We start from the raw sequence: 57,671 nt of genomic DNA on the forward strand, positions 1-57,671 counted from the left end.
CCTTGAGGCCGGCGGCCTTGAACGCGTCGACCACCTTGCGGGCGGCGGGGGCGCTGGTCTCCTTGGTCGGCCGCACGAACGGCGGGGTGGAGGGGCTCTCCCGGGGGGTGCTGCCCGGCTTCGCGGCCTTCGGCGCGCCGTCGGCCGGGGGCGCCTCGCTGGTGGCGGGGGCCTTCGACCGGCCGTCGGCCCACGCCCCGCCGTCCCGCTCGTCGCCGGGGTCGTCGCCGCACCCGGCGAGGGCCAGCGCGAGCAGGACGATGGTGGTCACGGGCAGGAGGCGGAGGCGTTTCGTCACCCCGGCAGTCTGCCGAACCGGGTGCGCGCCCGGCACCGGCCGGTCGGTCGATCGGGGTGTCCGGTCAGTGGTAGGGCGGTCACCGCACTAGCCTGCCGGCATGACCCCGACCCCCTGGATCTCGCTGACCACCGACTACGGGCTCACCGACGGGTTCGTCGCCGTCTGCCACGGCGTGATCGGCCGGATCGCCCCGGCCGCGCGGGTGATCGACGTGACCCACCTGGTGCCGGCGGGGGACGTCCGGCGGGGTGCGGCGGTACTCGCCCAGGCGGTGCCGTACCTGCCGTACGGGGTGCACGTGGCGGTGGTGGACCCGGGGGTGGGCACCGCCCGGCGCGCGGTGGCGCTGGTGACACCTGGTGGGCTGCTGGTCGGGCCGGACAACGGGCTGCTGCCGGCGGCGGCGCAGGCGTTGGGCGGGGTCACCGCGGCGGTCGAGTTGACCTCGCCGGGCTGGGTGGCGGCGGAGGTGTCGGGTACCTTCCACGGCCGGGACGTGTTCGCCCCGGTGGCGGCCCGGCTGGCGCTCGGCGACCCGCCGGCCGACGCGGGCCCGCCCGTCGACCCGGCCGGTCTGGTGACCCTGCCCGCGCCGGTGCTGCGCCGGGAGGCCGACGGGTTCACCGCCGAGGTGCTCACCGTGGACCACTTCGGCAACGTGCAGCTCGCCGCCGGGGCCGACCTGCTGGCGGCGTTGCCCGGCTCGGTACGGGTCGACGGCCGTCAGGCGGTGCGGGGGACGACGTTCGGCGACGTGCCGGCCGGTGACCTGGTGGTGCTCGTCGACTCGGCCGGCCTGGTCGCGGTGGCCCGCAACGGCGGCCGGGCGGTGGACCTGCTCGGGGTCGCCCCGGGTGCCACGGTGACGGTGCGGGGACGCCCCGGAGGGTGAGCTGCGCTCCCTGTCGGTGGTCCGGTGTGGAATGCTGCTGCGGTGGGTGAAGTGTGGGTTCCGGTGGGCTGTCCCTGTTGTGCGTCCCGGACGGGTGGAGGCACCTGTCCGGTCTGTTTCTGGACCGATGACGGCCAGGGCGACGCCGATGCCGACGTGGTGCGGGGGGGTCCCAACGGTGACCTGAGCCTCACCCATGCCCGGCTGAACTTCGCCGTGTACGGCGCCAGCCACCCCCGCTACCAGGACATGGTCCGCCCGCCCCGCCCGGACGAGCGGCCCTGAGCCATTCCCGCCCCCGACCCGGCTGGTCGGGGGCGGGATGGCGCACCGGTCAGCAGTGGGACACGGTGCCGCCGTACACCGAGGACACGTACGCGTGGCTGACGTACTGGCCACCGGCCAGCCGGTTCCACCTGTTGGTGGTCCGGTACGTCCCGGCGACCGTCTGCCCGGTGACGTAGCACTGGATGGGCACGTTGGCGTGGGTGGCGGCGAGCCCCCGCACCGGGTACGAGGTGCCGGGGCCGGTGCGGATGTTGAGCGGCCCGGAGCCGATGACGCCGCGCGGGCCGCTGCCGGTCCACAGGTACGTCACGTCGACCCAGGCGTTGTCGGTGAGCAGCAGGCCGTCCCAGAAGGTGCCGTCGGCGAGGTCGATGCCGGCGGGGTTCAGCACGGTACGCCCGAACTGGTCCCTGCCGCCGTTGTAGCCGTACTGGTAGGCGGCCTGTGCCTCGGGTCGTCCCTGCGGCAGGTCCTTCCAGTTCTCGCGGACGGCGGCGGGGTTCCAGTAGTCGTCGCGGGTGTTCCACGGGCCGACGTCCCAGACGGGTGCGTACTCGCAGCGGCTGCCGCTGGTGGTGCAGACCCGCACGGTGTAGTCCCCGGTGTCGATCGGGGACAGTCCACGTCGGGACGGCAGGGCGACGAAGTGGTCCCGGGGTTTGATGGTGCGCCCGTTGGCGGTGACCCCGCCGACCTCGCCCTCCCGGGTGGCGAAGACCCGGTAGCTGCGCGCGGCGGTGGGGGCCGGGGTGGCGGCGGCGGTGGTGTCGGCGGTGAGCCGCACCGCGCGTACCGATGCGGCGGCGTGCGCGTCGCGGGTGGTGAGCAGCACCCGGGCCTGGACCCGGGTGACCTGGCGGTCGAAGACGGCCGGCCCGGTGCCGGCCTCCCGCCACTCGGTCCAGCCGGTGGCCCGCCAGCCGCGTACCTGGACGCCGACGGTGGCACCGGTGGCCGCCTCGGCGGTGAGGTCGGCGCGGACCCGGTTGGCCGGGCCGGCGAGGGTGCGCGCGGGGGCGAGCAGCACCCCTTCGGCGACCGGCGCGCCCAGGGCGGCGGGCCGGGTGCGCCGGGTCGGGTGCGGGTCGGCGAGGCGCAGCCGGCCGGCTCCGAAGCGGACGTTGACGTCGTCGCCGCCGGCCACGGCGAGGTCGACGGTCCAGTGCTCCTCGCCGGTGGGTGCGGCTGGGGCGGCGGCGTGGCCGGGGGTCTGGCCGGGGGTACGGGGTGCGGCGGTGGCGGCGGTCGGGACGAGACCACCGGCCAGGGTCAGGGTCAGCAGACCGACCAACAGGGACGACGGGTGACGACAGGGGCCAAAGGCCATAACATTCTCCTCAAGACTCCCCTATAGTGCATTTTTTCATAGATCGACAGGAAGCACGCTACAAATAGCGATACATGCGAATTCTGTTCGGACGAGGGAGAATGCTGGGGTGCCCGAGGGAGACACCGTCTGGAACACCGCCCGCGTCCTGCACCGCGCGCTCGCCGGGGCCCGGCTCACCGGCAGCGACTTCCGGGTGCCCGCGCTGGCCACCACCGACCTGACCGGCTGGACGGTGACCGAGTCGGCCAGCCGGGGCAAGCACCTGCTGCTACGGCTGACCGCGCCGACCCCGGTGGCGTCGACCACCGCCTGGACGCTGCACTCCCACCTGCGGATGGACGGCGTCTGGCGGGCGTACGCCCCGGGGGAACGCTGGACGGCCCGGCCGGCCCACCTGATCCGGGCGGTGCTGCGCGGCGCGCAGGCGGTGGCGGTCGGCTACCACCTGCACGAGTTGGCCCTACTGCCCACCGCCGAGGAGGAGCGCCTGCTCGGACACCTGGGCCCCGACCTGCTCGGCGCGGACTGGGACCCGGCCGAGGCGGTCCGCCGGCTGGCCGCCGCCCCCGGGGTGACCATCGGCGAGGCGCTGCTGGACCAGCGCAACCTGGCCGGGGTGGGCAACCTCTACAAGTGCGAGCTGCTGTTCCTGCGCGGGCTCTCCCCGTGGACGCCGGTCGGCGCGGTGCCCGACCTGCCCGGCACGGTGGCGCTGGCCCAGCGGCTGCTGGCCGCCAACCGGGGCCGGTGGACCCAGAGCACCACCGGCTCGCTGCGCCGGGGCCAGACCAGCTACGTCTACGGGCGGCGGGCCCAACCGTGCCGCCGCTGCGGCACCGCCATCGCCAAGGAGGACCTGAGCGAACGGGTCACCTACTGGTGCCCGACCTGCCAGCCCGCACCACCGCCGGTCGACCCGGCGGCACCTCCCGGCTGACGGGACAACCTGCAGAGACGGACGAATGGGTAATTCCTATCCGGCCGCCGACGTCGCATGCTGCGGTGGAGTGCTCACCGTTCGTAACCATCGGACGCGACCGCCACCACGCCGGGGTGGGGGCGGCGGGTCCCCGTGCCCGGGGAGAGCCATGGCCCTGTTCCGCAGACTGCGACCGCACTGGACGACCCGGGTCGCCCGCCCCCACCGGCCCGACCGGCCCACCGTCCCGGCCGCCCGCACCGGCGAACCCGATCCCGCGCCGGCGACCCTCGACCCGGCCGCCGTGCCCCGCTACTTCGGCCCGGTGCCCAACTTCGCCGGCAGCCCGCTGCCGGTACGCGACCCGCAGAGCCGGGTGGTCACCGGCACCGGCCTGCGCAAGTTCGTCGACGCGCTGCCGCTGCCCGGCCCGGCCGGCCGCACCGAGCTGGGCGGGCACCTGCCGGTCGCCGTCCCGGACACGGTAAGCTGGCCGGGCTGCGACTACTACGAGATCGGGCTGGCCGAGTACACCCAGCGGCTGCACCGGGACCTGCCCACCACCCGGCTGCGCGGCTACCGCCAGCTCAACCTGGGCACCGACCCGCACGGCCACAACACCGTCGCCCCACCCGAGCGGCCCTACCACCTCGGGCCGCTGATCATGGCCCGACGGGGGCGGCCGGTCCGGATCAAGTTCATCAACCAGCTCCCCACCGGCCCGGCCGGGGACCTGTTCCTGCCGGTCGACACCAGCCTCCCCGGAGCCGGGGCGGGGCCGCTTCAGGGGCCCGCGCCCTACCCGCAGAACCGGGCCGTGCCGCACCTGTCCGGCGCGCACACCGGGTGGATCAGCGCCGGCAACCCCTGGCAGTGGGTGACCCCGGCCGGGGAGATCACCCCGTACCCGACCGGGCCGGGCCTGACCCACGTGCCGGACATGCCGCCGCCCGGGGCGGGAGCCACCACGCTCTATTACCCGAACGCGCAGAGCGGCCGGCTGATGTGCCTGCACGACAACACCCTCGGCCTGTCCCGGCTGACCGTGCTGTCCGGTCAGTTCGCCCTCTACCTGCTCACCGACCCGGTCGAGGAGGAGTTGACCGCCGACGGGGTGCTCCCCGCCGACCAGATCCCGCTGGTGATCCAGGACCGCACCTTCGTCCCCGACGACGCCCAACTCGCCGCCGAGGACCCCACCTGGGACCGGGACCGCTGGGGTGCCCGGGGCAGCCTGTGGCACCCGCACGTCTACCAGCCCCGGCAGGACCCGTACCGGGAGCACGGGCGCAACCCCACCGGCCGCTGGGACTACGGCCCGTGGCTGCCCGCCGTGGACGGGCAGGACGGGCCCCGGGTCGGCCCGGTGGACAACCCGCACCACGATCCGGTGGCCGCGCCGCACGAGCCGCCACAGGCCCCCGGGGTGCCGCACCCCAGCGCCGTGCCCGAGGCGTACGGGGACACCATGCTGGTCAACGGGGTCGCCTACCCGTACCTGCGGGTGCGGCCGACGGCGTACCGGTTCCGGATCGTCAACGGCTGCGCCGACCGGTCGGTCAACCTCCAGCTCTACCGGGCCCGCTCCGACGGGCCGATGTGGCAGGCCGACGGGAGCCTCGCCGACGCCGACGCCGGTGAGGTGCCGATGGTGGAGGCGGTCCGCGCCCCCGGCCGGCCCGCCGACTGGCCCACCGACGGGCGCGACGGCGGGGTGCCGGACCCGGCCGCCGCCGGCCCACCCATGATCCAGATCGGCAACGAGTGCGGGTTGCTCCCCGCCCCGGTGGTGCTGCCCAACCGGCCGGTCGGCTACCGCTACGACCGCCGCGACCCGACGGTGCTCAACGTCGACTCGGCCGCGCTGCTGCTCGCCCCCGGCGAACGGGCCGACGTGATCGTCGACTTCTCCACCCTGCCGCCCGGCGCGACGGTGCTGCTCTACAACGACTGTCCGGCCCCGCTGCCCGGCTTCGACCCCCGCTACGACCGGCACACCGCCGCCGGGGACCGCCGTGCCGAGGGCGGCGGCCCCACCACCCTGCCCGGGTACGGCCCGAACACCCGTACCGTCCTCCAGTTCCGGGTTTCCGGCACCCCGGGTCGCCGGTACGACCTGGACCGGCTGGCCGAGCGGCTGCCCGCCGCGTACGCCGCCGGCCAGCGCCCGCCGGTGGTCCCGCACCCGGTGTACGACCTGGCGTTCGGCACCACCACCGCACGGGCGACGGTCGCCTCCGCGCAGGCCACCTCGCTCACCTTCACCCCGCCGGGCGGCACCACGCCGGTCACCCTGCCGATCCAGGTGAAAACCGTGGGCCCGGTCTTCGAGCCGGAGTACGGGCGACGGGCCGGCCGGCTCGGCGTACCCCACCCGGGTGCCGGCCCGCTGGGCCCGGTGACCCTGCCGCTCGGCCCGACCGACCCGGCCACCGAGATCCTCGTCGCCGCCGACCCGACGGTGGGGCCGGCCGACCCGGCCGACGGCATCCAGCTGTGGCGGATCTGCGGGACCGGCCGGCAGACCCACCCGGTCCGGTTCGACGGCTGCGACGTGCAGGTGGTCAACCGGATCGGCGGGGACGGCACGGTCCGCGCCCCCGACGGCGGGGAGCGGGGCTGGAAGCAGACCGTCCGGGTCAACCCGGCCGAGGACGTGGTGGTGGCGCTGCGACCCGAGGTGCCGCCGCTGCCGTTCAAGGTCGCCGACAGCCTGCGGCTGCTCGACCCGACCCGACCCACCGGGGTACGCCTCGACGCCAGCCCGGTCAGCCCCTGCGACGGCCGGCCGGCGACCGTGGTCAACCAGCAGGTCAACCTGGGCTGGGAGTTCCGCTGGGCAAGCGGCGCGGCGGGACTGCGGGACCTGGGCATGAGCCGGCCGCTGGTGCTACGGGTCTCGCCCCGCGCGCCGACCGGGCTGACCGCGACCCCGGTGCCCGGCTCGGCGACGGCGCTCCCGGCGATCGCGCTGGCCTGGACGGGCAACGGCAGCCGGCCGGCGGCCACCGGGCATCTGCTCCAGCGGGCCACCGACGCCGGTTTCACCGCCGGACTGACCACCATCACGGTGGCGGCGACCGCGACCCGGTACACCGACGCCAGCATCACCCCCGGCGTGACCTACCACTACCGCATCCGGGCCGAGAACGGGGCCGGCTGCTCGGCCTGGTCGAACAGCAGCCCGGCGTCGGTGCGCCTGTCCGCGCCGGGCGGGCTGGCCGCGACGGTGCCACCGGCGGCGCCGCTGCGGGTGGCGCTGCGCTGGGTGAACCGCTCCTTCGCCACCGGGCTCGACGTGCAGCGGGCCACCAACCCGACCTTCACCAGCGGTCCGGGCACCACCGCCGTGCCGGTGTCCGACCACCACCTCGATCCGGCGGTCGCCCCGGAGACCACGTACTACTACCGGGTCCGGACCACCTACCTCGGTGCGGCCTCACCGTGGTCGACGGTGGCGACGGTGACCACCCCGCCGGTGCCGGAGCTGCCGACCGGGGTCGCCGCGACGGTCGCCGTACCCGCGCCGGACACGGCGACAGTGTCGTTGAACTGGGTGGCCAGCGTCCCGGCCGGCCCGGGAGCCGGGTTCGTGGTGCAGCGGGCGGTGGACCCGACGTTCGACCGGGAGGTGGTTAGCTTCACCGTCACCGGCCGCAGCTTCACCAACACCGGCCTGGCCCGGGGGGTCACCTACCACTACCGGGTCCGTTCGTTCAACGTGGTCGGCAGCTCACCGTGGACCGGCCCGCTGCCGGTGCACACACCCGACTGAGGTCACCCGGCCCGGTCGTGGGCAGCCGCGCGGCAGGCCGGGCCGGCCTGCCGCGCGGCGCTCAGCGGGTGGGGGTGCGTTGCGGTTCGCCCACGGCGCGCAGCTCGGCCAGGGCGGAGGCGACGCCGTGCAGCAGGTCCGTCGCCTCCATCAGGCGGGCGGCGGACGGGTCCGCGAGGACCTCCGGGTGGGCGTCCTCGGCGACGTAGCCGGCCGCGGCGGCGACCAGTCCCTCGTAGGCGGTCACCCCGGTGACCAGTTGGTCGAGCAGGGCACGGTGGGCCTCGGCGAGCCGGGGCCGGGCCTCGGGTGGGGCGAGCCGCAGGGCGCGCTCCACCCCGGCCGTCCGGTCGGCCAGGTCGCGCAACGAGCGGTCGGCGGCGGCGGCCTCCAGCACCGCCGGCTCGGCCAGGCCGGTCAGCCGGGGCGCGATCCCGGCCAGGGTGAGCGCGGCCCGGTCCAGCCGGGCCCACGACTCGGCGGCGGAGGTGCCGCGCAGCGCGAACCGGGAGCGGAACCGGCGGGCCTCGGCGAGCACGCCGGGGCCGACCGGGAGGCGTTCGACGGCGGCGACCAGCCGGGCCCGGGAGCGGGCGGCGGCCTCGGCCGGGTCGAGGGCGGGGGGCACCGGGCGGGCCGCGAACGCCCGCAGGTCGATCCAGCGCCAGGCGGCCAGCGCGACGGCGCTGCCCGCGGCACCGGCCCAGGCCGCGTCCGGCAACCCCAGCCCGGCGTACGGGGTCAGCACCGCGGCCGCGCCGGTGAGCCCACCGGCCAGGACGCTCCACCGGCGGGCGGAACGCCGCAGCCGGCCCAGTCGACGGAAGTGTCGCGTTCGCTCGTCGGCCACCCGTACCTCCTCGTGCCGGCGGTCAGCCGGCGGTGGTGTCCCCCACGCCGCGGTCGCGGCTCATGCTGGCCCGGATCTCGTCCAGCCTTGCGGCGGCGGCCGGGTCGGCCGTCGGGGCGGCCGGCTGGGCCTGCTGCTGTGCCGCCGGCTGCTCCTGCCGGCCACCGAGCTGGTCGCCGGCCATGCTGGCCCGGATCTGCTCCAGCCGGGACGACCCGGCGCTGTCCAGCGTCGACTTCTGGATCTCCAGCATCCGTCCCTCGACGGAGTTGCCGGCCAGCTCGGCGCGGCCCATCGCGTTGGCGTAGCGGCGCTCGATACGGTCGCGCACCTCGTCCAGCGAGGGGGTGTTGGCCGGCGCGGTCATCGAGGACATCGACTCCAGCGACCGGGCCACGCTCTCCTGCATCTTGGCCTGTTCGAGCTGGCTGAGCAGCTTGGTCCGCTCGGCGAGCTTCTGCTGGAGGATCATCGAGTTGTTCTCGACCGCGCGGCGGGCCTGGGCGGCGGCCCCGAGCGCCTGGTCGTGCAGGGTCTTGAGATCCTCGGTGGCCTGCTCGGCGGAGACCAACTGGGTGGCGAGCACCTGGGCGGACTGCTCATAGCGGCCGGCCTCGGCCTCGTCGCCCTTGGCCCGTGCCTGGTCGGCGAGGACCAGCGCCTGCCGGGCGTTGCCCTGGAGCCGCTCGACCTCGGTCATCTGCCGGGAGAGCTTCATCTCCAGCTGCCGCTGGTTGCCGATCACCGCCGCCGCCTGCTGGACCAGCGCCTGGTGCTGACGCTGCGCGTCCTCGATGGCCTGCTGGATCTGCACCTTCGGATCGGCGTGCTCGTCGATCTTGGCACCGAACAGCGCCATCAGGTACTTCCAGCCCTTGACGAACGGGTTCGCCATCTCCGCAGTATCCCCTCAGTAGCGTCGCTGCGCCTCGGCCACAGCGGGGCCGGACGGGCCGCCCGACACGCCCCCCATCGTCGCAACCCGACGCCAGCAGGGCCGATCGTGCCGTGGGGAGTGCTCCGGCGGCCTGCGATCAACACTACGCGGCGTCGGCCACCCCGGCCACGGGACGGACGGCGGGGTCAGGCAGCGCAGACCACGTCCCGGTCGCTCGGGCGGACCCGGGCGCTGCGCAGGGTGGCCTTGAGTGGGGATTCCTGGCGGACCGAGACGGCGACCGCACCGTCGGTGGTCACCTGACGCACGCCCCGACCGGTGGCCTTGCGCACCCCGGTGGCGGGACCGGCGGCGGCCGGCTCGTCCTGCACCGGCATGAGCACGCCCGGCAACTGTTCGGCCAGCGCCACGGTGTCGCTCACCTCGCGGAGCAACTCGGACAGGCGGGCACCCAGCGCGTCGCAGATGGCGGCAAGCAGCTCGCTGGAGGGTTCCTTCTGGCCGCGCTCGATCTCGGACAGGTAACCGAGGCTCACGTTGGCGGCGGTGGAGACCTCGCGCAGGGTGCGGTGCTGACCCTGGCGGCGCGCCCGAAGTGCGTCACCGATCACCCGGCGTAGCAGGACCATCGCACCTCCCCCTGACGGGATTTCACGCTCCGGGCGGACCGTCGCCCTCGCCGGACGCGGTCGACCGCGCCGCCGCCGACGCCGTACGCCGGAGCCTTCCCGCAACCGTACCCGTTGGTCGGCCCGGCGACATCCCACCCCGCCTGTCGGATCTGGACAACACCGCTCACCGCCGGCCCGCGCCGGCCGGCGGCGCCCCCGCCGCCGGCCCGGGTCGCGGGCCCGGCCCCGGCTCCGGAAAGGCCCTGTGGATACGCGTCGCCAGCAGGCGTAACGCCTCGATCACCGCCGTTGCGCGGATGTGGTTCCGGCCTCCGTCGAGGTCGAGCCGGCGGACCACCGGGCCACCCGGCCCGGCCACCGCGACATAGACCAGACCGACAGGTCTGCCGTCCTGCGGCTCGGGACCGGCCACCCCGGTGGTGGCCAGCCCCCAGTCGGCGGCGCAGCGCCGCCGACCCCCCTCGGCCAGGGCGATGGCCACGTCCGGGTCGACCGGCCCGCGCTGGGCCAGCAGATCCTCGGGTACGTCGGCCAGCCGCGCCTTGAGTTCCGTGGCGTAGGTCACCAACCCACCCCGGTAGACGGCGCTCACCCCGGCGATCTCCACGATCGCGGCGGCCAGCAGCCCACCGGTCAGGGACTCGACGGTGGCCAGGGTCTGCTGCCGCTCGTGCAGGCTGTGCACCACCCCCGCCGCCGGGCTGCCCGCGGGTCGCTCGTGCTGCGCATCGGTCCCCATGCCGTCCTCCTTCCCCGACGTCACCCTGCTACTCATGTCGGCCCGACCGATCATCGTGTCAGTTCCCGCCCCGCCGGTGCGGCGTCCGGGCGGCATCGTCGGATCCGCTCCCGCCCGCCGGATCAGGGTCACCCGGTGAGGCCGGCGTCCCGGGCGAGCAGGGCGGCCTGGACCCGGTCGGCCACCCCGAGCTTGGCGAAGACGGCCGACAGCTGGTTGCGGACCGTCTTCTCGCTGAGCCCGAAGTGGCGGGCGATCCGGGCATTGGTGTCGCCGCCGGCCAGCCGGCGCAGGATGTCCCGCTCGCGCGGGGTGAGCCGGTCGAACGGGGGCGGCAGCTCGACCGGCTGGCGGCGCAGGCTGGTCAGCACCTGCGGACCGACCCGGGGGCCGAGGACGAGCCCGCCGCCGGCCACCGTCCGCAGCGCGTCGACGATCACATCCGGGTCGGTGTCCTTGAGCACGTAGCCCCGCGCGCCGGCCCGCAGCGCCCGACCGACCACGTCCTCGTCGTCGGTCATGGTCACCATCAGCACCCGGATCTCCGGCCGGCCCTGGACGATCCGCCGGGTCGCCTCCACACCGTCGCCGTCCGGCAGCGCCACGTCCATCGCGACCACCCCGACGGACTCGGTCGACGCGATGCCGATCGCCTCGGCACAGGTGGCGGCCTCCAGCACGCCGTCGACCCAGGTCTCGCCCTCCAGCATCGTCCGCAGGCCACGGCGGACCACCGGGTGGTCGTCCACGATCAGCACCCGGACCGGCCCGCCACGAGTCCCCTCTCCCGTCACTGCCCTCCCCCTCCCGCAGCACTCTGCTCCACCCCGGGACCTCCGGTGATCGAGAGGTCCGCGTCATCCTCCAGCACCGGGGGACCTTCGGTGATCAAGAGGTTCGCGTCATCCTCCGGGCGGATTCTGACGCGAACCTCTTGATCACCGGGAGCGGGCGGGGCGGGGGGCAGGGGGAGCCGGACGCGGATCAGGGTGCCGTGCGGGTCGCGGTCGACGATGTCGCTGCCGCCGCCCAGCTCGGCGGCCCGCTCCCGGATCGAGTCCAGCCCGACGCCGCCGGTCCGGCGGGCGACGATGCCGGTGCCGTCGTCGGACACCTCCACGACCAGCGACCGGCCCCGGCGCACCACCACATCGCAGCAGGTCGCCCCGGCGTGCCGGGCCGTGTTGGCCAGTGCCTCGCCGACGATCCGGTACGCCGCCACCTCCACCGCCGCCGGCAGCCCGTGCAGCGGGTCCGCCACGCTCAGCCGCACGGTCAGGGTCGGGCCGTCGAAGCGTTGGCACTCGGCCCGCAGCGCCGACTCCAACCCCCGGTCCAGGGCCGCCGGACGGAGCTGGTCGACCAGTTGGCGTACCTCCCCGGTGCAGGTGAGCAGGTCGTCGGCGAGCCCGTCGAGGATGCGGGCCAGCCGGGCCTGGTCGACGGCGGCGAGCTTGCGGGCCGCGCGTACCTGCATCGACATGCCGGCCAGGGTCGGGCCGAGCCCGTCGTGCAGGTCCCGGCGCAGCCGGCGGCGCTCCTCCTCCCGGGCGGTGACCAGGCGTTCCCGGGAGTCGCGCAGGTCGCGGATCAGCCGGGCGGTCGCGGCGGCCACCGAGGCGTGCAACGCGACGTCACTGAGCAGCCGCCGCTCGACCGGGGTGAACCGGGTGCCGGGTGCCCGGCGGGCCACCACCAGGCGTCCCACCCGCTCCCCGTGGGTCACCATGTCGAAGCGTTCCAGGGTGGTGGTGGCCCGGCCGTGCGCGGCGTGCACCCGGGTGGGCCGCCCGTCGTCGGCACGGTCCCCGCCGAGCTCAACCGCCACGTACGGCACCTGGAGCGAGCGGGCGATGGTGCCGGTCAGCAACGGCAGCACCGCCTCCGGCTGGACCGTCCGCTCCAGCAGGTCACCGAGGCGGGCCAGCACCGCGTACGGCTCGTCGCGGTCGCCGTAGAGCAGCCGGTTCACCCCGCGCTGCACCCGCCGCCGCAGCGGTTCGAAGGTCACCGCGATCAGCCCGGTGGCCACCAGCGAGGCGTTCGAGGTGTCCCCGCGCAGCACGAGGTCCCGCAGCAGGGTGACCACCCCGACGAAGGCGGCAATCACCAGCAGGCTCATCACCAGCCAGACCAGGGTCCGGTTGATCACCTGTTCCAGGCCGTAGAGCCGGTAGCGGAGCACGGCCAGCGTCATCGCGCCCGGGATCGCGATCACCATCAGCACCCACGCGCCGGACAGGTTGAGCCAGTCCAGCAGGAAGCCCAGCAGGAACAGCGCCCCGGCGGCCAGCAGGCAGGCGAGCTGCTGGCGGGCCTCGCCGACGGCCCGTCGAAAGCGGCGGGCGAGCGCCACCAGCACGGCGACCACCAGCAGCAGCTCCACCCCGACGGTCAGCAGGGCGACCCGGACCAGCAGCCGCGCGGTCGGGTCGGCGGCCGTCGTCGCGGACAGCAGCAGGCCCCGGGGGTCGCTGGTCGCGGCCACCGCCAGCGCCACGGCCGCCACCGCCGTGGTGACCACCAACCCGACCGCGACCGGCCGGAACCCCCGGCCCGGCAGCCGGCCGTCCGGGAAGACCAGCAGGGCCAGGAAGATCAGCCCGTACGGCGGCCACCAGAGCCACTGCCCCAGCCAGGCCAGCGGGGTGACCGCGGGCCAGCTCAACGCCAGCACCGCCGTCCCGGCGACCAGTCCGGCGGCCAGCATCAGCCGGCCGACCGGGTGACCGGGCAGCCCGGCGAGCACCAGCGCGCCGAGCGCGGTGAACGCGACCGCGATCGTGCCGGTCAGCGCCGCCGGCCCGAGGGCCGCCGGCTGCGGGTACCACCACTGCCCGGCCAGGACGAGCCCGGCGACGACCAGGCCCGCCCCGGCCAGGACCCGGCGGGACGGGGACAGCACGGCGATGGGCGACGGCACGGCAGGCCCTCCGGGGTGTCGGTCGGTGGTGGGATCGGTCAGTCGGCCCAGCCGGCGGCGTGCATCGCGTTGTGCAGCCAGTTGCCGGTGTCGTGTTCGAGGTGGTCGGGCAGGGTGCCGATGTCGTGCGGCAGGTCCGGGCCGTCCAGCCGGGGCAGTTGGGCCAGGGCCTGCTCCAGGGTGATCCGGGAGCGGGTGAGTACGTCCGGGTGGCTGCGGACGTACTGCGCCACGTGGGCGAGCACCGCGGTCAACCGCTGCCGGACGGCCTCGGGCTGCGCCGGGGCGGTGCCGGCGTCGAGGGCCTCCAGCCGCCAGTCGGCGGAGTAGACCGGGTGCAGCCGCCTCCCGGTGACGTCGAAGAACTCGACGGCCCCGGCGAGCTTCTCGCCGTGGTCGGCGGTCGACAGCAGGTCGGACAGGTCCTGGTAGACGTGGCAGAACGTGTCGTCGGCCGCGATCAGCACGATCCGTCGGTCGTCGCCAGCGGTCAGGGTCATGATCACTCCTCGGGTGCCGTACCTGGACGGCGGGGCCGGTCGCCCGGCACCCGTCCGCCGCAGCGTAGGTGGTCGACAGTCCACAGTGGCACCGCCGGGCGGGCCGGCGGGGTGGACGGTCGCGCCATCGTCACCCGCCGGCTGTCCCGCCGACCCGGGTCGGATGTCCCGGCCCGGCGGGACCGATCGGACGGCGGCCCGCCCGGTGACCCGGGGAAGCGCGCCCCGCGCGGCGACCGGTGGGAAGCGCCCCGCGCGGCCGGCGACCGGCAAGGCTCGGCCCGCGACGGGGACGGGGCGCGCGACACCGGGGGAAGGGCCCCGGCCGGCCCGGCGGGCGGGGGAAGGGTCCCACCCGCTCGGGCCGACGGGGCCCTTCCCGGTCGACGCGCGGTCAGCCCGCCGGGTGCACGCTCACCGTGGTCGCCCGGGTCATGTCGGTCGCCGCGGTCACCTCCGGCAGCCCCTCGGTGTGCCCGCCGGAACGCACCCGGGACGACCAGTGGTCGTAGCGCTGGCCGAGCTGGCCGACCCGGACGAACGCCGCGCCGGCCAGGCAGGCGCTCAGCGGGTCACGCGGCTTGTCCGGCACGCTGGCCTGGGCGCAGCCGGCGCCGTACTGGCCCTGGTCGCGCAGCGGGTCGAAACCCGACCGTTCCCCGTCGCACGGGTTCCAGTCGAACGTCTGGACGCAGTCGGCGTAGTTCTCCACCGCCTGCGTCATCGCGTTGCGCAGGTGCTGGTGCGCCGACTGGTCGCCGTCGCTGCGCGGGCGGCTGTAGTCGGCGGGCAGCCCCTGGCCGCCGTAGAGCAGGCCGGCGAGGCTGTCGTCGAGTTCCAGCGCGGTCCCCCAGCCCAGTTCGGTGTACGCCTGCAACAGCCGCAGCGCGTCGGAGACCGCCTTGCCCTTCTGCCAGAGCACCCGGGACACCTCCCAGGTGTCGCTGCTCGGCGGGTTCGGCCCGGTGCCGGCCCGCATCACCCGGTAGAAGTACTTCTGCCGGCCGGACAGCATCGCGGCGGCCTTGCTGCGGGCGGACGTCGCCTGGGTGGCGACGACCGGGATCGCCGCCGACTCGAACGCCGGCTTGTACGTCCCCGCCCACCGGTCGGTGAGGTACTTGTTCTCGTCGTAGCAGTAGCCCTGCGGGATCGGGGACCGGACGTCCCACGAGCAGAACGTGCCGATGGGGAACACCCGGGTGGCGGTCTGCACCTCCTGCCAGTCCCCGCCGGCCCACTTCACCCGCGACCGCAGGGTGATCTGGAGGTCGCCGGTGGTGGTCTGGAACCGGGGCCCCTCGTGCTCCTCGACGTTGACGAAGTTCGCGTCGTAGCAGGTGGAGAACTCCGGGGCGTGCCCCGGCGGCATGGCGTGGCGGGCCAGGTGGAACGCGTTGGGCAGGTTGCTGCGGCGGAGCGTGGACGGGATCGGCCGGCCGACCCGGGTCGGGCCGCACCCGCCGATCGACTCGGCCTCGGGAATGCGGTTCGCGGCCGGGAGTTCCTGGTCCGGGCTGCCCCACATGTCGTGCACCGGCAGGGTGTCGCTGCCGTTCCAGACCACCGCCTTGCGGACGTTCTCCACCTGGGCGTTCCAGCCGGCGACCGCGGTGCGGTAGTCGGCCATCAGCGCGGTGAACAACGGGTTGGTGCCGCCGTCGGCGGTCGGCTGGCTGAACTGCCGCACCCGCTCGTTGATGGTCCGCCCGGTCTCGGCGACGGCGTCGCCCCGCCCGGCGGCCACCTGCGCGGCGAACTGCGGGTTCTCCAGTTGCAGGATGTTGTAGACCCGGGCGGCGGTGGACCAGGCGGCGGCGTTGGCGACCGGGCCGACGGTCCAGCTGCCGCCGACCCGGTTACGCGCCCACTGGCCCAGGTAGTTGATCGAGCCGGCGGGCAGGTGGGTGTCGAGCACGCTGACCGGGTCGGCGAGGCTGGTGCCGGCCGGCGCGGTGAAGGTGCCCTCGTCGGCGGCGTTGACGGTGGCGAAGGTGAAGGTCGGCGACTCGGCCTTCGGGAAGTAGGTGCCCAGGTAGTCCGGGATCGGCTGCCCGGTGATCTCCCTGTGGTGCACGTACGTGGTGATCACCTGGTTGAGCTGGCTCTTGGCGATGTTCTCCAGGGCCACGTGGGTGGCGAGCGCCATCGAGTCGACCTTGCGTTCGATGGTCTGCAACTGGGTGGCGATCCGGCCCAGGTTGGCGCGTACCTCGTCGAGGCCCTTGGTGAGCGCGTCGAGCTGGGCGACCAACCCGGCGTACATCTCCTTGAGCGCCGACTCGATCCGGTCGAACCGCTTGTCGATCCCCTTGGCCAGCCGGTCGATCTGCTGGCGCAGCTTGCCGATCTCCGCCTGGATCGCGGCGTTCGGGTCACCGCCCCCGGCGAACAGGCCGATCAGGCTCACCGCCGCGCCGAGCAGGTTACCGGTCAGCACCGCCGTGCCCATCGCCGTCGCGGCCATGGTCAGCCCCTGCCCGAGCACCGTCGTCACGTACGTGTTGATCGCGGTCACCGAGGTCACCACGGCCTTGCCGATGGTCTCCAACTGCTTGCCGAACTTCTTGTCGACGAAGCCGACCAGGGTGGACAGCACCGTGACGGTGGACCCGAGCCCCTCGAAGATCTTGCGGTTGGACTCGGTCTTCGCCTTCTCCGCGTCGATGACCGCCTGGCTGGGCTTCGGGTCCTGGTTGAGCGGGTACGTGGTGGCGTAGCCGACCACCTCGGTGATCCGGTTGTTGCCGTCGGTGTCGAGCACCTTCAGCGTCGCGTACGCCCGCTCCTGCACCAGCGCCTTGAAGGCGGTCGCGTCACCGCGGACGTCGCGGATCGCGGACAGCGGCACGTAGTAGCCGAGGGTGCCGGTGTTGCCGTCGGCACGCGGCTCGTGGATCCGCGCGGCCAGCAACCCGTCGACCGGGGTACGCACCCCGGTGCCGGTGCGCCCGGCGAACGCGCTGTCCCAGCCGGTGGCCAGCGCGTCGTCGGTGGCGGCCCGCCGGTGCAGCTCCCGCCAGGTGTCCTGGACCAGGTCCCGGGAACGGGCGTTCCACGCCGCGTCCTGGTAGCCGCCCCGGACCAGGTTCAACGCGTCCGGCACCACGTTCGCGCCCTCCGCGCCGACCGTGCTGGCCAGGAACGCCCGCACCGCCGGGCCGGTGGTCACCGCGCCGCTGGACTCGCCGAGCCGGGCCAGCACCGCCATCGCCACGGCGAACCGGGACCGGTCCTCGGCCCGCGCGTCGCCGACCGCCGCGTCGGCGACCGCCCGGGTGGTGGCCACGTGCCCCGCCACCTGGGTCGCGTCGGCACCCGGCTGGCCGGTACGCCAATCCAGCAGCTCGGCGGTGAGCAGGGCGTCCTTCAGCCCGGCCGCCCCGGCGTCGCGCAGCTGCACCACCGCCCCGAACAGCGCCCCGTGCACCGCCTGCTCGTCGAACGGCACCGGGTCGGCGGCGCGGGCCGGGGCCTGGTGCATGGTGACCGCCAGCACCGCCGTCAGGCCCGCCGCCCACAGCCGGCGGCTGCGCCACCCGCCGCCCGGGGACCGCCCCCGGGCATGTCTCGTCGCTGTCCCCACCGCTGCTCCTCCCGCCTGCGGGCGCGACCGCGCCCGCCGTCACCGGGCGTCGATCCGACCGGGCCGACGCCACACCGGGCACAGGGCCGGTGCGGTGACGACTCTGCGGGGCGGGACGTCCCGGCCGGCAGGGACAGCCGTCCCGCCGACCCGGGATTACGGCACGGGGCCGGGAGCCGACGGTGGCCGGCCGGGGATTGACGCCGGCCGCGCGCGGGCCGCACGGCGCGCGAGGTGAGGTGGGGAAGCCCCGGTCAGGAGCGGGGGCGGCGCAGGCGCAGGGCCTGGGCGACGTAGTCGAAGCCGGTGACCACGGTGACCAGCACGGCGGCGGCCATGATCCAGGGCCCGACGGCGGCGAGGGCCGCCGGCATCGGCCACAGGTACCAGGCGATGGCCAGGATCTGCAACGCCGTCTTGAGCTTGCCGCCCCGGCTGGCGGCGATCACGCCGTGCCGGATCACCCAGAACCGCAGCCCGGTGATGCCCAGCTCGCGGACGAGGATCAGCACCGTCACCCACCAGGGCAGCCGGTCGTAGACGGAGAGCAGCACCAGGGCCGCGCCGGTGAGTGCCTTGTCGGCGATCGGGTCGGCCACCTTGCCGACCGAGGTGACCAGGCCGAAGCGGCGGGCGATCCAGCCGTCCACCAGGTCGGTCATCGAGGCGAACGCGAAGATCAGGCAGGCGGCGATCCGCCACCCGGTGTGGGTCATCCCGGAGGCGACCACCGACGCGGCGAAGACCGGCACCAGCACCAGCCGCAGCAGGGTCAGGCCGTTGGCCGCGTTGAGCACCGGCACCCGGGCCACCGGCGGCGCGGACTCCGCCGCCCCGGTCACCGCCGCGCCCCGCTCCGGACCACCTGGCACCGCCCCACCTGGCTCCCCCGCTCCGTCCGGGCCCACCGTCACCGTTCCGCGCCGGGCGCCGCCGAGATCATCTCATCCGGCACGGCCACCAGGTCGACGCCCTCGGTCGCGGTGACCGTGGCCCGGACCAGGTCACCGGGGCGCAACGCGGTCAGGTCGACGCCGCCGCCGACCGGGGCGACCAGGGTGGTCGAGCCGTCGACCTCGGGGGCCTGGTGCGCCGCCCGGCCCTCCACCACGCCGTCGTCGACCGTGTCGACCAGCACCTCGACGGTGCTGCCGAGCCGCTCCTCGGCCCGCTGCGAGCACAACTCGTCGGCGAGCGCGGCGAGCCGGTCGTAGCGGCGCTTGACGGTGGCGGCGGAGAGCTTGCCGGGCAGGCCGGCGGCCTCGGTGCCGTCCTCGTCGCTGTAGTCGAACACGCCGATCGCGTCGAGCCGCGCCTCGGTCAGGAAGCGGGTCAGCTCGGCCACGTCCTGCCGGGTCTCGCCGGGGAAGCCGACGATGAAGTTGCTCCGCGCGCCCGCCTCCGGGGCCAGGGCGCGGGCGCTGGCCAGCAGCTCCAGGAACCGGTCGGTGGAGCCGAACCGGCGCATCCGGCGCAGCACCGGCTCGCTGGAGTGCTGGAACGACAGGTCGAAGTAGGCGGCCACGCCGGGGGTGGTGGCGATCGCCTCGACCAGGCCGGGGCGGGTCTCGGCGGGCTGGAGGTAGCTGGCCCGCACCCGGACGATGCCGTCGATCGCGGCGAGCTGCGGCAGCAGCTTCTCCAGCCCCCGCGGGTCGCCCAGGTCCTTGCCGTACGAGGTGGAGTTCTCGCTGACCAGCACCAGCTCGCGGACGCCGGTCTTGGCCAGCCACTCCGCCTCGGCCAGCAACTCGTCGGGGGTACGCGAGACGAACGCGCCCCGGAACGCGGGGATCGCGCAGAACGCGCACCGCCGGTCGCAGCCGCTGGCCAGCTTCAGCGAGGCCACCGGGCCGGTGTCGAGCCGACGGCGCAGCACCTGCCGCAGGTGCGCGGGGGTGTGCTCGTCGGTCTCCATCGTCGCCCGGGTGGGGGTGCCGTGGCCGGGCAGCGACACCGCCGACTCGCGCCGGTTGACCGGGGTGAGCGGCAGCAGTTCGCGACGGTCCCGGGGGGTGTGCGCGCCGATCGCCTCGCCGGCCAGCACCGAGTCGAGCCGGGCGGCGATGTCGGGGTAGTCGTCGAAGCTGAGCACCGCCTGCGCCTCGGGGAGGCTGTCGGCCAGCTCCCGGCCGTACCGTTCGGCCATGCAACCGGCGGCGACCACCTTCGCCCCGGTGTCGGCGGCGGCGAGCAGCGTCTGGATCGAGTCCTGCTTGGCCTTCTCCACGAACCCGCAGGTGTTGACGACCACCACGTCGGCACCCTCGCCGTCGGTGGTGACCTGCCAGCCGTCGGCGTGCAGCCGGGCGGCCAACTCCTCCGAGTCGACCTCGTTGCGGGCGCAGCCCAGGGTCAGCAGGGCGACCCGGCGGCCGTCGGCGGGCGACGGCTGCGGGGCGGGCCGCGACGGGCCGGCGTTGTCAGGCGTGGGGGTGGCGGACACCATCCGAGGGTACCGGGCGACGTCGCGGGCCCGACCGACGGCGGCGTGCGGTGTCGGCCGGTTCACCCTCCCCGGACGCGCCGGCGGTCAGACCGGCGTCGCGCCCACCCGGACCAGCCGGTCCAGCAGGGCGACCTCGGTGCCGGCCAGGCCGGTGGAGCAGAACACCGACACCTGGTCCGCGCCGGTCCGGCCGGGGACCGCGCCGGCCAGCACCGCCCCCAGGTCACGCAACCTGCCCGGGTACGGCCCGACGGCGGTCAGCATCGGCGGGTCGTACCCCGCCGCCTGGGCCGGCGAGTCGGTGACCAGCACGTCGGCGGCGTCGAGCAGGTCGGTGCCGAACTCGTGCCGGTGCACCTGCTTGAAGCCGACGGTGTTGACGTGGGTGCCCGGGGCGAGGTCGGCGGCGGCCAGCACCGGGGTGACGCTGGTGGTGGCGAGCACCACCAGGTCCCGGTCGCGGACCGCCTCGGCGGCGCAGCCGACGGCACGGGCGGGTATCCCCAGCTCGGCGCGGACCCGGGCGGCGAACGCCTCGCGGCGGGCCGCCGAGCGGCTGTGCACGGTCACCTCACGCAGGGGCCGGACGGCGGCGGTCGCCCACACCTGCGTCCACGCCTGACCGCCGGAGCCGATCACGCCCAGGGTGGCGGCGTCCGGGCGGGCCAGCGCGTCGACGGCCACCGCGCCCAGCCCACCGGTACGCCGGGAGCCCAGCTCCGCGCCGACAGCGATGGCCCGGACCGCCCCCGTCCGGGCGTCGTGCAGCACCACCAGTTGCTCGCCGGCCGGGTGGCCGAGGGTGTCGTACGAGCGGAAGCCGTACCACTCGTCGGTGAGCTGCCCGGCGGTGAGCACCATCCGCCCGCCGGCCAGCGGTGCGGAGGCCCGGGGTGGCGCGACGAGCCGGCCGGCGTGGGCGGCCAGCAGGGCGTCCCGCATCGCCGCGACGGTGGTCGGCGCGTCCAGGGTGGCGGCGACCTGCCGGTCGTCGAAGAGCAGCGTCATGCTCCCCATGCTGCGACCTCAAGCTGACTTCAACTCAAGGTGTGGTGGGGAGGATCACCCCACCCCGGCGGCCGGCGGTGCTAGCGTCGGTCGTGGTGGCCCGCGCGGCCACCCCGGACGAGTCGCGGGCGTACCCGGTCAGGCCAAGACGCCCCGTACCTGACCGACTCGTCCCCGGCCGACGGCCCGGGACCCGCACCCCCGAGGTGATGCCCGATGGCCTGGATCGTGCTGGTGCTCTCCGGACTCCTGGAGACCGCGTGGGCAGTCTCCCTCGACCGCAGCGCCGGGTTCACCCGGCCGCTGCCCTCGGCCGTCTTCGCGGTCACCCTGGTCGCCAGCATGGCGGGCCTGGCGTACGCGCTGCGCGACATCCCCGTCGGCACCGGCTACGCGGTCTGGGTGGGCATCGGGGCGGTCGGCACCGCCGTGGTCGGCATGGTCGCCCTCGGCGAGTCGACGAGCCTGCCCCGGCTGCTCAGCCTGCTGCTGGTGGTGGCCGGCGTGATCGGCCTCAAGCTCTTCCACTGAGCGGGCCCGGGGAACCGCCCGGGTCAGGGCGCGTCGCCCGCGTGCCGCAGCAGCCGGAGCTGGCCGATCTCGGCGACGTTCTTCATCAGCTCGGCGTTCACCCAGGCGACCATGTGGGCCACGGTGTACGCCGGGTCGTCCCGCCACGGGAACGACGCGGTCGCGTCGAGATCGGCGTCGCCGAGCTGGTCCAACACCGCCAACCACGCGGTACGCAGGTCGCCCAGCCATGCCACCGTCCGGTCCCGGTCACCGGGCCAGTCGATCTCGGTACGCTCCCGCGGCCGACGCCCCCGCGCATGGTCCACGGCGACCGTCCACCACCAGCCGATGTGCCAGGTGACCCAGCCGATCGTCGGGACGGGGACCGGGTCGGGCTCGACGTCCGCCCAGTCCGGCACCCATCCGCCGTCGGCAGCCGGACGCATCGTCCAGCAGTGCGGTGCCGGCTCCCAGAGCAGGTCCGCCGGCTCCAGGCGTTCCAGGTGGTATTCGAACAGGGACCAGGTCAGGTCGAACTGCGCACGCAACAGGTCACGACGGGATGCCGGCATCGGGTGACCCTGTCATACCGTCCGGCCCCGGATCGACCGGAATTCCCGCGCCGGCACCGCATCGCCGCCCGGTGCGTAGTTTCCGTCCGGTGTGGGTAGTGATCGATCACCACAGCAACCAGCCCCCGACCACGGAGGACGTCATGGCCGACACCCACGCCCCCGCCCGCCCGCGTACCAACGCCGCCCGCATCTGCACCATCCTGGCGTTCGTCTTCGCCGTCGTCGCGCTGCTGATCGCGCCGGTCATCTTCGGCATCATCGGCCTGGCGCTCGGAATCGTCGGTGCGGTGCTCGGCGACAAGCCACTCGGCTGGTACGCGGCCGCCGCGAACGTGGCCGCCATCGTCCTGAGCCTCGTGCTGATCAGCGCCATGATGAACAGCTGACCTGACCCACCCGCGCGAACGGGCCCGCCGGAGATCCGGCGGGCCCGTCGCACGTCCCGGGTCAGTCCACGTCGCCGCGCAGGCCGACCAGCACCTCTTCCAGCTCGTCCGGCTTGACCAGCACGTCGCGGGCCTTGGAACCCTCGGACGGGCCGACCACACCCCTGGTCTCCATCAGGTCCATCAGCCGGCCCGCCTTGGCGAAGCCGACCCGCAGCTTGCGCTGGAGCATCGAGGTGGAACCGAACTGTGAGGTCACCACCAACTCCACCGCCTGCACCAGCAGGTCCAGGTCGTCGCCGATGTCCTCGTCGATCTTCTTCTTGCTGTCCTGCGCCGGGGCCAGCACGTCGGAGCGGAATTCCGGCTCGCGCTGGTCCTTGCAGAACTTCACCACGTCGGCGATCTCGCGCTCGGTCACCCAGGCGCCCTGGATGCGGACCGGCTTCGACGCGCCCATCGGCAGGAACAGCCCGTCGCCCCGGCCGAGCAGCTTCTCCGCGCCCGGCTGGTCGAGGATGACCCGGGAGTCGGCGAGCGACGAGGTGGCGAACGCCAGCCGGGACGGCACGTTCGCCTTGATCAGGCCGGTGACCACGTCGACGCTCGGCCGCTGGGTGGCCAGCACCAGGTGGATGCCGGCGGCGCGGGCGAGCTGGGTGATCCGGACGACCGAGTCCTCCACGTCGCGCGGGGCGACCATCATCAGGTCGGCCAGCTCGTCCACGATCACCAGCAGGTACGGGTACGGCCGCATCTCCCGCTCGCTGCCCGGTGGGGCCTTGATCTCGCCGTTGCGCACCTTGCGGTTGAAGTCGTCGATGTGCCGGACCCCGTTGGCGGCGAGGTCGTCGTAGCGCATGTCCATCTCGCGCACGACCCACTCCAGCGAGTCGGCCGCCTTCTTGGCGTTGGTCACGATCGGGGTGACCAGGTGCGGGATGCCCTCGTAGCCGGTCATCTCGACCCGCTTGGGGTCGATCAGCAGCAGCCGCACCTCGTCCGGCGTGGCCCGGGTCAGGATGGACACCAGCAGGGTGTTGAGGCAGCTCGACTTGCCCGCGCCGGTGGCACCGGCGATCAGGATGTGCGGCATCTTCGCGAGGTTGGCCACCACGAAACCGCCCTCGATGTCCTTGCCGAGGGCCACCACCATCGGATGGTGGTCGCTGGTGGCGGCCCGGGAGCGCAGCACGTCACCGAGGGCGACGTTCTCCGGGTCGGTGTTGGGGATCTCCACCCCGACCGCGCTCTTGCCCGGGATGGGGCTGAGGATGCGTACGTCGGGCGACTTCACCGCGTACGCGATGTTGCGGGAGAGCTGGGTGATCCGCTCGACCTTGACCCCATGCCCCAGCTCGACCTCGTACCGGGTGACGGTGGGGCCCCGGGTGAAGCCGGTGACCTCGGCGTCCACCCCGAACTGGTCGAAGACGCCGGTCAGTGCGGCGATCACCTCGTCGTTGGCCTTGCTGCGGGTCTTCGGGGCAGCGCCACCGGTGAGCATGTTGGCCGGCGGCAGCACGTAGTCGCCGGCCAGCCCGGTCAGCGCGAGCTGCTCGGCGCGGGTGGGCGGGGCGGAGTGCTCAGGCGGCTCCACCGGCTTGCGGCTGGCCGGCACCCGGCTCGCCGGCCGGCGGGGCAGCACGATCGTCTCCTGGAGGTCGACCTCTGGGCCGACGTCGTCGAAGTCGTCCGGGTCGGGCGGCGGGGGCGCAGCCTTGCGGGCCGGGCGTTTACGGGCCGGCTTCGCGACGGCCTCCGTCGGCTCCGCGTCCTCCTCCGCCGGGGCCTCGGGCGGGGCGACCAGCGTGCCGGCGAGCAGCCCGAGCCGTTCCGGGATCTTGTTGATCGGGGTGGCGGTCACCACCAGCAGGCCGAAGACGAGCAGCAGGATCAGCAGCGGCATCGCCACCCAGGCGGTCACCGCCCGCTCCAGCAGGTTACCGATGCCGGCGCCGACGAGGCCACCGGCGTAGTCACGCTGCACCGGGTCGACGGGATTCTGTCCGATGTGCAGCATCGCCGCCGTGGCGACCAGCATGGAGCCCCAGCCGACCAGGCCCCGGCCCCGGTGCTCCAGGTCCACCGGGGTCCGCATCAGCCGCCACGCGCCGATCATCAGCAGCACCGGCACCACCACCGCGATCGCGCCCAGGAACAGGCGTACGGTGTCGGCCAGCCGCGCGCCGAACGGGCCGGCGCCGGAGAACCAGATCGCCACCGCGCTCAGGATGGCCAGCCCGAACAGCAGCAGGCCGGCACCGTCGCGGCGGTGTTCCGGGTCCAGCTCCCGGGCGGAGGCGGCCTGCCGGCCGGCGGCCCGGAAGCCCCAGCCGACCCCGTGCGCCAGGCCCATCCACAGTGCCCCGACGGCCCGGCCCACGTACGCCGCCGGAGCGGGCCGGGGGGCCGGTCGCCGCCGGGCCGTCGCCCGGGTGGTCTTCTTCGCCGGCTGACGGGCACGACTGTTCGTGGTGCCGCGCGGCGACGCGCCGCGTCGCCGGCTCGCCTGAGAGGTACGGCCCGCCATAGAGTCACCGTAACGGCGTGACCCGGCAGACCGCCGCTTTTCCGGGTCGTGTCCGCGCGTCGCAGCACGGACCACGCCCGCAGACGTGTTATTCGCCTCAGAAGGGATGCCCGATGGCGTCGCCTGCTTTCGCGGACCGTCCCGACCCCCTGGCGGGTGACCCGCAGGCCCTGCGTCCGCTGACCACCGAGCTGGTCGCCGCCGTGCTGGGCACCCGGGGGTACGTCGTGGTCGCCGACGGGGACGGGGACCTGGTGGGCCGCTGGGACGACAGCCTGATCTGGTTCCTGCGCCAGGGCGGCCAGGGCGAGCTGCTCCAGGTCCGCACCCTGACGGCGGCGACCTTCGACATCGAACACGTCCCGGCGCTCTACGCCTTCTGCAACGGGTGGAACCACGAGCGGTTCTGGCCGAAGGCGTTCGTGCACGTCGACGACGACGGCCGGGCCCAGGTCTGCGGTGAGGTGATCACCGACCTGGAACGCGGGGTCACCCCGCACCAGCTCGACCGGTTGCTCGACTGCGGCATCACCGCCGGCTGCCAGCTCGCCGCCGCCGTCGGCCAGCTACCCGGCCGGACGCCCGGATGACCGGCGGGTTCACTCCCGGGGCGGACGGGCCGCCCGCGCCGCGCGACCCGGGCCTGGCCGCCGCGTTCGCCGACGCCGGGGACCTGCCCGACGGGGAGGCCCGGCTGGCCGAACTCGACCGGATCGCCGCCCGCGCCGACGCGCTCGGCGACCCGCACTCCGCCCTGGACGCCCGGTTCGCGCTGGTGGCGGCGTACCTGCGACACGGTGGCCGGTGGCGGATCATCGAGCCGGTACGCCGCCTGCTGGCCGCCGTGGACCGGTCCCCCGACCTGCTCGACGCCCGCCCCGGTGACGCGGAACTGCTGCGCCGGCACCTGCGCCAGGCGGTGGAGGCCGCCATCGGCACCCCCCGGATCGGGCTGGACCAGGCCAACGCCCTGCTCGACGCGCTGGCCCACCGGGTCGGCGCGGAGGCCGGCGTGGTCGCCCAGCTGCGCTGCCGGCTCGCCGACCACACCGGCGACGAGCCCACCGCCCGCCTGTGGTACGACAGGTGGACGGCCGCCGCGCCGGACCCGGAGGCCGGCTGCCCCGCCTGCCTGGCCGTACGCCGCGCCGAACTGCTCGCCGGCTGGGGCGACGACCGGGCCGCGTTGGCGGCGCTGCGTCCCGCGCTCGACACCGGGGTCGACTGCACCGACCAGCCGGAACGGGCCCTCGCGGTGGGGCTGCTGCCGTGGCTGCGCACCGGGGCGGCCGGTCGGGCCGCGACGGCGCACCTGCGGGCGTACCGGCGGCACCGGCGGGAACGCGCGGCGCTGCCGTACCTGGCCGCGCAGTTGCGGTTCTGCGTGCTGGCCGGGCACCCGGACCGGGCGCTGGACCTCCTCGCCGAGCAGCTGCCCCGGCTGGACCACCCCTACGACGACCTGTCGGCGCTGGAGTTCGCCGCCGCCGGGGCGCTGGTCTGCACGCTCGCCGCCGAGTCCGGCCTCGACGCCCGCCGGATCCGCCGCCCCGGCCACGCCGACCGGCCCGCCGCCGACCTGGACGTGGCGACCCTCGGCGTCGACCTGCTGGCCGAGGCGACCCGGCTGGCGGGCAGCTTCGACGCCCGCAACGGCACCGGGCACCACGCCGGACGGATCGCCGCCTTGCTGGCCGAACGGCCGACCGGCGACCCGGTGCCCCTGCCGACGCCGGAGAGCATCGAGGACCCGGCCGACGAACCGTTCCTGCCCTCGGCCGAGGAGCCGGCCCCGCTGAGCCTTTCGCAGCTCACCGCCGTGCTGGACACCCGGGGCGACGTGTACGCCGTCGACGCCGGTGGTGTGGTGGTCGGCCGCTGGGACGAGGCGGTCGTGCAGTTCCGCCTGCTGGGCCGGGACGGGGAGATCCTGCACGCCCGGGTGGTGGCGGCCCGGCGGCTGGCGGCGGGTCGGCTCGCCGAGGCGTACGAGTTCTGCAACGCGTGGAACCACGACCGGCTGCTGCCGAAGGCGTACGTGCACGAGCTGCCCGGCGGTGAGCTGGTGCTGGCCGGCGACGTCACCACCGACCTGGCGCACGGGGTGGCCCCGGCGCAGCTCGGCATCCTGGTCGACGCGGCGGTGAGCACCGGCGTCGCGTACGCCGCCGCGGTCGCCGCCCTGCCCTGACCGCCGCCCTGACCGCCACCGGCCGACGGACACGGGAGCGGCCCCCGACCTCCGGGCGGTGGAGGTCGGGGGCCGCGGTACCGGGGCGCGGGGCGGTTACCTGCCGCGTCGCGTCGCCTGCTGGCCGCCGTTCGCGGTGACCAGGGTCAGGTTGTTGCGCTGGAGGATCTCGTTGACCGGCTGGAAGAACGTGACGCCGCCGACGGTGCAGTCACCGGAGCCGCCGGAGGTGACGCCCTGCGCCTGGTCACCGGCGATCCACGAGCCACCGGAGTCGCCCGGTTCGGCGCAGACGTCGGTCCGGGTCAGGCCGGTCACCGTCCCCTCCGGATAGTTGACGGTGGCGTTGCGGGCCTGGACGACGCCGCACCGGGCGCCGGTGGTGGAGCCGGAACGGCAGATCGACGCGCCGGGCGGCACCTCGACGGAGCCGTTGACCGGCACCGTACCGCCGTTGAAGTCGCTGACCACCCCCTGCGGGGTCCACTGGCCGTTGGTGCGCACGAACGCCCAGTCGTCACGCGGGAACGACGACGCCGCGAACACCCCCTGCCGGGCCTGATTGAACCCGGTGGTGCGGTCGCCGACCCGGCCACAGTGTCCGGCGGTGACGAACCCGCCCACCACGGAGAAGCCGATCGAACAGCGCCCGACGTCGTTGATGAAGAACGGGTCACCGCCGACCAGGTCGAACAGCGGTCGCGGCTGCTCCCGGGAGGTGGTGACCCGCACCGCGTCCGCCGGGGCCCCGCTGCCCGCCGCCCACCGGCGGGCCCGCGCCTCGGCACCCGGCTGGGCGAGCACCACCACGGAGTTGCTGGCGACGTCGACGTACCAGCCGGTGATGGCCGCGGACGCCTGCCCGCCCACCGCGTCGAGCCGGGTCTTCGCCGCGTCCAGCTCGCTGACGGCCCGGTCGACCGGCTTCGGCACCGCACCGGCGGCCCGGACCCGGTCGGCCTGGGTGGGGTCGGCGACCGCCACGTTGAGGGTGGACCCGTCGCCGCTGAGCCAGGCCCCGCCGTAGTCGCTGCCGAGGGCCGCCCGCAGCCCGGCCAACCGGGCCGTCGCCTGCTGCTCCGCGGTCAACCGCCGGACCGCCTGGTCCCGGCTGATCCGCAGGTCACGGCTGAGCGCGTCCACCACCTCGGGGGCCGGCCCACCGGCCGCGCGGGCGTCGGTGCCCCCGGCGCGGGGCGCGCCCTGGTCACCGGCGAACGACGGCAGGGTCACCGCCGCCGTCAGTCCCGCTGCCGCCAGCACGACGCCGATCGCTGTCATCCGTCTGCGGTCCATCCGCCATGCTCCTTTCGGCCGACGCGGGGTACGCCCACCGGACGGAGGTACGCAGCCGGCCCGCGAACGGATGAGCCGATCCACAGTTATCGACGTACGGTGACCGTCGGGTCACGCATTCCCGCGCTGCCTGTCCCCCGCAGGGTGTGGTTGGCCGGGTGGCCGCTGCCGATACTGGGAGCCATGCAGGCGCGACGACAACTCGGCGAGTTCCTCCGCTCCCGACGCTCCCGGCTCAGCCCCCAGGAGGCCGGGGTGCCCACCTACGGCGGCCGACGGCGGGTGCCGGGGCTGCGCCGGGAGGAACTGGCCCTGCTCGCCGGGGTGAGCGCCTCCTACTACGCGCGGCTGGAGCAGGGGCAGGCCACGAACGCCTCACCCGAGGTGCTGGACGCGCTCAGCCGGGCGCTGCGGCTCGACGCCGCGGAACGCCGCCACCTGTCCGGGCTGGCCGCCGCCCCCCGTCGCCCGGCCGTCCGCCGGCCCCCGCCGGAACGGGTCGACGCCGCGGTGCACGACCTGGTCGCCGCGTTGGGGGACGTGCCCGTGCTGGTGCTCGGCCGGCGGCTCGACGTGCTGGCCTGGAACACCGCCGGGCACGCCCTGTTCGCCGGGCACCTGGAACCCGACATGGTGAACCGGCCGGACCGGCGACCCAACATGGCCCGGCTGGTCTTCCTGGACGCGCACACCCGTGACCTGTACGTCGACTGGCCGGCCAAGGCGCGGGCCGTGGTGGCGACCCTGCGGATGGCCTCCGGGCAGCACCCGACGGATCCGCTGCTGGCCGCGCTGGTGGGCGAACTGGCGGTGGGCAGCGCCGAGTTCGCCGCCCGGTGGGCCGACCACCGGGTCAAGGCCGGCGGCACCGCCACGTACGCGATGCGGCACCCGCTGGTCGGCACGCTGACCGTCACCCAGCAGAACCTGCGCACCGAGGACGACCAGACGGTCGTCGTCGCCACCACCGCACCGGGTTCCCCGTCGCAGGCGGCGATGACCCTGCTGGTGCACACCACGGTCACCGGCCGCGCCACCGCCCGGCAGCCGCTGCCCGGCTGACCCTCCACTCCCGATCCCGGCGGCGTCGACAGGGTGTGCCGCCGTCCCACCCGGCCGCGCCGGGCCCGCCACCGGACCGTGTGGTCCGGCGGGGGTCGGCGCTGCCCGACACCACGCGACGACGGCGCTCCGCACGGGGCGTCCGGCCGTCCGTGCCCGAAACCGGACCCACTCCCGGGTCCGCACACCCACGAAGGACGAACCATGCGCAGAAGAATCCGTACCCTCGCGGTGGCCGTCGCGGCAGTCGGCGTCCTGGCCGCACCGGCGACGCAGATGACACCGGCAGTCGCCGGCCCGTCGGGAACCGTCCCGGCCGCCACCGGCCCGTCGACCCTGCCGGCCCGGATCGCGGTCCACTTCGACCCGACGACGGGACAGCTGCCGGAGAACATCGTGTGGGCCCCGGACGGCACCGCCTACCTCACCTTCGCGGCGGCCCGGCAGGTCGTCGCCGTCGACCCGGCGGGCCGGACCCGGGTGCTGGCCACCCTGCCCGCCCCCGCCGACGGCGGCGTGCACACCCCGGTGCTCGGCTTCGCCCTGACCACCGGGATCGTCCGGACCGGCGACGGCACCCTGTACTTCCTGTACGCCAGCGGCGACGCCGCCAGCACCGGCCTCTACCGGTTGACGCCCGGTCAGCCGCCCCGACGGATCGCCGCGTTGCCCGCCACCGGGCTGCCCAACGGGCTGGCGCTCGACCCGACGGGCCGGACGTTCTACCTGACCGACTCGGTGCTCGGCACCATCTCCACGGTGCCGTTGGCCGGCGGCCCGGCCCGGATCTGGTCGTCGGCGTCCGCCCTCGCCGCGACGGGCTTCCTCGGCGTCAACGGGGTCAAGGTGCGCGGCGGCGCGGTCTGGGTGACCAACCTGGACCAGGGCACCCTGCTGCGGATTCCGCTGCGGCAGGGCCGCCCGGGAGCCGTCGAGGTCAGGGCGACCGGACTGGTCGGCATCGACGACTTCGCGTTCACCGCCGACGGCCGGGTCGTCGCCGCCCTCAACGGGCCCAACACGGTGGTCGGCATCGACCACGACGGGCGGACCCGGACCCTGTTGACCGGTGCCGACGGGCTCCAGAACCCCACCTCGGTGGCCGTACGCGGGCGCACGGTCCTGGTGGCCAGCGCCGCCTACGTCACGGCGACCGACCCCAACCTGATCGTGGCCACCCTGCGCCACGGCTGAACCGACCGGACAACGGGCCGGCCACCGTCGTGACGACGGTGGCCGGCCCGCAGCGTCCGGGTGGGGAAGCCGCTCAGACCTCGACGACGGTCGGGACGATCATCGGGCGGCGGCGGTACGCGTCGTTGACCCAGCGCCCCACGGTGCGCCTGACGATCTGCTGGAGCTGGTGCGGGTCGGTGACGCCGTCCGCGGCGGCCCGGTTCAGCGCCTCGGTGACCAGCGGGATCACCGGATTGAACGCGGCCGGGTCCTCGGAGAAGCCCTTCGCCGACAGGGTCGGGCCGGCGACCACCTTGCCGGTGACCGAGTCGACGACGACGGTGGTGGCGATGAAACCGCCGTCACCGAGGATCCGCCGCTCGGTGAGCAGCGACTCGCTGACGTCGCCCACGGCCAGGCCGTCGACGTAGACGTACCGGCTCTTCACGTGCCCGACCACGCTGGCCCGGCCCTCGACCAGGTCGACGACGTCGCCGTCCTCGCAGATCACCACCCGGTCCGGGGCGACCCCGGACTCGATGCCGAGGCGGGCGTGCGCCCGCAGGTGCCGCCACTCGCCGTGTACCGGCATCAGGTTGCTCGGGCGCACCACGTTGAGCAGGTAGAGCAGTTCACCGGCGGGGGCGTGCCCGGAGACGTGCACCTTGGCGACGTCCTTGTGCACCACCACCGCGCCGGCCCGGGCCAGCCGGTTGATCACCCGGTAGACCGAGGTCTCGTTGCCGGGGACCAGCGACGAGGCGAGCACGACCGTGTCGCCGGGGGCGATGGTGATGTGCCGGTGGTCGCCGCTGGCCATCCGGCCCAGGGCGCTCATCGGCTCGCCCTGCGACCCGGTGGACATCAGCACGATCTGGTCGGGCGGCAGCGTGGTGGCCTCCTCGATCCCGATCACCAGACCGGCCGGGATGTTGAGCAGGCCCAGATCGCGGGCGATGCCCATGTTGCGGACCATCGACCGGCCGATCAGCGCCACCTTGCGGCCGTGCTCCAGCGCCGAGTCGAAGACCTGCTGCACCCGGTGCACGTGCGAGGCGAACGAGGCGACGATGATCCGCCCCTTCGCCTTCGCGAAGATCGAGTCGAGCACCGGCCCGATCTCCCGCTCCGGGGTGACGAAACCGGGGATCTCGGCGTTGGTGGAGTCCGACAGGAGCAGGTCGACACCCTCCGCGCCGAGCCGGGCGAAGCCGGCCAGGTCGGTGATCCGGCCGTCCAGCGGCAGTTGGTCCATCTTGAAGTCACCGGTGTGCAGCACCAGGCCGGCGGGGGTACGCACGGCCACCGCCAGGGCGTCCGGGATCGAGTGGTTGACCGCGAAGAACTCGCACTCGAACGGCCCCAGCCGCTCCCGGCCGCCCTCGCGGACGGTCAGCGTGTAGGGCTGGATCCGCCGCTCGGCCAGCTTCGCCTCGACCAGGGCGAGGGTGAACTGGGAGCCGACCAGGGGGATGTCCGGCTTGTGGGCGAGCAGGTACGGCACCGCGCCGATGTGGTCCTCGTGACCGTGGGTCAGCACGATCGCCTGCACGTCGGCCAGCCGGTCCAGGATCGGCCCGAAGTCGGGCAGGATCAGATCCACCCCGGGCTGCTCGACGTCGGGGAAGAGCACCCCGCAGTCGACGATCAGCAGCTTGCCGTCGTACTCGAAGACTGTCATGTTCCGGCCGATGGCACCGAGTCCGCCGAGCGGGATGATCCGCAGCCCGCCCTCGGGCAGCGGCGGGGGCAGTTCACCCTCGAATTGCGCCTCGGTCACGCGTCCACCTCATTCTGCGACGCCGTAACCCGGCGTCCGTCGTGTCGTTCGATCATTCGGGCAGGTCCAGGCCCGCCGCCGCGCAGTCCGCGCGCAGCAGGGCCAGTTCGTCGTCGGTGGCGTCCACCAGCGGCGGACGCACCGGACCGGCGGGCAGGCCCAGCACGTTCAGGCCCGCCTTCACCAGGATGGTGCCCGGGCTGCGGAAGATCCCGGTGAACAGCGGCAGCAGCCGCCGGTGCAGGGCCAGCGCCGTGCCGGTGTCACCCGCGTCGTACGCCTCGATCATCTGCTTGGCGAGCGCGCCGGTGAAGTGGGTCGACGTGCCGACCAGCCCGACCCCGCCGACCGCCAGGGTGGGCAGGGTGAGCGAGTCCTCGCCGCTGTAGAAGGCGAGGTCGGTACGGCTGGTCACCCAGCCGGTGGCGGTCAGGTCGCCCTTGGCGTCCTTGACCGCGACGATCCGCTCGTGTGCGGCGAGCCGCACCAGCGTCTCGGTCTCGATCGGCACCCCGGCGCGGTGCGGGATGTCGTACATCATGATCGGCAGGCCGGTGCCGTCGGCGACGGCGGTGAAGTGCGCCACCAGCCCCCGCTGCGGCGGCCTGCTGTAGTAGGGGGTCACCACCAGCAGGCCGTGCGCGCCGGCCTTCTCGGCCGCGGCGGCCAGCTCGATGGTGTGCCGGGTGTCGTTGGTGCCGACACCGGCCACGATCTGCGCCCGGTCACCGATCGCCTCGACCACCGCCCGGATCAGCGTCTCCTTCTCCGCGTCCGAGGTGGTGGGCGACTCGCCGGTGGTGCCGTTGAGCACCAGCGCGTCGTTGCCCTGCTCGTCGACCAGGTGGGTCGCCAGCCGGACGGCGCCGTCGAGATCAAGGGAGCCGTCGGCGGTGAACGGGGTCGCCATCGCGGTGAGCAGTCGCCCGAACGGGCGCGACACGCCCCGGTCGGGGGCGGCAGGGTGGTCGTGCGTCATGCTCACAACCTAGCGGACGAGCACCGGACAGCCGGTGGGGAAGGGCTCAGGACAGCTGTGCGTGCGGGCTGGTCGCCACCTCGGTGCCGTCGGGCAGCGTCGAGACGACGAAGTCGGCGAAGACGTTCGGGGCCACCCGCTGGAGCTGCCGCAGACACTCCACGGCCAGCTCACGGATCTCCACGTCGGCGTGCTCGGTGGCCCGCATCCCGATGAAGTGCCGCCAGGCGCGGTAGTTGCCGGTGACCACGATCCGGGTCTCGGTGGCGTTGGGCAGCACCGCCCGCGCCGCCTGCCGGGCCTGCTTGCGGCGCAGCGTCGGGTTGGGCTCGTCGGCGAACCGCTGCTCCAACCCCTCCAACAGCTCGGTGTACGCCCGCACGCTCGCCTCGGCGGCCTCGACGAACCGCTTGTGCAGCTCCGGGTCGTCGGCGATCACCGCCGGCTCGACCATCGCCGCGTCCCGCTCCGGGACGTAGCGCTGGGAGAGCTGGGAGTAGGAGAAGTGCCGGTGCCGGATCAGCTCGTGGGTGAACGAGCGGGACACCCCGGTGAAGTAGAACGTCACGCTGCCGTGTTCCAGCACCGACAGGTGCCCGACCTCCAGGATGTGCGCCAGGTAGCCGGCGTTGGTGGCGGTCGCCGGGTTCGGCTTCTTCCAGCTCTGGTAGCAGGCCCGGCCGGCGAACTCGGCGAGCGCCTGGCCGCCCTCGGCGTCGGTCGACCACGGCACGTCGTCGGGGGCCTGGAACTGGGTCCACGCGATCAGCTGCACCTGGGGCTGCACCATCTCCGGCATTCCTGCGACTGTAGTGGCCCGGTGGGCTGCGGGGAAACTCGGGCCACCGCGCTGACCAGCGAGATCATGGACAGTTCCGCCCCGGGCCGGCGGCGGGTGGCCAACGTCTCCCACCCGATTCCGGCCGGGCCGCAGCCGGTCAGACGTAGAGCGCGGTGAACGGCGCCCAGGGCAGGTTGCGCAGCACCGAGAACGCCATCCAGACCGCGAGGAACCCGCCGATCACCGGGGAGCTGAGCCGCAGCTCGGGCAGCCGCCACCCGAACGCCTGCCGGCCCGCCCAGGCGACGAAGAGGTACGCCAGGAAGGGCACCGCGAAGACGAACACGGCGTGGTGGCGGGCGGCGGCCGGCAGGTCGGCGTGCAGCAGGTACCACAGCGCGCGGGTGCCCCCGCAGCCCGGACAGTCCAGCCCGGTGGTCAGCTTGAGCAGGCAGCTCGGCGCGGCGTCCGGGTCGCTGGTGGTCGGGTCACTGACCAGCGCGTAGCCCATGCCCGCGGCGACGCAGCCGAGCGCGGCCAGCGGCGCCGCCCAGCGCGGCGAACGGGCGTGCAGCCGGAGCACGAACCGGGTCAGCCGGTCCGGCTCGGGTGGCTGCCACACCACCGGCGGCCCCGCCGACCAGGACCCGGGCGGCAGCCCGTCGACGCCCGCGCCCGGGTGGAGGTACGGGTCGGTCGGCGTGCCGACGGGGTACGGACCGGTCGGCGTGCCGACGGGGGGCGGGTCGCTCAGCGTGTGGGTGGTGCCGGCCGGTGCGGCACCGGTCGACGTCGGATCGGTGCCCTGCCCCGACCGGGTCGGCCCGGTCGGCCCGTCAACGCTCGTCACGGCCTCACGGTACACCGGTGAGGCTGCGCAACGCGGCGGTCAGCGGGGCGGCCAGGTCACCGGCCGCCGGTGGGGCGACCGCGTCCAGGCCGAGCCAGCCGGCGAGCCGGTGCAGTTCGGCGGCGAGCGCGACGGCGGTCTCCCCCGGGTCGACGCCGGGCTCCTGCCAGGCCGCCGGCACCAGCAGCACCCCGGCCCTGCGGTCGGCCTTGAGGTCGACCCGGGCGGTGAACCGCTCCCCCTGCAGGAACGGCAGCACGTAGTAGCCGTGCACCCGTTGCGCGGCCGGCACGTAGATCTCGATCCGGTAGCCGAAGCCGAACAGCCGCTCGGTGCGGGCCCGCTCCCAGACCAGCGGGTCGAACGGGCTGACCAGGGTGTTGCCCCGCACCCACCGGGGCAGCCGGGCGTCGACGTGCCGCCAGGCCGGCTGCCGCCACCCCTGCACCGTCACCGGCACCAGCTCACCGGCCTCGACCAGGTCGGCGACCGCCTGCCGGGCACCGGCCAGCGGGAGCCGGAAATAATCCCGCAGCTCCGGCTCGGCGGCCACCCCCAGCGACCGGGCGGCCACCGCGACCAGGGTGCGGTACGCCTGCGCGTCGGTCGGCGTGGGGGCGTCGAGCGCGGCCGCCGGCAGCACCCGTTCGGGCAGGTCGTAGCGGCGGGCGAAGGAGGGCGTCCGGTCGGCGGCCGTGACCTCGCCGGCCCAGAACAGGAACTCCAGTGCCCGCTTCACCGCTGACCAGTTCCAGCCCCAGTTGCCGGTCTCCCGGGGCGCGTCGTGTTCGATCTCGGCGGCGGTCAGCGGCCCGGCGGCGGCCACCTCGTCGCGCACCCAGGCGACCAGTTCGGGCTGCTCGGCGGCAATCCGGCGCATCCCGCCCCAGGCGTCGTCGCGGGCCTTGGCCATCCGCCAGCGCAGCGCGGCGTGCAGCCCCACCGGCACCAGGGACGCCTCGTGCCCCCAGTATTCGAACAGCTCACGCGGGCGGCGGTAGGCGGCGGTGTCGAGCAGGCCGGTCGGGTAGGGGCCGAGCCGGCTGTAGAGCGGCAGGTAGTGCGCGCGTTGCAGCACGTTCACCGAATCCATCTGGATCAGCCCGACCCGGTCGAGCACCCGGCGCAGGTGGCGGCGGGTGGGCGTGCCGGCGGGCGGCGGGTCGGCGAAGCCCTGGGCGGCGAGCGTCATCCGCCGGGCCTGGGCGAGCGAGAGCGATTCCGGTGCGGCCATCGCGACGACCCTAGACCAGTGGTACGACACCGGAGCGGACACTGGACCGACCGCCCGTCGGGGCATAGAACGGACGCATGCTCACCATCCGCCGCGAGGAGCCCGACGACGCCGAGGCGATCGCCCGGGTGCACATCCACGGCTGGCAGGCCGGGTACGCCGGCATCATGCCGGCCGAGGTGCTGGCCCGACTCAACCCGGTGGCCTGGGCGCAACGCCGACGGGACGTGGGCACGGCCGACCCGGAGCACCCGTTCACCACCCTGCTCGCCGAGATCGACGGGCTGCCTGCCGGGTTCACCACCTTCGGGCCGTACCGCAACAACCAGGACCGGGGCGATCTCGACCCGGCGTACGGCGAGGTGCTGGCGATGTACGTCGAGCCGGCCCACTGGGGCGACGGCACCGCGCAGGCCCTGTTCGCCGCCGCCCGCGACGGGCTGGCGGCACGCGGCTGGCGGGAGTACCGGCTCTGGGTGCTCGCCGACAACGCCCGCGCCCGCCGGTTCTACGAGCGGGCCGGGCTGTCAGTCGACGGTGAGCGGTCCCGTTACCAGGTGCCGCTGGCCGGTGGCGGCCCCCCGGTCCACCTCGACGAACTGCGCTACACCGGCCGGTTGCCCGGCTGAGCCGGCCGGCCGCCGCCCGACGGCGGGGTCGACCGGTCCGACCGGGTCGCCGGGCCCGCCACCGACCGGTGCCGCCCAGGTGCGGATCGGCAGCAGCACCAGCAGGGCCAGGCTGATCCAGACGTAGGTGTTGCTGCCCAGGAAGCCGCCGACCCCGGTGAAGTCCTTCTCCCACGCCCAGACGATCCGGCTGCACAGCAGCACGTAGGAGACCACCGCGAGGGCCAGCAGCGCCCGCCGCCGCAGGCTGCCGGCGGGCGCGGCGACCGCGTTGTCGACCAGCAGGATCAGCGCCGGGATCAACCAGACCAGGTGGTGTACCCAGGTGACCGGGCTGACCAGGCACATCAGCGCGCCGGTCAGGGCCAGTCCGGTGGCCTCGTCGCCGACGGCCACGGCGGCCCGGCAGCGCCAGCCCCAGACCGCCAGGGTGACCAGCACCAGCGCCAGCCAGGCCAGGGTGCTCGGATGTTCCGGGTTCAGCCGGGCCACCACCCCGCGCAGCGACTGGTTGGACACGAACGCCAACTCGCCCACCCGGTCGGTGTTCCACAGCGCCGACGTCCAGAACTCCCGGGCGGCGTCGGGAAAGAGGGCCGCGGCGAGCAGGGTGGCCGCCGCGGCGGCGGCGACGGTGGTGCCGGCGGCCCGGAACCGCCTGGTGACCAGCAGGTAGACGATGAACACGCCAGGGGTCAGCTTGATCGCGGTGGCCAGCCCGATGCCCACCCCGGCCCATCTGTTACCGGCCGGCAGCAGCCGCAGCAGGTCCACCGCCACCAGGAAGAGCAGCAGCATGTTGACCTGGCCGAAGTTGACCGTCTCCCGCATCGGCTCGAACGCGGCGGCCAGGCAGAGCGCCACCGCCAGGACGAACCACCGCGTCCAGCCGGCCCGCCGGGCGACCGGGTCGAGCAGCCACCAGACCAGCACCGCGCTGACCACCACCGTGGCGGCCACGCTGACGGTGATCGCGACCGGCCACGGCAGGTACGCCATCGGCAGCATCACCAGGGCGGCGAACGGCGGGTAGGTGAAGCCGTACTGGGTGCCGGGCTTGAGGTAGTCGTAGATCTCGCCGTGGTCGTGCACCCAGAAGGTCAGCGCGCCGTAGTAGACCTTCAGGTCGAAGAAGCCGTGCCGGACGGCCGCCACGGACAGGAAGGCGGCCACCGCGACGGCGAGCACCACCACCGCGACGACCTGCCCGGTCGTGCGCCTGGCCCCCTGCGCCACCGTCGTCTCCCTCGCTGTGGCCTAGGCTTTCGTGCCATGGCTCTGGGGTACGTCCGCCCGGCGCGTCCCGAGGACGCCGCCGAGATCGCCCGTGTGCAGCTCGCGACCTGGCGGGTCGCGTACCGTCGGCTGCTGCCCCGGCACGTGCTCGACAACCTGGACGAGGCGTGGCTCGCCCGGCGGTGGAGCGCGGCGGTGCAGGAGCCGCCCTCGGCCGCACACCGGGTGCTCGTCGCCGTGGAACAGGCCGAGCAATCCTATCTGGTGGGGTTCGCGGCTTCCGGGCCGGCGGACGCCGAAGCGCTCGCCCCGGGCGAGCCGGCCACCGCGCTGGGGGCCGAGGTGGTCGCGGTGACCGACCTGCTGGTCGAGCCGCGCTGGGGCCGGCGCGGGCACGGCAGCCGGCTGCTCGCCGCCGCCGTGGACGCCTGGCGCGGCGACGGGTTCACCCATGCGGTCGCCTGGGCGTTCGACGGCGACGAGGCGACCCGTAGGTTCCTCACCAGCACCGGCTGGGAGCCGGACGGCGCGGCCCGCGCGCTGGACGTCGACGACATGCTCGTCCCCCAGGTACGGCTGCACGTCGCGGTGCCCACCGAGCCGGACGACGACACGCCCTGATCCGGCCGGTTCTGTCGGCCCGTCCTGGTAGACCGGAGGCGGCGGTACGCCACCGACGGTGAGGGAGACGGGCATGTTCCGGGAGACGAAGGCGTTCAGCGGGTTCTCGGCCGACGACACCGACCGGGCCCGGGAGTTCTACGCCGGCACCCTCAACCTGCGGGTGTCGCAGCTCGGTGGCCCCGGTGGGCTGCTGATGCTGCACCTGGCCGGCGACCGGGACGTGGTGGTCTATCCCAAGGCCGACCACGTGCCGGCGACGTTCACCGTGCTCAACTTCCCGGTGGCCGACGTCGACCGGGCGGTCGACGAGCTGACCGCACGCGGGGTGCGGTTCGCGCGCTACCCGGGGTTGCCGCAGGACGACCGGGGGATCATGCGCGACAACGGGCCGACGATCGCCTGGTTCACCGACCCGGCCGGCAACATCCTGTCGGTGATCGAGCAGGAGTGATCCCACCGCCGGGTCAGCGGCGCAGTTCGGCGACCAGTTCGTCGTCCTCCACCACGCCGGTGGGGACGAAACCCAGCGCGGTGTAGAGCCGGGCGGCGGCCGTGTTGTCCGGGTGGTACGACAACCGGACGGGGTGCCCGCCGTCCGGCCCGGCCAGCCAGTCGGCGAGGGTGCGTACGGCGGCCCGGCCCACCCCCCGGCCCTGCTCGGCGGCGTCGATGAGCATCCCGCCGATCCACCGCGACCCGTCGTCGTCCACGCCCCACATGACGTGGCCCGCCACGGTCTCGTCGGCGTGCACCGCGAGCGACGTCCAGACCTCGGAACGCGCGGTCAGCACCAGGTAGCGGGCCGCCAGCGCCGGTACCCAGTCCCGCTGGTCGTCGCGGGGGGCCAGGTCGGCCACCGCCCGCCAGTTGTCGTCGTCCACCGGACGCAGGGTGACCCGCCGCCCGAGCCGATCGGTATGTCCGGAATCCAGCACCGGGGCAGCCTAGGGGCCGGTCCGGCGCACCGCCAACGAATTCGCCGCCGCCGCATCCGGTGTCGACGCGACACCGACCGCCGGCCCCTCGGCCGGGCGGGGCGAGTCGGGCAGGGCTCAGTCGAGCAGGGCGTCCAGGCCGACGGTCAGGCCCGGCCGCTGCCGGACCGCCCGCACGGCCAGCAGCACCCCGGGCATGAACGACACCCGGTCGTACGAGTCGTGCCGGATGGTCAGCGTCTCGCCGAGGGTGCCGAACAGCACCTCCTGGTGGGCGAGCAGGCCGGTGGCGCGGACCGCGTGCACGCGTACCCCGTCGATGTCGGCGCCCCGCGCGCCGGGCACCTCGTCCTTGGTCGCGTCGGGGGCGGGGCCGAGGCCGGCCTCGGCGCGGGCCTGCGCGACCAGCCGGGCGGTGTGGGTGGCGGTGCCGCTCGGCGCGTCGAGCTTGCGCGGGTGGTGCTGCTCGATGATCTCCACGGACTCGAAGTGCCGGGCCGCGCGGGCGGCGAACTGCATCATCAGCACCGCGCCGATGCCGAAGTTGGGGGCGATCACCACCCCGACGTCGGGCCGGGCGGCGAGCCAGCCGCGCACCTGCTCCAGCCGCTGCCCGGTGAAGCCGGTGGTGCCGACCACCGCGTGCACGCCCTGGTCGATGCACCAGCGCAGATTGTCCATGACCACGTCCGGGGTGGTGAAGTCGACGACCACCTCGGCGGAGGCGGCGGCGGACAGCTCGTCACCCTGGTCGACGGCGGCCACCAGCGCCAGGTCGTCGGCCCCGTCGACCGCCCGGCACACCTCGGCGCCCATCCGGCCCCGGGCCCCCAGCACGCCGACCCGGACCGCCCCGCCCGGAACCTTCTCCTGCTCGTCAGTCACGCGGCACAACCTATCCCAATCGGGACGCGGGCCACCGCCGGACCACCACCGTCCCACCGGCCGGTCCCGGCACGCGCTCCGGACCCGTATCGCGGGTCGCCGCGCACCCCGGACACCGACGGGTCGACCGCCGCCCGGACGGCCCGGCGGAGGGTGGTGGGTGGCGGGCTCAGCCGGCGAAGTCGTGCTCGCCGAACGGGCCGACCACCGCCAGCGACATCGGCCGGCCCAGCAGCTCGGCGGCCAGGGTGTTCACGTCGGCCACGGTCACCGCGTCGACCCGGGCCAGCAACTCGTCCACCGGCATCAGGTCGCCGTAGAGCAGCTCGCCCTTGGCCAGCCGGCTCATCCGGGACCCGGTGTCCTCCAGGCCCAGCACGAACGAGCCCTTGCTCATCCCCTTGCCCCGGGCCACCTCCGCCTCGGTGAGCCCGTCGGCGGCCACCCGGGCCAGTTCGGCGCGGGTCAGCTGGAGCACCTCGTCGACCTTGCCCGGCGCGCAGCCGGCATAGACGGCGAACAGGCCGCTGTCGGCGTACTGGCTGGCGTAGGAGTAGACCGAGTAGGCCAGGCCACGCCGCTCGCGGATCTCCTGGAACAGCCGGCTGGACATGCCGCCGCCGAGGACGTTGTTGAGCACCCCGAGGGCGAACCGCCGCTCGTCGACCCGGTCGATGCCGGGGCAGCCGAGGATGACGTGCGCCTGCTCGGTCTCCTTCGGCTCGACCAGGACGGCGGCCGGCTTCGTGCGTACCGCCGGGGTGTTGCGTCGGGGCGTGCCCGGCGCGGCCGGGTCGGTGTCCAGCGGGGTGCCGCGCAGCGCCTGGCGGACCAGCCGGACCACGGCGGCGTGGTCGAGGTTGCCGGCGGCGGCGATCACGATCTGCGGCGCGGTGTAGCGGCGACGGTAGAAGCTCTGGATCTGCCGGCGGGTCATCGGGGTGACCGTCTCCTCGGTACCGGAGATCAACCGGCCGAGGGGGTGGTCACCGTAGACGGCGCGGGCGAACAGGTCGTGCACCTCGTCGCCGGGCTCGTCGTCGTGCATGGCGATCTCTTCGAGGATGACCCCGCGTTCGGTCTCCACGTCGGCCGGTTCCAGCAGCGAGTCGGCGACCGCGTCGCACATCACGTCGATGGCCAGCGGCAGGTCCTCGTCGAGCACCCGCGCGTAGTAGCAGGTGTATTCCTTGGTGGTGAAGGCGTTGGTCTCGCCACCCACCGCCTCGATCTCGGCGGAGATCTCCAGTGCGGTGCGCTTGTGGGTGCCCTTGAACAGCAGGTGTTCCAGGAAGTGCGCGGCACCGGCCTGCGGGCCCGTCTCGTCCCGCGAGCCGACGGTGACCCAGATGCCGAACGAGACGCTGCGCATCGTCGGGATCGCCTCGGTGAGCACCCGCAGCCCGCTCGGCAGCACGGTCCGCCGCACGGTGCCGCCCAACGGGTCGTCACTGATCGTGCGGGTGACCGCCCGGGACGCCGCACCGGCGCGGCCGGCCTGCCCGGCGGTGGCGTGCCGGACGACGCCGGGCGACGCCACCGGCCGTCGAGCCGGGGGGAACGGCGAACGGCTCACGCAGACCTGCTCTCGGTGCGACGAGGGGTGGAGGGAACACACCGGCCGGGTGACGACGACGTCGTCACCCGGCCGGTCACTGCTCAGCTGTGCCGGGTACGCCGACGCGGACGCTCGCCGCCGTCGCCACCCTCGCCGCCACCCGGGCCACGCTCGCCGCGCTCCGGGGCACGACCGCCCCGGTCGCCACCCCGGTCACCGCGGTCACGCGGGCCCCGGTCACCGCCCCGGCCGGCCGGTCGGTCGCCACCGGCGGCCTCTCCGGCGGCCGGCGCCTCGGCGCCCTCCGGCCGGACCTTGTCCAGGTAGATCTTGCCGCGGGCGTCGATGTCCGCGATCTCCACCTCGACCTTGTCGCCGACGTTGAGGAAGTCCTCGACCCGCTCGACCCGCTTGCCGTCGCCCACCTTGGAGATGTGCAGCAGGCCGTCGCGGCCGGGCAGCAGCGAGATGAACGCGCCGAACGCGGCGGTCTTGACCACCGTGCCGAGGAACCGCTCGCCGGCCTTGGGCAGGGTCGGGTTGGCGATCCCGTTGATCCGGTCCACGGCGGCCTGCGCCGACGGGCCGTTGGTCGCGCCGACGTAGATCGTGCCGTCGTCCTCGATGGAGATCTCGGCACCGGTCTCGTCCTGGATGGCGTTGATGGTCTGCCCCTTCGGGCCGATCACCATGCCGATCTTGTCCACCGGGATCTTGACGGTGGTGACCCGGGGCGCGTAGTCCGACATCTCGGCCGGGGCCTCGATCGCCGCCTGCATCACCCCGAGGATCGTCTGCCGGGCCTCGTTCGCCTGCTGGAGCGCGGCGGCGAGCACGTCCGACGGGATGCCGTTGAGCTTGGTGTCGAGCTGGAGCGCGGTGACGAACTCCGGCGTACCGGCGACCTTGAAGTCCATGTCACCGAACGCGTCCTCGGCACCGAGGATGTCGGTCAGCGTCACGTACTGGGTCTTGCCGTCGACCTCGTCGGAGATCAGGCCCATCGCGATGCCGGCCACCGGCGCCTTGAGCGGCACACCTGCCGACAGCAGCGCCAGCGTCGAGGCGCAGACCGACCCCATCGAGGTCGAGCCGTTGGAGCCGAGCGCCTCGGAGACCTGCCGGATGGCGTACGGGAACTCCTCGCGCGACGGCAGCACCGGCAGCAACGCCCGCTCGGCCAGCGCGCCGTGGCCGATCTCCCGCCGCTTCGGCGAGCCGACCCGGCCGGTCTCCCCGGTCGAGTACGGCGGGAAGTTGTAGTTGTGCATGTAACGCTTGCGGTTCTCCGGGGAGAGGGTATCCACCATCTGCTCCATGCGCAGCATGTTCAGCGTGGTGACGCCCAGGATCTGGGTCTCGCCCCGCTCGAACAGCGCGGAACCGTGCACCCGGGGCAGTACGCCGACCTCGGCGGTCAGCGGCCGGATGTCGCGCGGCCCCCGGCCGTCGATGCGAACCTGCTCGCGCAGCACCCGGTTGCGGACCTCGGACTTGGTCAGCGACCGGAAGGCGGCGGAGAGTTCCTTCTCCCGGCCCTCGAAGCGGGCCGTCAGTTCCTCGGCGACCCTGGCCTTGACCCGGTCCAGGGCCTCCTCGCGGTCGGCCTTGCCGGCGATCTGGAGCGCCTCGGCCACCTCGGCGCGGACCAGCTCGGCCACCGCCTGGTAGACGTCGTCCTGATAGTCGAGGAAGACCGGGAACTCGGTGACCGGCTTCGCGGCCACCTCGGCCAGTTCGCTCTGCGCGCGGCACAGCTCGCGGATGGCCGGCTTGGCGGCCTCCAGGCCGCTGGCGACGATCTCCTCGGTCGGGGCGGTCGCGCCGGCCGCGATCAGGGTCACCGCGTGCGGGGTCGCCTCGGCCTCGACCATCATGATCGCGACGTCGCCGTCGTCGAGGGCCCGGCCGGCCACCACCATGTCGAAGGTGGCCCGCGCCAGCTCCTCCAGGGTCGGGAAGGCCACCCACTGACCGTCGACGTGGGCCACCCGGGTCGCCCCGATCGGGCCGGAGAACGGCAGGCCGGACAGCTTCGTCGACATCGAGGCCGCGTTGATGGCGACCACGTCGTACGGGTGCTGCGGGTCGAGCGCGAGGACGGTCTCGACGACCTGGACCTCGTTGCGCAGGCCCTTGACGAACGACGGGCGCAGCGGCCGGTCGATCAGCCGGCAGGTGAGGATCGCGTCCTCGCTGGGCCGGCCCTCGCGGCGGAAGAACGAGCCGGGGATGCGGCCCGCGGCGTACATCCGCTCCTCGACGTCGACGGTCAGCGGGAAGAAGTCGAACTGCTCCTTCGGGTGCTTGCCGGCGGTGGTGGCGGAGAGGACGACCGTCTCGCCGAGCTGGGCGATGACGGAGCCGGCGGCCTGGCGGGCCAGCCGGCCGGTGGAGAAGGTGATCTCACGGGTGCCGAAGGACCCGTTGTCGATCACGGCGGTGCGGGATTCGGTGCCGAGGTTGGTCTCGGTCATGTGCGGCGGTACTCCTTCGCGTCGTGGGCCCACGACACCGGAGCTGCTCAGACGGCCGGTCTTCGATCGAAGCGCCCGGGTGGCCGGCATGTTGCCGGGATGCCCGGGGGCCACTACCGGAGACCGGTACGCTGACCGGCTCCCTCTCGGGTGGTCGCGCGGCCCTCTTCTTCTGGTGGTGCGCGGAACGGGGGAGCGGCAGGTGGCCGCTCCCCCGTCACGTCATCGGCGCAGGCCGAGCCGCTCGATCAGCGACCGGTAGCGGTTGATGTCCTTCTTCTGGACGTAGTTGAGCAGCCGACGGCGCCGACCGACCAGCAGCAGCAGCCCACGGCGGCTGTGGTGGTCGTGCTTGTGCACCTTCAGGTGCTCGGTCAGCTCCGCGATCCGCTTGGTGAGGACCGCGACCTGGACCTCCGGCGAACCGGTGTCGCCCTCGGCGGTCGCGTACTCCGAGCGGATCTTGGCCTTGGCTTCCTGGTCGAGCGCCATGTTCTCCCTGTTTCGGTGGGTTGACAACTGGTGTCCGTCGTTCGGGTCCGAACGGACCGGGGACGGACGAACCTCGCACCCGCGGCGTCGTGCAGGCACGCGAGGCCCCGCGTCGGTCATCCGACGTCACCGCCACACTACCAGCCCGTCGCGGAACCGCCCGGTCAAGGCCCGCGCGGCGGGCGTCGGCGGCCTGCCGACCCCGCCCGCCGGGCCGGTCAGCCGACCGCCACCCGGGTCCGCGCGACGTCCTCGGCCATCTGCACCAGCAGCGGTTCGATCGCGTCGTACCGGATCTGGCCACGCAGGTGGGCGGCGAAGTCGAGGGCAACCTGCTCGCCGTACAGATCGCCCGCGAAGTCCAGCACGTGCGCCTCGACCCGGCGCTCCCGGCCGGCGAACGTCGGATTGGTGCCGATCGAGATGGCCGCCGGCAGCCGCTCGATGCCCCCGCGCACCAGCCAGCCGGCGTACACCCCGTCGGCGGGCACCGCCGCGTGCGGCGGGCAGCGCAGGTTGGCGGTGGGGAAACCCAGCTCCCGGCCGCGCTGGTCGCCCAGCACCACCACCCCTTCCAGCCGGTGCGGCCGGCCGAGCACGACGGTCGCCGCCGCCACGTCCCCGGCCTCGATCCGGGCCCGGACGTACGTCGAGGAGAAGACCGTGCCGTCGGCGGCGACCAGCGGGGCGTTCTCCACCCCGAAGCCGAAGGTCCCACCGAGCTGTTCGAGCAGCGCCACGTTCCCGGCGGCCCGGTGCCCGAACCGGAAGTTGTCCCCCACCACGACCAGCGCCGCGTGCAGGTGCTCGACCAGGATGTCGTGCACGAACGCCTCGGCCGGCAACCGGGACAGCTCGGCGGTGAACGGCACCACACACAGCACGTCGACCCCGAGCGCCTCGATCAGCTCCGCCTTGCGGGTGGGCTCGGTGAGCACGGCCGGGTGCGCGCCGGGGCGGACCACCTCGGCCGGATGCGGGTCGAAGGTCACCACCACCGACCGTACGCCCAGCTCACGGGCCCGCGCCACGGCGTGCCCGATGGTCGCCTGGTGCCCCCGGTGCACACCGTCGAAGACGCCGATGGTGACGACCGACCGCCCCCAGTCACCGGGCGTCGCCTCGTACCCCCGCCACCGCTGCATGCCGCTCCTTTCCTACTCCGCCGCTGACCGGCTCACACCCGTACCACCCGCCGCCGGTCGTCCCGGCCGTCGTTGCCCACCCCGTCCCCACCGCGCCGGCCGGCGGCCCGGTCAGGCCGGGGCGAGCACGATCTCCGCGCGGGCCCGGCCGTCCCGCTCGCTGACGATAGCGATCAGGCCACCGTCCGGTCCGAAGACGGCGTACGGTCCGGCGATGCCCACCGGGTCCAGCGGGCCGCCGTGGGAGAGCACCTTCGCTTCGTCGGCGCTGGCCTGCCGACGGGAGAAGTACCTGTCGGCGGCCGTGTCGAGGGGCAGGGTGACAACCTCGGGCGCGCGCTGCTCCAGCGCCGCGAGGGTCGCCGACTCGGCCAGGGTGAAACTGCCCACAGCGGTCCGTCGCAGCGCGGTGAGGTGCCCGCCGACGCCGAGCGCCAGGCCCGCGTCCCGGGCCAGCGCCCGGATGTACGTCCCCGACGAGCAGTCGACGTCGATGTCCACGTCGACCACGTCCGGGGTGTCCCGGCGGATCGCCGACACGTCGAGCCGGGAGACGGTGACCCGCCGGGCGGGCAGCTCGACCTGCTCGCCGTCCCGGACCCGCTTGTACGCCCGCTCCCCATTGATCTTGATGGCGCTGACCGCGCTGGGCACCTGGTCGATCTCGCCGGTCAACGGCACGAACGCGGCCCGGATCGCGGCGTCGGTCAGCGCACCGGCCGGCGTGGTCCCGATCACGTCGCCCTCGGCGTCGTCGGTGACCGTGGACTGGCCGAGCCGGACCGTCGCGGTGTAGCTCTTGCCCGCCCCGATCACGTACGTCAGCAGCCGGGTGGCCCGGCCGACCCCGATCACCAGCACCCCCGTCGCCATCGGGTCGAGGGTGCCGCCGTGCCCGACCCGGCGGGTACGGGCCAACCGGCGGATGCGCGCCACCACGTCGTGCGACGTCATGCCGCCGGGCTTGTCGACCACGATCAGACCGTCACCGTTCACGACCGCCAAGCCTGCCAGACGGGTCCATCCCGCCCGCCACCGCACGGCACCATGCCGTGCCACCCCGCAGACGCCTCGTCGGTCGTCAGGAGCGGCATGACCACACCGCCCCCACCCGGGCACCGTGCCCGGGTCGGACTCCCCGAGTGGATGCGTCACCGTCGTACCCTCGGCCGGCGGTTGTCCGAGCTGGTCGGGGCCGGACCGCGCGCCGGCGGACCGCACCGGCCCCGACGGGCGACGTCCACGACGGGAGCTGGCCGGCCGGAGAACCGTCACCGGTCGCCGCGCGTCGGTCAGCGCACCGCGCCGACCACCGCCCACCTGCCGGACCGCAGTCGCAGCAGCACGCCGACGAGCCGGATCACCACGAGCAGGGTGAGGCCGGCCCAGATGCCGCCCAGACCGAGGTCGAACGCGTGGGAGAGCCAGATCGCCGGCAGGAAGCCGCCGACCGCCGCGACCACGGTCAGGTTGCGCAGGTAGCGGATGTCGCCGGCACCGATGAGCACACCGTCGAGGGCGAACACCACCCCGGCGAACGGTTGCATCGCCACGAACCAGGGCCACGCCACCATCGCCTGCCCGCGTACCTCGGGATCCGAGCTGAACAGGGACGGCACGACGCCGGCCCCGGCGGCGATCAGCACCGCGAAGGCCACCCCGCACACCCCGCCGAGCAGGGCGAACCGGCGGGCCAGGGCGCGCGCACCGGCGGCGTCGCCGGCACCCAGTGTCGCGCCGATCAACGCCTGCGCGGCGATCGCCAACGCGTCGAGCAGCAGCGCGGTGAAGAACCACAGTTGCAGCGCGATCTGGTGGGCCCCCACGGCGGCGGCGCCGAACCGGGCGGCGACGGCGGTGGCGGACAGGAAGCTGGCCTGGAAGGCGAGCCCCCGGATCAGCAGGTCCCGGCTGAGCACCAACTGCTGGCGGATCAGCGCCGGCCGGGGCCGCACGCCCACCCGCTCCCGCAGCAGCGCCCCGACGAAGAGGGCACCCGAGACGGTCTGGGCGATCGCGTTGGCCACCGCCGAGCCGGTCACCCCGAGCCCGGCGGGGTAGACCAGCAGGGGGCAGAGCAGTGCGGAGAGCAGGTTCGGCCCGAGCACGAACAGCAGCGGGCGGCGGGTGTCCTGGATGCCGCGCAACCAGCCGTTGCCGGCGGCGGCCAGCAGCAGGCCGGGCGCGCCGAGGGCCGCGATCCGCAGCCACTGCCCGGCGGTGTCGGCCACCTCGCCACCACCACCGGCGAGGGTACGCGCCAGCGCGTCACCGCCGACCTGCATGCCGACGGCCACCAGCACGCCCACCCCGAACGCCAACCAGGACGCCTGGACGCCCTCGGCCAGCGCCGCAGCCCGGTCACCGGCACCGAACCGGCGGGCCGCCCGCCCCGTGATGCCGTACGCCAGCACGGTGCCGAGCCAGGCGGTGAGCGTCAACACCGTGCCGCCGACGGCGAGCGCGGCCAGCGGGACCCGGCCCAGGTGCCCCACGACGGCGGTGTCGACCAGCACGTAGAGCGGTTCGGCCGCGAGTACCACCAGGGCGGGCAGGGCGAGCGCGGCGATCCGGCGCGGCGAGGCGAGCGCGGTGGCGGTGGCGGTGGACTGGCTCATCGCCGCCGATCCTGGCATGCCTGCGGTAAGGAACGCAAGCGTCAGCATCACTTACCGAACGGCGTCGACGGAAACGACCCGGCGACGCACGCGACCGTAGGGGCCGGGCATCCGGGTGATGGAGTGGGTGAGGCGGAATGTCTGGGCCGGGCGGATTCAGCGGGGGGCGGGATTGCGGGGCATGGTTTGCCCGGCGTCCCCGGCCCGGCGTGCCTGGCCCGGCGTCCCTGGCCCGGCGTCCCTGGCCTGGCGTCCCTGGCCTGGCGTCCCTGGCCCGAACGGCGGGGTTCGACCGGCGTGGACCGAGCCGGCGCGGCTCACGTGGACCGAGCCGGGCGCGACTGACATGGGCCGAGCTGGCGGAGGCGGCGCGGCCCGGAGGCGACGGGGGGGTGCCCCGGCCGGTCGGCCCGACGGAGGCAACGGGGGGTGCCCCGGTCGGTCGCCCCGACGGACGCGACGGGGGTGCCCCGGCCGGCGCGGCCCGGCGGATGCGGGCCAACGGGCGGCCCGGCTCTGGCCAGGACCCGACCGGCCGGCTGATGGGACGGTTTCGGTCACCGCGGGGTGCACCGACCGATCGAGTGATCTTTGGATGTCGTCCCATCATTGCGGTCGGACGCGGCCTGAGCCGGGCGACCCTGGACACCGCATGGTGGAGCCGGTCGAACACGGTTCGGCCGGGTGGGTTGAACAGCCTGGCCCTGTTGGGGCACCGGTCGCGGCCAGAGTCGGGCCCTGGCCAGGGTGGAGCCGAGCGCAACCGGAGCCGGGCCGAGGGCCGGGAGGGGATGGAGCTGAGCGCAGCCGGTGTTGGACCGGCCCGTACCCGGCTGACGCCAGGGTCGGGACGATCCGGAGTCGGCGCTACGGCCGAGCCGGACCGCACCTGGGCCGGGGTGGAGCCGGGCCACGCCGGGACCCCGACCCAGGGCTGAGCCGGGTGGGACGAACGGCACCGGGCCTAGCGGAACCGAGCACGACCACCGGGCCGGGCTGAGTCACGACTCAGCCGGGCGGCGGGTCACCGGCGGTGGGGCAGGGTCACTGACGGGTGTCCATCGAGGTCTGCAACGCGCGGCGCATCTGCTCGCGGGCCTCGTCGGTGGTCTCGGTCTTGGGCTTGGTCGCCATGGCGGTGTGTCCTTCCAGGGTGCGGACCACTGAACAGGTGGCCCGGACGGGCGGTCCTGCTGAGCGCCGGGAAGGCAGCCCGGGATCACCGGAGCGGCTCGCCTGGCAGCGTGAGCCCGGGTCGGTCAGACCCTGGAGGGAGGCGGCACCGGGTGTGGCACCACCGCCCGCGACCTGCGTCACGGCGTGACGTCGGCCTCTCCCAAGTTAACGTTTACTTTCCAAATAGTGCCCACTCTTCCCGTCATCTGGACGAGCCCGGCGAGCACCCCGGGAGCACCCCGACCCGACCGACGCGGCACGAACACCCGCACCGCGCAGGAACCGGACTCCGCCGGAGCCCCCGTGACCCGTCCGATCGAGCAGGACACGCCGACCACGGAACGGCACCGCCGAACCGGCCCGACCCCGACCGAAGACGAGCCTCAATCGGGTCGAACCCGCACGAGGTGTGCGACCGGGCAGCTCGAACCCGGCAGAACCGGGCCGGGCGGACGCACCGCACGAGGGAGGAAAGGCCGGCCCGGACCAACCACCTGACACCGGGCCGAACCCGCCGGCCAGACCCGAGCCCCAGCCGAACAGGTAGCACCGGACCCGGACCCCTAGCCGCCGCTCCTGCCCGGCCCGCAGCGGCCGGGACCCGCCGGGAGGTAGGCGGTCAGCGGGCCAGGAAGTGCCAGCCCAGCCACCACCAGAACCCGAACACGCCGATCCGTCCGACCGGCACCGGCCCGACCTCGTACCGCATCACGTAGGCACAGATGTCGCCCAGGGAGGGGATCCGGGAACCCGCCCGGCGGGCCGCCCACTCGACGACCGCGAAAAGCACCAGCGAAGCGAGGAAGCCACTGATGGCGAGGGTCCGCATCATCGCCGTACCAGCCCCCAGAACGCGGCCAGCCAGGCGAACCAGGCCGCTGAACGGACCAGGTCGTCCTCCAGCAGCGGATCGGCCAGGCGGGAGAACGTGGGGAACTCGTCGCCGACCGCCATGACGAAGGTGGCCCCTTCGAGCACCCCGAACAGTGCCGCCGGGAGCAGCCACCAGACGGCGCCCCGGCCCAGCCGACGCGGTGCCGGCCGACGCTGCACCCGGTTGCCGAGCCCGAGCCAGATCAGCGCACCGCCGGTTCCCAGCGTCCAGATGTTGGCCTGCGCCGAGAACGACGGGAACTGCCCACCGACCAGGGAGAGGCAGGCCAGCACCGGCACGGTGACCACCGGCCTGTCCCAGGCGCGGGAGACGTCCACGGCGATCTCGTGCGGCTGCTCCATCGTCCGATTCTCCCCGGGGTCACCGCGTGCGGGAAGACCGACACCCGTCGGCATCGGCGGGGCCACCGGTCAGCGCACCGGCCAACTCGGCCCTGATCAGGGCGATGACCTGCTCGGCGTCGCCCGATCCGGTGAAACCGGCGGCGAAGCGGTGGCCTCCGCCACCCAACGCCACCGCCACCGCGCTGACATCGACGGCACCCTTGCTGCGCATCGACACCGCCCATTCGACCGGCCCGACCTGCTTGAGCACACAGGCGACGTCCGCTTCCGCGGTGCAGCGGACCGAGTCGATCAGCGACTCCAGCACGTACGGCTGCTGGTCGTGCCGGGCCAGGTCGTCGAGGGTGGCGTCGGTCCAGACCAGGCCGTGACCGGCGGCGGCCTCCGGTTCGAGCCGGGCGCGGCCCAGCACCTCACCGAAGAGCCGGACCGCCCCGAACGGCCGGGTGTCGAAGACCTGACGGGAGATGTCACCGGGGTGCAGGCCGGTGGCGAGCAGCCGGGCGGCGAGCCGGTGCACCTCGGGAGTGGTGGCCGCGAACCGGAACGAGCCGGTGTCGGTGGTCAGCGCGACGTAGAGGCCCGTCGCGATCTCGGCGTCCAGCGGCACGTCGAGCCGGGAGAGCAACTGCTCGGCGACGACCGAGGTCGCCGCCGCCACCGGGTCGACCAGGCATACCGCACCGAAACCGGTGTTCGAGGCGTGGTGGTCGAGGACGATCGAGGTGCCGGCGGTGTCGAGCCGGTCGACCAGGTCACCGAGCCGCGACTCGCTCGCGGCGTCGAAGCAGACCACCAGGTCCGGGTCCGGGTACGCCTCCGCCGCCGGCACCAGCAGGTCGAGGCCCGGCAGCCAACGGAACGGCTCCGGCACCTCGGGCGGCCCCGGGAAGGTGGCCTGCAACCGGTGGACGCCGAGCCGGCGCAGCCCGAGCCCGAAGCCGAGCATGCTGCCCAGCGCGTCGCCGTCCGGGTTGACGTGACAGATCAGCAGCACCCGGGCGTCGGCCGACAGGCCACGTACCGCCGCGACAGCGGCAGCCCAGTCATCCTCGCCGGGGCCCGCGGACGGTGACCCGGTACGGAGCTCGTCGGCCGTGCCCGGGGCGGCCGTCACCGCCGGTCCGTCGCGGACGTGTCGGTGCTGACGTCGTCGTCCGCCTCGTCGTCCTCGTCGTCGACCCGGTACGGCTGGGCGTCGCCCGCGTACTTGGCCTGGGCGGCCAGCCGCTGCACCTCGGCGTCGGCGTGCCGGGCCTGGGCGAGCAGGTCGTCGATCTGCTTGACCTGGTCCTGCACGTCGTCGAGGACGAAGGTCAGCGAGGGCGAGTGACGCAGCCCGAGGGCCTTGCCGACGGTGCTGCGCAGCATGCCCTTGGCACTCTCCAGCGCGGCGGCGGTGCTGGCCTGGGCCGCCGCGTCACCGAGGACGGTGTAGAAGACGGTGGCGTCGCGCAGGTCGGCGGTGATCCGGGCGTCGGTGATGGTGATCATCCCGAGCCGGGGGTCCTTGATCTGGCTCCGCACCACCGAGGCGACCAGTTCGCGAATCCGCTCGGCGTGCCGGCGAACCTTGGCCGGATCAGTCATGTCCCCCACCTCCAGGGCGTTCCTTCCGCGGCCGGAACGGCGACGCGGACGTCACCGGGACCAACCACCCAACACCTCGAACACTACCCGCGCGCCACCCCCACCCGCCCGCCCCCACCCCGCCCCACCCCACTCCCCGCCCCGCCCAACCCGCCCCGCCCAACCCGCCCCGCCCAACCCGCCCCGCCCAACCCGCCCCGCCCAACCCGCCCCGGTGATCAAGAGGTTTGCGTCAACTGATCAAGAGGTTTGCGTCAACCTGAAGATCAAAGCTGACGCAAAGCTCTTGATCACCGTCGAGGCTGACGCAAACCTCTTGATCAACGAGGGCAGGCGAGCTCAACGAGGGCCCAGGGGTGAACGAGGAGCTGTGGGGTCAACGAAGACACTCGGGGTCCACGAGGGCAGGCGGGCGCCAGCGGGGGGCCGGTGGGGAGGGTGTACGGGATCAGCGGGGCCGGCGGGGAGGGTGGTCAGTCTTCGGGGGTGTGGAGGTGGCGGCGGACGGAGAGGAGGTCGACCTCGGGGCGGGCGGCGACCAGCCGTTCGCAGGAGTCGAGCACGTCGCGGACGTGGCTCGCCTCGGCGGCCACCACGGCCACCCCGATCTCGGCCCGACCGTGCAGGTCGAGCGCGCCCACCTCGGCGGCCGACACCTCGAACCGGCGCAGCGCCGCCACGATGGGCCGGACGTAGGAGCGCTTCGCCTTGAGAGAGCGGGAGTCGCCCGGCAGGAGCAGGTCGAAGAGTGCGGTTCCGGTATACATCGCCACGGACGTTACGGAAGCGGCCCGGACATGCTCAAGGGGTTTACGCCGGGTGGCGTAAACCCCTTGAGCACTGTTGTCAGCCTCGGATCAGGCGCGCGGCTTCTCCCGCATCTCGAAGGTTTCGATAGTGTCGCCGACCTGGACGTTGTTGAAACCGCCCAGAGTCAGACCACACTCGAAGCCTTCGCGGACCTCCGTCGCGTCGTCCTTGAACCGCTTGAGCGAGCTGATCGTGAGGTTGTCCGCCACGACCGCCCCGTCCCGCAGCAGCCGCGCCTTGGCGTTGCGGCGGATGATGCCGGACCGGACGATGCAACCGGAGATGTTGCCGATCTTGGACGAGCGGAAGACGTCGCGGATCTCCGCGGTGCCCAGCTCGACCTCCTCGTACTCCGGCTTGAGCAGCCCCTTGAGCGCGGCGTCGATCTCCTCGATGGCCTGGTAGATGACGGTGTAGTACCGGATCTCCACGCCCTCGCGGTCGGCGATCTCGCGGACCTTGTTGGCGGCCCGCACGTTGAAGCCGATGATCGTGACCGCCTCGGACGAGGCGCTCGCGAGCATGACGTCGCTCTCGGTGATCGCACCCACGCCCCGGTGGATGATCCTGAGCTGGACCTCCTCGGGGATGTCGAGGTTGAACAGCGCGTCCTCGAGGGCCTCCACGGAACCGGAGACGTCGCCCTTGAGCACCAGGTTGAGCGAGGTCTTCTCGCCCTCCTTGAGCTGCTCCATGAGCGTTTCGAGGGTGGCCCGGCCACGGGAGTTGGCGAAGGACGCCGCCCGCCGTCGTGCCTGCCGCTGCTCGGCGATCTGCCGCACCGTGCGGTCGTCCTCGGCGGCCAGGAAGGTGTCACCCGCACCCGGCACCGCGGTCAGACCGAGCACCAGGACCGGACGGGCCGGACCGGCCTCGGCGACCTGGTTGCCGTTCTCGTCGAGCATGGCGCGGACCCGGCCGTGGGCCCCACCGGCGACGATCGAGTCGCCCGCCCGCAGGGTGCCCTTCTGCACCAGCACCGTCGCCACCGCACCACGACCCTTGTCCAGGTGCGCCTCGATGGCCACACCCTGCGCCGGCCCGTCGATCGGAGCGGTCAGCTCCAGCGACGCGTCGGCGGTCAGCAGGACCGCCTCCAGCAGCTCGTCGATGCCGATGCCCGGCTTGGCCGCCACGTTGACGAACATGGTGTCGCCGCCGTACTCCTCGGCGACCAGGCCGTACTCGGTCAGCTGCTGGCGGACCTTGTCGGGGTTCGCCTCCGGCTTGTCGACCTTGTTGACCGCGACCACGATCGGCACCTCGGCCGCCTTGGCGTGGTTGAGCGCCTCGATCGTCTGCGGCATGACGCCGTCGTCGGCCGCCACCACCAGCACCACGATGTCGGTGACCTGGGCACCACGGGCACGCATGGCGGTGAACGCCTCGTGACCCGGGGTGTCGATGAAGGTCACCGCGCGGTCCTCGCCCTCGTGCGGGACGTGGACCTGGTAGGCGCCGATGTGCTGGGTGATGCCACCCGCCTCGCCGGCCACCACGTTCGCCTTACGGATCGCGTCGAGCAGCTTGGTCTTACCGTGGTCGACGTGACCCATGACGGTCACCACCGGCGCACGGCTGACCAGGCGGTCCTCCGCGACCTCGGCGTCGAGGTCGATGTTGAACTGCGCGAGCAGCTCGCGGTCCTCGTCCTCCGGGCTGACGATCTGCACGTCGAAACCGAGGTGCTCACCGAGCAGCAGCAGGGTCTCGTCAGAGCAGGACTGGGTCGCGGTGACCATCTCGCCCAGGTTGAACATCTCCTGGACCAGCGAACCCGGGTTGGCGTTGATCTTGTCGGCGAAGTCCGACAGCGAGGCGCCACGGGAGAGCCTGACGACCTGACCCTGACCCCGGGGCGCGCCCGAGCTCATGGTCGGGGCCGACAGGTTGTCGAACTCCTGTCTGCGCTGCTTCTTGGACTTGCGGCCACGGGTCGGCCGGCCACCCGGACGCCCGAAGGCACCCGCGGCACCGCCGCCACGGCCACGACCGCCACCACCGGGACGACCACCGCCACCGGCCGGGGCACCCGGACGGAAACCACCGCCGGGAGCGCCACCGCCGCCACCGGGGCCACCACGGTAGCCACCGCCGCCGGCGCCACCGCCGCCACCGGGACCGCCACGGAAGCCACCGCCACCGCCGCCGCCACCGGGACGGAAGCCACCGCCACCGCCACCGGGACGACCGGCACCGCCGCCGGGGCCACCACGACCGCCACCGGGACCGCCGGGGCGACCGGTGGTGGGCCGCTGGCTCGGCATCGAGGCCGGGCTGGGCCGCGGGGGCATCGACGCCGGACTCGGCCGCGGGGGCATGCCGGCCGGGCTCGGCCGGGGACCGCCGCCGCCGGCCGCCGGGGGCCGCTGCTGCTGGCCACCCTGGATACCGAACGGGTTGTTACCGGCACCGCGCGCCGGCGGACGACCACCGGGACGGGCACCGGGGCCCGCCGGGGGACCACCGGGCCGGCCAGCGGCCGGGGTGCCCGGACGCGGCGGTACGGCGTTGGGGCCGGGACGCGGACCCGGACGCGGGCCACCCTCGGTGGGCGGCTCCCGCCGGACGTTGTCCCGCTGCTGCTGCCGGGCGGCCTGGGCGGCCTTGACCGCGGCCTCCTGCTCGGCCTTCAACGCGGCGGCGCGCGCCTCGGCGGCGGCCACCTCGATGTCGTGTGCGCTCGCCGGCTTGGCGACCGGGGTCACCGGCTGCGGCGGGCCGGGGACCGGGCCCTTGGGCTTCGGTCCAGGGGTCGGCGCGGCCGGCCGCCGGGGCGGCATCGGTCGGGCCGAGACCCGGGGGGCACCCGGGGTCGGGGGCGGCGTCGGGGTCGGTGCCGGGCTCGGGGCCGCCGCCGGAGCGGACGGTGCCGACGAACCACCGGCGGACGCGACGAATGCGCCACGCAGGCGTCGGGCGACGGGCGCCTCGACGGTGCTGGACGCGGACTTAACGAACTCGCCCATTTCCTTCAGCTTGGCGAGCACTGTCTTGCTTTCGACCCCGAGCTCCTTAGCAAGCTCGTGTACGCGGGCCTTACCTGCCACTGCACTCCTCACTCCGAGGTCGTGCGGGCAGCACCCGCAGCGACCTCACTCGTGCACTTGAAGCCTGGTCATTTCAGGGACTTCATCGTGTGCTCATGTCGGTCGTCCTACCTTGCTAGCGACCCTCGCCCGATCGGGTTGACCGGACGTAGTGGTTGACGCATCGACGTGCTCCGCGACGGCACCGTGATCGGGGACCCCGGTGAGTCGCAGCGCCCGCCCGAAGGCGCGACGCCGCACCGCCAGCGCGAAGCAGGCCGGATCCGGGTGCATGTTCGCTCCCCGACCCGGCAGACTGCGGCTCGGATCAGGCCGGAGACTGTGACCATCCTCGTCACCGACCGCGACGATCCGCAGCAGTTCGCTGGCCGGCGCACGTTTCCGGCAACCCACACAGGTGCGCTCCGGATGCGCGCGTCGTACCACTGGAAGAAGTCTACCCCTAGCCGCCCGAGATCGCTCCGCCCGGCTCCGGGACGTGCTCGCCGCCGCCCCGACCGCCGGTGCCCGGCTGCTCCACGTCGGACCGGATGTCGATCCGCCAACCGGTCAACCGGGCGGCAAGTCGGGCATTCTGCCCCTCCCGGCCGATCGCCAGGGAGAGCTGGAAGTCCGGGACGGTCACCCGGGCCGTACGGGTGGCCAGGTCGACCACCTCGACCCGCAGCGCCTTGGCCGGCGAGAGCGCGTTGCCGACGAAGGTCGCCGGGTCGTCCGACCAGTCGATGATGTCGATCTTCTCGCCGTGCAGCTCGCTCATC

The 57,671-nt window shown here is 74.2% G+C and carries 51 protein-coding genes and 1 riboswitch (2 of these 52 running past the window's edge); of the genes, 13 read left to right on the top strand and 38 right to left on the bottom strand.

Annotated features, from left to right (window positions below; all coding sequences use genetic code 11):
- Positions 1-298, bottom strand: the 5' portion of a protein-coding gene (locus ACN267_RS16535) for a hypothetical protein (RefSeq protein WP_421489070.1). Its footprint begins 248 nt before the window's first position; the window shows 298 of its 546 coding nt (coding positions 1-298); the start codon lies at positions 296-298; its stop codon lies beyond the left edge, outside the window.
- Between the two features lie 100 nt (positions 299-398).
- Between ACN267_RS16535 and ACN267_RS16540 the strand changes: the two genes are divergently transcribed.
- Complete coding sequence (locus ACN267_RS16540) at positions 399-1,193, top strand: SAM hydrolase/SAM-dependent halogenase family protein (protein WP_204956970.1); 795 nt, start codon at positions 399-401, stop codon at positions 1,191-1,193.
- Positions 1,194-1,256: 63 nt separating this feature from the next.
- Positions 1,257-1,478 carry a CPCC family cysteine-rich protein gene (locus ACN267_RS16545; protein ID WP_240762684.1) on the top strand — a complete coding sequence of 74 codons (222 nt, stop codon included), beginning with the start codon at positions 1,257-1,259 and terminating at the stop codon, positions 1,476-1,478.
- 49 nt (positions 1,479-1,527) lie between these two features.
- On the opposite strand, the gene ACN267_RS16550 is transcribed toward ACN267_RS16545, so the two are convergent.
- A complete protein-coding gene (locus tag ACN267_RS16550) occupies positions 1,528-2,808 on the bottom strand; it encodes a hypothetical protein (protein WP_421489071.1) in 1,281 nt (426 codons plus the stop codon).
- A 109-nt stretch (positions 2,809-2,917) separates the two neighbouring features.
- On the opposite strand from ACN267_RS16550, the gene ACN267_RS16555 reads away from it, so the two are divergent.
- Positions 2,918-3,748 (top strand): DNA-formamidopyrimidine glycosylase family protein, encoded by an 831-nt coding sequence (locus ACN267_RS16555; protein WP_421489072.1) that lies wholly within the window; start codon positions 2,918-2,920, stop codon positions 3,746-3,748.
- 151 nt (positions 3,749-3,899) lie between these two features.
- Positions 3,900-7,505, top strand: a complete 3,606-nt coding sequence (locus ACN267_RS16560; protein ID WP_421489073.1) for a hypothetical protein — start codon at positions 3,900-3,902, stop codon at positions 7,503-7,505.
- A gap of 61 nt (positions 7,506-7,566) precedes the next feature.
- On the opposite strand, the gene pspM is transcribed toward ACN267_RS16560, so the two are convergent.
- The 11 genes from pspM to ACN267_RS16615 form a co-directional block, all read right to left on the bottom strand.
- The gene (pspM, locus tag ACN267_RS16565; RefSeq protein WP_421489074.1) at positions 7,567-8,355 is read right to left on the bottom strand and encodes a phage shock envelope stress response protein PspM; all 789 of its coding nucleotides are present in this window, start codon (positions 8,353-8,355) and stop codon (positions 7,567-7,569) included.
- A 22-nt stretch (positions 8,356-8,377) separates the two neighbouring features.
- Positions 8,378-9,250, bottom strand: a complete 873-nt coding sequence (locus tag ACN267_RS16570; RefSeq protein WP_204956965.1) for a PspA/IM30 family protein — start codon at positions 9,248-9,250, stop codon at positions 8,378-8,380.
- A 188-nt stretch (positions 9,251-9,438) separates the two neighbouring features.
- A complete protein-coding gene (locus tag ACN267_RS16575; protein WP_204956964.1) occupies positions 9,439-9,882 on the bottom strand; it encodes a helix-turn-helix domain-containing protein in 444 nt (147 codons plus the stop codon).
- Positions 9,883-10,048: 166 nt separating this feature from the next.
- On the bottom strand, positions 10,049-10,624 hold the full coding sequence (locus ACN267_RS16580; protein ID WP_204956963.1) for a CinA family protein: 576 nt from the start codon (positions 10,622-10,624) through the stop codon (positions 10,049-10,051).
- Positions 10,625-10,752: 128 nt separating this feature from the next.
- Positions 10,753-11,373, bottom strand: a complete 621-nt coding sequence (locus tag ACN267_RS16585; protein ID WP_281899672.1) for a response regulator — start codon at positions 11,371-11,373, stop codon at positions 10,753-10,755.
- Positions 11,374-11,414: 41 nt separating this feature from the next.
- Positions 11,415-13,547, bottom strand: a complete 2,133-nt coding sequence (locus ACN267_RS16590) for a sensor histidine kinase (RefSeq protein WP_421489075.1) — start codon at positions 13,545-13,547, stop codon at positions 11,415-11,417.
- A 38-nt stretch (positions 13,548-13,585) separates the two neighbouring features.
- Positions 13,586-14,047: a hypothetical protein gene (locus tag ACN267_RS16595; RefSeq protein ID WP_204956961.1), complete on the bottom strand. Its 462-nt coding sequence runs from the start codon at positions 14,045-14,047 to the stop codon at positions 13,586-13,588.
- 394 nt (positions 14,048-14,441) lie between these two features.
- On the bottom strand, positions 14,442-17,633 hold the full coding sequence (locus ACN267_RS16600) for a hypothetical protein (protein WP_421489076.1): 3,192 nt from the start codon (positions 17,631-17,633) through the stop codon (positions 14,442-14,444).
- Between the two features lie 254 nt (positions 17,634-17,887).
- On the bottom strand, positions 17,888-18,475 hold the full coding sequence (gene pgsA, locus ACN267_RS16605) for a CDP-diacylglycerol--glycerol-3-phosphate 3-phosphatidyltransferase (RefSeq protein ID WP_204957323.1): 588 nt from the start codon (positions 18,473-18,475) through the stop codon (positions 17,888-17,890).
- Between the two features lie 68 nt (positions 18,476-18,543).
- Positions 18,544-20,082: a 30S ribosomal protein S12 methylthiotransferase RimO gene (gene rimO, locus ACN267_RS16610; RefSeq protein ID WP_421489077.1), complete on the bottom strand. Its 1,539-nt coding sequence runs from the start codon at positions 20,080-20,082 to the stop codon at positions 18,544-18,546.
- 84 nt (positions 20,083-20,166) lie between these two features.
- Entirely contained in the window at positions 20,167-21,090 is a 924-nt protein-coding gene (locus tag ACN267_RS16615; RefSeq protein ID WP_421489078.1) for an ornithine cyclodeaminase family protein, read from the bottom strand.
- A 91-nt stretch (positions 21,091-21,181) separates the two neighbouring features.
- A riboswitch (guanidine-III (ykkC-III) riboswitch) is annotated at positions 21,182-21,248 on the top strand.
- Between the two features lie 58 nt (positions 21,249-21,306).
- Here ACN267_RS16615 and ACN267_RS16620 point away from each other — a divergent pair.
- Positions 21,307-21,621, top strand: a complete 315-nt coding sequence (locus tag ACN267_RS16620) for a DMT family transporter (RefSeq protein WP_204956957.1) — start codon at positions 21,307-21,309, stop codon at positions 21,619-21,621.
- A 23-nt stretch (positions 21,622-21,644) separates the two neighbouring features.
- Here ACN267_RS16620 and ACN267_RS16625 read toward each other — a convergent pair whose 3' ends face one another.
- The gene (locus ACN267_RS16625; RefSeq protein ID WP_421489079.1) at positions 21,645-22,175 is read right to left on the bottom strand and encodes a DinB family protein; all 531 of its coding nucleotides are present in this window, start codon (positions 22,173-22,175) and stop codon (positions 21,645-21,647) included.
- Positions 22,176-22,318: 143 nt separating this feature from the next.
- On the opposite strand from ACN267_RS16625, the gene ACN267_RS16630 reads away from it, so the two are divergent.
- Positions 22,319-22,564, top strand: coding sequence for a hypothetical protein (locus tag ACN267_RS16630; protein WP_281899691.1), 246 nt, complete (start codon positions 22,319-22,321; stop codon positions 22,562-22,564).
- A 61-nt stretch (positions 22,565-22,625) separates the two neighbouring features.
- Here the strand turns inward: ACN267_RS16630 and ACN267_RS16635 are convergent, their stop codons facing one another.
- On the bottom strand, positions 22,626-25,097 hold the full coding sequence (locus ACN267_RS16635; protein WP_421489080.1) for a DNA translocase FtsK 4TM domain-containing protein: 2,472 nt from the start codon (positions 25,095-25,097) through the stop codon (positions 22,626-22,628).
- Between the two features lie 113 nt (positions 25,098-25,210).
- On the opposite strand from ACN267_RS16635, the gene ACN267_RS16640 reads away from it, so the two are divergent.
- Entirely contained in the window at positions 25,211-25,687 is a 477-nt protein-coding gene (locus ACN267_RS16640) for a YbjN domain-containing protein (RefSeq protein WP_204956949.1), read from the top strand.
- On the top strand, positions 25,684-27,288 hold the full coding sequence (locus tag ACN267_RS16645; RefSeq protein ID WP_421489081.1) for a YbjN domain-containing protein: 1,605 nt from the start codon (positions 25,684-25,686) through the stop codon (positions 27,286-27,288). Before ACN267_RS16640 ends, ACN267_RS16645 begins: the two co-directional genes overlap by 4 nt.
- Before the next feature lie 96 nt (positions 27,289-27,384).
- Here the strand turns inward: ACN267_RS16645 and ACN267_RS16650 are convergent, their stop codons facing one another.
- Positions 27,385-28,584: a S1 family peptidase gene (locus tag ACN267_RS16650; RefSeq protein ID WP_421489082.1), complete on the bottom strand. Its 1,200-nt coding sequence runs from the start codon at positions 28,582-28,584 to the stop codon at positions 27,385-27,387.
- Positions 28,585-28,767: 183 nt separating this feature from the next.
- Here ACN267_RS16650 and ACN267_RS16655 point away from each other — a divergent pair, with 183 nt between their 5' ends.
- Both ACN267_RS16655 and ACN267_RS16660 read left to right on the top strand, forming a co-directional pair.
- On the top strand, positions 28,768-29,646 hold the full coding sequence (locus ACN267_RS16655) for a helix-turn-helix domain-containing protein (RefSeq protein ID WP_421489083.1): 879 nt from the start codon (positions 28,768-28,770) through the stop codon (positions 29,644-29,646).
- 204 nt (positions 29,647-29,850) lie between these two features.
- Entirely contained in the window at positions 29,851-30,840 is a 990-nt protein-coding gene (locus ACN267_RS16660) for an SMP-30/gluconolactonase/LRE family protein (RefSeq protein WP_421489084.1), read from the top strand.
- Between the two features lie 73 nt (positions 30,841-30,913).
- On the opposite strand, the gene ACN267_RS16665 is transcribed toward ACN267_RS16660, so the two are convergent.
- From ACN267_RS16665 to ACN267_RS16685, 5 genes are all read right to left on the bottom strand, one after another.
- On the bottom strand, positions 30,914-32,602 hold the full coding sequence (locus ACN267_RS16665) for a ribonuclease J (protein WP_357685152.1): 1,689 nt from the start codon (positions 32,600-32,602) through the stop codon (positions 30,914-30,916).
- A gap of 52 nt (positions 32,603-32,654) precedes the next feature.
- Complete coding sequence (dapA, locus tag ACN267_RS16670) at positions 32,655-33,581, bottom strand: 4-hydroxy-tetrahydrodipicolinate synthase (protein WP_204956944.1); 927 nt, start codon at positions 33,579-33,581, stop codon at positions 32,655-32,657.
- A 46-nt stretch (positions 33,582-33,627) separates the two neighbouring features.
- Complete coding sequence (gene thyX, locus ACN267_RS16675; protein ID WP_204957321.1) at positions 33,628-34,371, bottom strand: FAD-dependent thymidylate synthase; 744 nt, start codon at positions 34,369-34,371, stop codon at positions 33,628-33,630.
- 148 nt (positions 34,372-34,519) lie between these two features.
- Entirely contained in the window at positions 34,520-35,212 is a 693-nt protein-coding gene (locus tag ACN267_RS16680) for a DUF2752 domain-containing protein (protein ID WP_421489085.1), read from the bottom strand.
- Between the two features lie 4 nt (positions 35,213-35,216).
- Positions 35,217-36,446 carry a winged helix-turn-helix domain-containing protein gene (locus tag ACN267_RS16685; RefSeq protein WP_421489086.1) on the bottom strand — a complete coding sequence of 410 codons (1,230 nt, stop codon included), beginning with the start codon at positions 36,444-36,446 and terminating at the stop codon, positions 35,217-35,219.
- Positions 36,447-36,523: 77 nt separating this feature from the next.
- Between ACN267_RS16685 and ACN267_RS16690 the strand changes: the two genes are divergently transcribed.
- Positions 36,524-37,075, top strand: a complete 552-nt coding sequence (locus ACN267_RS16690) for a GNAT family N-acetyltransferase (protein WP_204956942.1) — start codon at positions 36,524-36,526, stop codon at positions 37,073-37,075.
- On the opposite strand, the gene ACN267_RS16695 is transcribed toward ACN267_RS16690, so the two are convergent.
- On the bottom strand, positions 36,974-38,311 hold the full coding sequence (locus ACN267_RS16695) for a glycosyltransferase 87 family protein (RefSeq protein WP_421489087.1): 1,338 nt from the start codon (positions 38,309-38,311) through the stop codon (positions 36,974-36,976). The two genes, ACN267_RS16690 and ACN267_RS16695, sit on opposite strands and share 102 nt — an antisense overlap.
- 36 nt (positions 38,312-38,347) lie before the next feature.
- Here ACN267_RS16695 and ACN267_RS16700 point away from each other — a divergent pair, with 36 nt between their 5' ends.
- Positions 38,348-38,932 (top strand): GNAT family N-acetyltransferase, encoded by a 585-nt coding sequence (locus tag ACN267_RS16700; RefSeq protein WP_421489088.1) that lies wholly within the window; start codon positions 38,348-38,350, stop codon positions 38,930-38,932.
- A 73-nt stretch (positions 38,933-39,005) separates the two neighbouring features.
- Complete coding sequence (locus tag ACN267_RS16705) at positions 39,006-39,386, top strand: VOC family protein (RefSeq protein WP_421489089.1); 381 nt, start codon at positions 39,006-39,008, stop codon at positions 39,384-39,386.
- Between the two features lie 13 nt (positions 39,387-39,399).
- On the opposite strand, the gene ACN267_RS16710 is transcribed toward ACN267_RS16705, so the two are convergent.
- From ACN267_RS16710 to nusA, 16 genes are all read right to left on the bottom strand, one after another.
- Complete coding sequence (locus ACN267_RS16710; protein ID WP_421489090.1) at positions 39,400-39,870, bottom strand: GNAT family N-acetyltransferase; 471 nt, start codon at positions 39,868-39,870, stop codon at positions 39,400-39,402.
- A 117-nt stretch (positions 39,871-39,987) separates the two neighbouring features.
- Positions 39,988-40,755 carry a 4-hydroxy-tetrahydrodipicolinate reductase gene (gene dapB, locus ACN267_RS16715; RefSeq protein WP_204956938.1) on the bottom strand — a complete coding sequence of 256 codons (768 nt, stop codon included), beginning with the start codon at positions 40,753-40,755 and terminating at the stop codon, positions 39,988-39,990.
- Between the two features lie 169 nt (positions 40,756-40,924).
- Positions 40,925-42,295, bottom strand: a complete 1,371-nt coding sequence (locus tag ACN267_RS16720) for a M16 family metallopeptidase (protein ID WP_204957319.1) — start codon at positions 42,293-42,295, stop codon at positions 40,925-40,927.
- A 119-nt stretch (positions 42,296-42,414) separates the two neighbouring features.
- Entirely contained in the window at positions 42,415-44,790 is a 2,376-nt protein-coding gene (locus tag ACN267_RS16725) for a polyribonucleotide nucleotidyltransferase (protein WP_204956937.1), read from the bottom strand.
- A gap of 222 nt (positions 44,791-45,012) precedes the next feature.
- Positions 45,013-45,282 carry a 30S ribosomal protein S15 gene (gene rpsO, locus ACN267_RS16730; RefSeq protein ID WP_067302624.1) on the bottom strand — a complete coding sequence of 90 codons (270 nt, stop codon included), beginning with the start codon at positions 45,280-45,282 and terminating at the stop codon, positions 45,013-45,015.
- 218 nt (positions 45,283-45,500) lie between these two features.
- Complete coding sequence (locus ACN267_RS16735; protein WP_204956936.1) at positions 45,501-46,427, bottom strand: bifunctional riboflavin kinase/FAD synthetase; 927 nt, start codon at positions 46,425-46,427, stop codon at positions 45,501-45,503.
- Positions 46,428-46,538: 111 nt separating this feature from the next.
- On the bottom strand, positions 46,539-47,423 hold the full coding sequence (truB, locus tag ACN267_RS16740; RefSeq protein WP_204956935.1) for a tRNA pseudouridine(55) synthase TruB: 885 nt from the start codon (positions 47,421-47,423) through the stop codon (positions 46,539-46,541).
- Positions 47,424-47,719: 296 nt separating this feature from the next.
- Entirely contained in the window at positions 47,720-49,045 is a 1,326-nt protein-coding gene (locus tag ACN267_RS16745; protein WP_281899723.1) for an MATE family efflux transporter, read from the bottom strand.
- A 1,795-nt stretch (positions 49,046-50,840) separates the two neighbouring features.
- Complete coding sequence (locus tag ACN267_RS16750) at positions 50,841-51,050, bottom strand: DUF6186 family protein (protein WP_204957318.1); 210 nt, start codon at positions 51,048-51,050, stop codon at positions 50,841-50,843.
- Complete coding sequence (locus ACN267_RS16755; RefSeq protein ID WP_281899725.1) at positions 51,050-51,457, bottom strand: hypothetical protein; 408 nt, start codon at positions 51,455-51,457, stop codon at positions 51,050-51,052. Before ACN267_RS16755 ends, ACN267_RS16750 begins: the two co-directional genes overlap by 1 nt.
- 19 nt (positions 51,458-51,476) lie before the next feature.
- Positions 51,477-52,577, bottom strand: a complete 1,101-nt coding sequence (locus tag ACN267_RS16760; protein ID WP_421489091.1) for a DHH family phosphoesterase — start codon at positions 52,575-52,577, stop codon at positions 51,477-51,479.
- On the bottom strand, positions 52,574-53,050 hold the full coding sequence (rbfA, locus tag ACN267_RS16765) for a 30S ribosome-binding factor RbfA (RefSeq protein WP_204956931.1): 477 nt from the start codon (positions 53,048-53,050) through the stop codon (positions 52,574-52,576). Before rbfA ends, ACN267_RS16760 begins: the two co-directional genes overlap by 4 nt.
- Positions 53,051-53,523: 473 nt before the next feature.
- On the bottom strand, positions 53,524-53,817 hold the full coding sequence (locus ACN267_RS16770; RefSeq protein ID WP_302741390.1) for a DUF503 domain-containing protein: 294 nt from the start codon (positions 53,815-53,817) through the stop codon (positions 53,524-53,526).
- Between the two features lie 90 nt (positions 53,818-53,907).
- Positions 53,908-56,910 (bottom strand): translation initiation factor IF-2, encoded by a 3,003-nt coding sequence (infB, locus tag ACN267_RS16775; protein WP_204956929.1) that lies wholly within the window; start codon positions 56,908-56,910, stop codon positions 53,908-53,910.
- A 93-nt stretch (positions 56,911-57,003) separates the two neighbouring features.
- Complete coding sequence (locus ACN267_RS16780; protein ID WP_204956928.1) at positions 57,004-57,336, bottom strand: YlxR family protein; 333 nt, start codon at positions 57,334-57,336, stop codon at positions 57,004-57,006.
- Between the two features lie 16 nt (positions 57,337-57,352).
- Positions 57,353-57,671 carry the end of a transcription termination factor NusA gene (gene nusA, locus ACN267_RS16785; RefSeq protein WP_421489092.1) on the bottom strand. 725 nt of this gene lie beyond the right edge of the window, so 319 of the gene's 1,044 nt are visible here — the last part of the coding sequence; its start codon lies beyond the right edge, outside the window; it ends in the stop codon at positions 57,353-57,355.

Origin of the sequence: Micromonospora sp. WMMD734, assembly GCF_049178975.1 — a bacterium.
Lineage (GTDB): Bacteria > Actinomycetota > Actinomycetes > Mycobacteriales > Micromonosporaceae > Micromonospora > Micromonospora wenchangensis.

Coding starts and splice junctions, on each gene's coding strand:
- ACN267_RS16540 (WP_204956970.1), top strand. CDS start 399: ATGACCCCGACCCCCTGGATCTCGCTGACCACCGACTACGGGCTCACC.
- ACN267_RS16550 (WP_421489071.1), bottom strand. CDS start 2,808: ATGGCCTTTGGCCCCTGTCGTCACCCGTCGTCCCTGTTGGTCGGTCTG.
- ACN267_RS16560 (WP_421489073.1), top strand. CDS start 3,900: ATGGCCCTGTTCCGCAGACTGCGACCGCACTGGACGACCCGGGTCGCC.
- ACN267_RS16570 (WP_204956965.1), bottom strand. CDS start 9,250: ATGGCGAACCCGTTCGTCAAGGGCTGGAAGTACCTGATGGCGCTGTTC.
- ACN267_RS16575 (WP_204956964.1), bottom strand. CDS start 9,882: ATGGTCCTGCTACGCCGGGTGATCGGTGACGCACTTCGGGCGCGCCGC.
- ACN267_RS16580 (WP_204956963.1), bottom strand. CDS start 10,624: ATGGGGACCGATGCGCAGCACGAGCGACCCGCGGGCAGCCCGGCGGCG.
- ACN267_RS16595 (WP_204956961.1), bottom strand. CDS start 14,047: ATGACCCTGACCGCTGGCGACGACCGACGGATCGTGCTGATCGCGGCC.
- rimO (WP_421489077.1), bottom strand. CDS start 20,082: ATGGTGTCCGCCACCCCCACGCCTGACAACGCCGGCCCGTCGCGGCCC.
- ACN267_RS16615 (WP_421489078.1), bottom strand. CDS start 21,090: ATGACGCTGCTCTTCGACGACCGGCAGGTCGCCGCCACCCTGGACGCG.
- ACN267_RS16620 (WP_204956957.1), top strand. CDS start 21,307: ATGGCCTGGATCGTGCTGGTGCTCTCCGGACTCCTGGAGACCGCGTGG.
- ACN267_RS16625 (WP_421489079.1), bottom strand. CDS start 22,175: ATGCCGGCATCCCGTCGTGACCTGTTGCGTGCGCAGTTCGACCTGACC.
- ACN267_RS16630 (WP_281899691.1), top strand. CDS start 22,319: ATGGCCGACACCCACGCCCCCGCCCGCCCGCGTACCAACGCCGCCCGC.
- ACN267_RS16635 (WP_421489080.1), bottom strand. CDS start 25,097: ATGGCGGGCCGTACCTCTCAGGCGAGCCGGCGACGCGGCGCGTCGCCG.
- ACN267_RS16640 (WP_204956949.1), top strand. CDS start 25,211: ATGGCGTCGCCTGCTTTCGCGGACCGTCCCGACCCCCTGGCGGGTGAC.
- ACN267_RS16645 (WP_421489081.1), top strand. CDS start 25,684: ATGACCGGCGGGTTCACTCCCGGGGCGGACGGGCCGCCCGCGCCGCGC.
- ACN267_RS16650 (WP_421489082.1), bottom strand. CDS start 28,584: ATGGACCGCAGACGGATGACAGCGATCGGCGTCGTGCTGGCGGCAGCG.
- ACN267_RS16655 (WP_421489083.1), top strand. CDS start 28,768: ATGCAGGCGCGACGACAACTCGGCGAGTTCCTCCGCTCCCGACGCTCC.
- ACN267_RS16660 (WP_421489084.1), top strand. CDS start 29,851: ATGCGCAGAAGAATCCGTACCCTCGCGGTGGCCGTCGCGGCAGTCGGC.
- dapA (WP_204956944.1), bottom strand. CDS start 33,581: ATGACGCACGACCACCCTGCCGCCCCCGACCGGGGCGTGTCGCGCCCG.
- thyX (WP_204957321.1), bottom strand. CDS start 34,371: ATGGTGCAGCCCCAGGTGCAGCTGATCGCGTGGACCCAGTTCCAGGCC.
- ACN267_RS16685 (WP_421489086.1), bottom strand. CDS start 36,446: ATGGCCGCACCGGAATCGCTCTCGCTCGCCCAGGCCCGGCGGATGACG.
- ACN267_RS16690 (WP_204956942.1), top strand. CDS start 36,524: ATGCTCACCATCCGCCGCGAGGAGCCCGACGACGCCGAGGCGATCGCC.
- ACN267_RS16700 (WP_421489088.1), top strand. CDS start 38,348: ATGGCTCTGGGGTACGTCCGCCCGGCGCGTCCCGAGGACGCCGCCGAG.
- ACN267_RS16705 (WP_421489089.1), top strand. CDS start 39,006: ATGTTCCGGGAGACGAAGGCGTTCAGCGGGTTCTCGGCCGACGACACC.
- ACN267_RS16725 (WP_204956937.1), bottom strand. CDS start 44,790: ATGACCGAGACCAACCTCGGCACCGAATCCCGCACCGCCGTGATCGAC.
- rpsO (WP_067302624.1), bottom strand. CDS start 45,282: ATGGCGCTCGACCAGGAAGCCAAGGCCAAGATCCGCTCGGAGTACGCG.
- ACN267_RS16735 (WP_204956936.1), bottom strand. CDS start 46,427: ATGCAGCGGTGGCGGGGGTACGAGGCGACGCCCGGTGACTGGGGGCGG.
- ACN267_RS16745 (WP_281899723.1), bottom strand. CDS start 49,045: ATGAGCCAGTCCACCGCCACCGCCACCGCGCTCGCCTCGCCGCGCCGG.
- ACN267_RS16750 (WP_204957318.1), bottom strand. CDS start 51,050: ATGCGGACCCTCGCCATCAGTGGCTTCCTCGCTTCGCTGGTGCTTTTC.
- ACN267_RS16755 (WP_281899725.1), bottom strand. CDS start 51,457: ATGGAGCAGCCGCACGAGATCGCCGTGGACGTCTCCCGCGCCTGGGAC.
- rbfA (WP_204956931.1), bottom strand. CDS start 53,050: ATGACTGATCCGGCCAAGGTTCGCCGGCACGCCGAGCGGATTCGCGAA.
- ACN267_RS16770 (WP_302741390.1), bottom strand. CDS start 53,817: ATGTATACCGGAACCGCACTCTTCGACCTGCTCCTGCCGGGCGACTCC.